Origin of the sequence: Streptomyces hokutonensis (genome assembly GCF_000376565.1) — a bacterium.
Lineage (GTDB): Bacteria > Actinomycetota > Actinomycetes > Streptomycetales > Streptomycetaceae > Streptomyces > Streptomyces hokutonensis.
In genome coordinates this window covers 57,672-115,342 of the sequence record NZ_BARG01000062.1, presented here as the reverse complement: position 1 = coordinate 115,342, position 57,671 = coordinate 57,672, and the positions used below count along the sequence as shown (strand labels likewise).

The following is a 57,671-nucleotide window of genomic DNA, read 5'->3' as shown; positions in this document are numbered from 1 at the left end:
AGGTGGCGTCGGCCTCGCCCGCCGCGATGTCGTCCACGGTCAGCTCGCGCGCACCGGCGTCGATCCCGATCACGGCGTCCGGGTCGCCGCCGTCGGCCGCCACCAGGTGGCGCACCATGGCCCGGCCGCGCGGGGTCGGGTTGAAGGCGATACGGCGGCCGGCGAGGTCGCGGGGGCGGGTGATGCCGGTCGAGGTGGTGGTCTGGATGGCCTCCAGGCCCCGGTGGTTGATCGCGGACACGGCGATCAGCGGCTGCCCCCGCTCCGCCCGCCGGGCCAGCAGCCGGTTCGGCGGGAAGATCCCGAAGTCCACCTCGCCCCGCGCCAGGTATTCGAGGGTGTCCCCGCGTCCCGGATCCTGGACCACCAGCTCGACGTCCAGACCGGCCTCGGCGTACCAGCGACGGGCGCGGGCGACGTACAGACCGGCCGAATTCGGCCACGGGTGGAAATAGTCCAGCATGACCCGTATGTGCGGCATGGGGGAACTCCGAAACGTGCGCAGGCGTGACGGCGCCTGAAGGAACGGGAGAGGGGTGCGCGAAGGCGGTGGATCAGTGCGTGCGACAACAACAGGAGCGGCGCGCCGGGGAGTTGACCACCGGGTGCTGGGGCTCGACTGCTGAAGACACGTGAACTCCTACGCGGGCGCTGAGGCGCGAGTGGTGCGGTCGGCGTCCCCATGGGGGCCGGACTCTCGACGAGCCGGTCCCAGACGCCCTCTCAGCCCAACCGGGTAGGGGCTCCCGCGTAGATGGCCGAACGATAACCGCACCACCCGGATTCTGTGCAAGCCTCGTCCGGAATGCGGGACGGGCATGCCCGATGAGTGAGACGCCCAGGTCGCGGGCGTACGATCGGCCGCCATGACCACCTCCCTGCTGCCCGGCCCCCTGGTCGACGACACCTGGCTCGCCGCGCATCTCGACGACCCCCGGCTGGTCGTCCTCGACGCCACCGCGCTGCTGCCCTCACCCCGTGAGGACGGCGACTACCGCTCCGCGAGCGGGCGCGGGACCTGGGCCGAGCGGCACCTGCCCGGATCGCGACACGCCGACCTGACCGGCGATCTCTCCGACCACGAGGCGCCGTACCACTTCGCCGTGCCGTCTCCCGGCAGGCTCGTCGCCGTGCTGGCCCGGCTGGGCGTGGGGGAGGGCGTCGAGGTCGTCGCGTACGACAGCGGCGGCGGCATCTGGGCGGCCCGCCTGTGGTGGATGCTCCGGGCGATCGGCGTACCGGCGGCCGTGCTGGACGGCGGTCTCGAGGCGTGGGAGGCGGCCGGACGTCCGCTGGCCTCCGGCGACGACACCGACCCGGCACCGGTCGTCCGTCCCGCGACACCTGTCGTACGGCCGGATCTGTGGTCCGGGATCGAGGACGTGGCCGCCATCAGCCGCGGCGAGCGGCCCGGCACCCTGGTCTGTGCGCTGCCACCCGGCGGCTACGACGGCTCCGCGCCCACCCGCTACAGCCGCCGCGGACACATCCCGGGCAGCCGCAGCCTCCCGGGACGCGGCCTGCTGGACGGCACCGGACGCATGCTGCCCGAAACCGAACTCGCCGCCAGGGTCGGAGCCGTCCTCGACACCGACGACTCGCCGGTCGTCCTGTACTGCGGCGGCGGGATCTCGGCCGCGGGCGCCGCGCTCGCGCTCACGCTGCTCGGGCGTACGGACGTCTCCGTGTACGACGGTTCACTGGAGGAGTGGTCCAAGGACCCTGCCCGGCCAATGGAGTTGGGCGGCTGAACGCGGTGGCGTGGCCGGAGCTCGTATCCCTCCCCCGAAGGTTACGAGCTCCGGCCGCTTCCCCCGGCGCCGGACCTGTGGTCCGTCCGTCCGCGTGCGGCTGTACACGTGCTGTTACCAGCACATCACCGCGGTGTCCCCCGACCCCCACGTGGAGTACAGGCGCACACGGACGAAGTAGCGGCGGCCCTTGACGAGCCTGACCTTGAGTGTTGCGTTGTGCGGGGTGCCCCCGTCGTCCTGGCCGGCGAGGAAGCGCGGTTCGCCGTCCCGTTCCTCGAAGACCACGACGACCGTGTCGCTGTCCCCGAAGGCCCCGACGGCGTACTCGCGCGTCTGGGTCGGCTCGATCGTGAAGTCGGCCTGCTCGCCCGGCCCCAGCCGCAGCGGCGCCGAGCGGAACGGCACCAGCTCGGACGGTCGGGGAGGGCCGACGGGCGGGTACCAGCGGAGCGCGAACTCCTTGTCCGAGGAGGAGAGTCCGCCGTGCGGATGCAGACCCGTGCGGTACTCCTCCGGCTCCAGGATCAGGCCGGACGTGAACGGGTACTCCATGATCGACTGCGGGTCCCAGACGGAGCCGTTGACCTCGTCGGGGTCGAGCTTGCGCAGGATGTTGACGAGCGTCCTGTCCCGGCTCCAGAAGTTCGGCGGGCCCGCCAGCTCGGCGTACACGGCCTCGTCGTCCCAGTGGATCCCGGCGAACGGGCTCTGGTGCTCGTGCAGCATGCCCAGCGCGTGCCCGATCTCGTGCAGCGCCGTGCCGCGCTGTCCGGGCGCGGTCAGGTCCCAGCCGAAGTTCATGGTGCGGTCGCCCAGACCGACCGTGAGCGCGTCGCGCCCCACCGCCGACCAGGAGCCGTCACCGGCCTGGAACCCGATGCGCAGCTCCGCCTCCGAACGGTCGGTGACCTCGGCGAAGTCGACACCGAGGCCGAGCCCCCGCCACTCACGGAAGCACTCGCGCACGACGTCCTGCTGCTCCTTGGCACCGGCCCACGGCACCCGCCGCAGCTCGCCGGTCCCGGGCACCGGGATGACGGACGTGTCGGCGGCGGAGTTGTCGACGTCGAAGAAGTAGTAGTGCAGGACCGTGCCGTTGACCCACATCCGGCTGCCGCCGACGAGCGCACCGCGCCGCTCCGCGGCCAGTCCCGGTCCGAACTCCGGGGCCGGCTGCTGCGCGAGGGAGCAGTAGCGAGCGGTCATGCGACCAGAGTGCCGTTGACCGTACCCGGGCGCCTGAGTCGAGGGCTACTCAAGTCACCCTGTATCAGGCATGAGTAGCCCGACTCATATCTGCGTGATGACTTTCGAACAGGACGCGAAGACCCTTGAACTGCCCTGGCCGTTCACCGGCCGGGAGGACGAACTCGAACTGATCCGCAGGTCGTTGACGGCAGGACGGCACGGCATCGTGGTCACCGGCCCGGCCGGCCGGGGCAAGACCCGGCTGGTCACCGAGGCCGTCCGGGGTGGCGACTGCGCCCGGATCACCGGGACGCCCGAGACCCGCGCGCTGCCCTTCGCCGCGTTCGCCCACCTGCTGCCCGAGAGCGTCTCCCTGCACCGAGCGGTCCAACTCCTGTCCGGCACCCGGCTGTTGCTCATCGACGACGCCCACCTCCTCGACGACTCCTCGGCCGCCCTCGTCCACCAGCTCGCCGTCCACGGCCGGACCCGCCTGATCGTCGTGGTGGCCGACGGCGACCCGGTACCCGGCGCGGTCTCCCGCCTCTGGACCGGCGAACTGCTGCCGCGCCTCGCGCTGGAGCCGCTGCCCCGCGAGGAGATCGCCCAGCTGCTCGCGGCGGGCGCCGGCGGCCCGCTGGAACCCCTCACCGTGAAACGCCTCCACCACCTCTGCCAAGGCGATCTGCGCCTGCTGCGCGACCTGTTCGGCGCGGTGCGCGAGCACGGACTGCTCACGCGGGCCACGGACACCGACGAGTGGGCCTGGCGCGGCCCGGTGCCGGTCACCGCGACGGTCCGCGAACGCACCGCGCAGGTCCTCGCCCGCGCCGACCTCGACGAGCGCGAGAGCCTCGAACGCCTGGCCTTCGCCGAGCCGTTGGCGTCCTCCCTCGACGACTTCGACCTCGACATCCTCGAACGACTGGAGGCCGAGGACCTGATCCGCGTCGACGACCGGGGCGCCGTCCACCTCACCCACCCCCTCCACGGCCCCGCCCTGCGCGCCGCCGCCGGCCGGCTCCGGGCCCGCCGCCTCGCCCGCACCCCCGACCAGTGCGTCCCGGCCCTCGCGGCCGAACGGGCCGCGCTCACCGACCGCATCGACCGGACCGACGTACGGCCGCTGCCGACGCCGGTGGGGGAGTGGCTGGTGGCCGAGGGTGCACCGGTACCGGCCGGGTACGCGGCCGTACGCGCCCGGTTCGCGAGGCTGCGCGGCGAACTGCGCGAGGCCGCGGCCTGGGCACGGGAGGGGCTGCGGGAGACCCCGGCGGATCGCGCCTGCGGGGTCGAACTCGCCCTGGCCGCCGCCCAGTCGGGCGATGTGCCGGACACCGGCGAGACCCTGGCCCACCGCCCCGCGAGCGGCTGGGCGGCGGCGGCCCGGGGCGATGTGGAGACGGCCCGCGAGACCGTGGCCGAGGCGGTGGCGCCGAATCGGTGTGGCGGCACCGCGGAGGACGGCAGGCCCGCCGCGTACGCCCTCTACGACGCCGTACGCCTCGGTGCACCCGAACAGGTCGCCGGCCGGCTCGCCCGGCTGCCCGGCGACGGACCGGCCGTGCTCGCGCGGCACGCCGAGGCGCTGGTCGACGGGGACGGGCCCGCGCTGGACCGGGTGGCGGGGGAGCTGGAGCAGCGCGGGTTCCTGCTGTTCGCGGCCGAGGCGCACGCCCAGGCCGTACGGGCGCACCGCGATCCGCGCGCCGCGCGCATGTCCCGCACCCGCGCGGTCGCGCTGGCCCGCCGCTGCCAGGGCGCCCGCACCCCGGCCCTTTCCGGCCTGGTGCTCGGTGAACTCACCGCCCGCCAGCGGCAGATCGTCACCCTCGCCGCCGCGGGTCTCAGCAACCGCCAGATCGCCGAACGCCTCACCCTCTCGGTCCGCACCGTCGGCAACCACCTCTACAGCGCCTACGCCCGCCTCGGCGCGAGCGACCGCGGCGCGCTGCCGTGGCTGGTGGAGCTGCCGACGGCGCAGTCGGCGTGACCGATGGCCCGCCGCCGGGTCGACCGGTGAGGTTGCTCCGAAGGGAGTGAGTGCCCGGCTTGTGGCCTGGTGGGCGGCGTCGCCTGGGGGTGTGGCGCGGGGGCTCTGCCAGTGGGCTCGAGCGACCGGGCGCGTTGCCGTGGCTGGTGGAGCTGCCGACGGCGCAGTCGGCGTGACGGGTGGCGGGCGGAACCGTGCCTGATCTGTGAGGCCGACGGCTCGGGCTCGGGTCGGCAGATCGACGCCCGGAGCTTCTTCGACGCGTGCGCCGATCCGGTCGCGCTCGACATGCCTGCGCGCGTGGCCGAACCGGGGCGGTCGGCCACGCCGCCGGGCATGGGACGGCCCGCCTCGTGCCCGTACCGCATCGGCCGAGCCGCCCGGGTGGGTCAGGCCGCTCCGAACGCCGTGAACGCCCAGCCCGTCGCCTGGTGCATCGCGTCCCCCGGCAGCGCGGTCCGGGCGTCGCGCAGGGCCTCCGCCAGGGAGAGGCCCGCGCTGAGGCCCTTGTGGAGGGCGAGCATCAGCGGGACCACGGCGGCGTCGCTGACGGGGGCGCTGCTCGCCACCACTCCCGCCGTGCCCAGCGGGAGCAACGCCGTTACCAGGCCGAGGAGTTCGTCGGCGCCCACCGGGGCGAGGCGGGCCGTGTCGCAGCTGGAGAGGATGATCCGGTACGGGCTGCGGGCGAGGCGTTCGAAGTCGTGGACGATGAGCGGGCCGTCGGCCATGCGAAGGGCCGAGAACAGGGGGCTGTCCGCGCGGAACGTGCCGTGCGCGGCGATATGGGCCAACGTCGCGCCGTCCAACTCGGCCAGTACCCGGGGGACTTCGGCGTCGTCGTGCTCCAGGACCGTGGGCGTGCCGTAGCGGTCGGCCAGGTCCGGGACCTCGGCGCCGTCGGTCGCGAGGCCGGGACCGCGCACCAGGACGTGCCGTCCGCCGGGCGGTGGCCGGGTGTCCAGGGCGCGCAGCCAACTGCCCGCCGACGGCGACACACTGAGCACCCGCTCGCGCAGCGAGGGCAGCAACGCCCAGGGAACACGGTGGAGTCGGCCCGGCGGGACCACCACCACCGGCCCGGAGCCCAGGTGTTGGACCGCCTCGCCGAGGAGTAGTTCCTCCAGCCGTCGGCCCGCCGCCTCCACCACCGGCAGCCTGGCCTCCGCCCCGGGATGCGCCAGTCGCCGCAGTCCCGCCTGCACGTGCTCCGCCTCGGCCATCGCCTCCGAGAGCAGGCCCGCCGCGAACCGCCGCACCCGCCCCTGGCCGCACAGCAGGGCGTGCACCCGCCCGTCGACCACGGCGAGTTCCACCAGCCGCCCCTCACCGAGGCGTGCCAGCAACCGAGTTGGATCGAAGCGCTCACCCTCGCCGGGTGCGTCACCGCGCATGTGGAGGGTGCGGGAGCGGATCTCCCGTTCCAGGCGCCGCTGTTCGCGCTCCAGGGCCGGTACCGGGTGGCCCTCCATCCGGGCCTCCTCCGCGCGGGCGGCGATCTCGCGGAACGCCGTCAGACCGCTCAGCAGGGCGGGGTCGGCGGGCGGCCGGGCGGGCGGGGTGGACAGCGCGGTCGCCCGCCAGCGCTCGCTCCACGCCAACAGCCGTCGCGGACCACCCGAGTTGAGGCTCGCCCGCTGCGCGAGCGCCGCCAGCTCCGCGCCCTGCGCGGTGGCCCGGGCCCGCAACTCCGAGGCGCCCAGGGTCGTACGGTGGTCGTCCAGGACGTCGAGCCCGCGCCGGCAGGCCTCCAGCACCCCGCGTCCCGAACCGGCGGCCTCGGCGCGCAGCGCCTGCGCCGCCCAGCCGGTCATCTGGGCCAGCGGCGGGCCGGCACGTCTGCTGCGGGCGGCCACCGCCAAGTGCCGTTCCGCATCCGCCGTCCAGCCCAGCGCCAGCGCGATCCGGCCCGCGAGCAGCGCGGCCTCCGGCGCCGACGGGGAGCCGAACGCGGCCAGCCGGCCGGCCACCGCGGCGGCGTCCGCGACCAGCCGGCCCGAGGCCCGCCCGGCCGCCAACCTCGCCTCGATCAGCACCAGTTGGGCATGCGTCTGCCACCAGGTGCGGCGCTGCGCGGCGAACAGCCGTACCGCCACGGCCGCGCGCGCGATCGCCGTGGGCGGATCGTCCGCGAGCCGCGCCGCCCGGGCGGCCACGAGCAGCAGCTCCGCCTTGCGGGTGGACTGCCCGCCTATGCCGTCGAGCAGCCCGATCGCCGTGTCCGCCTGGGCGAGTGCCTCCGCCGCCAGGCCCGCGCTCAGCAGCACCTCGCAGCGGCGGATGGTGAGCATGAAGGTGGGGGTGGTCAGCTTGGCGTACATCTCCTCTGCCTCGTCGAGGAGTTGGAGCGCCACCGGGATGTCGCCCGAGCGGAACGCGGCCAGACCCCTGCTCTCCACCGCGTCGGCCTTGTCGTGCTCCTGGCCGGTGGTCTCCCACAGCCGCTCGGCCGCGGTGAAGTCGGCGTCGGCCCGGTCCACCGCGCCGAGCGCCAGATGCACGGTCGCGCGCAGGGTCAGTGCCCGCGCCGTCCAGATCACGTCCTCCGTCTGCCGCAGCACGGGGATCGCCCGCCGTACGTCGTCCAGCGCCTCCTTGTGCCGGCCCAGCACCCACCAGGCGTAGGCCCGCAGGAACAGGACGCGCGCCCTGGACTTTCTGCTGCCGCGGGCGATGCCCCGCTCGAAGGCCGCCAGCCCCTGCCGGGTGCGGCCCGCGTGCACCAGCGCCACCCCGAGCGTGCCGAGGACGTCCGCCTCCCGGTCCGCCGAATCGGCGCGCGCCGCCAGGTCGCGGGCGCGCCGCAAGTGCTTGAGAGCGAGCCGGAGATCGCCGAAGTCCCGCTGCCAGATACCGATCACATGGTGGGCCACGGAGGCCTGGAACGGCGTCGGATCGCCGTCGAGGACCTCCCGCGCACCGGCCAGCGCCTCGCTCGGAGCCGCGAACACCATCGGCAGCAGTTCGAGAACCGGGTCGCCATCCGCTGTCACTCCTCGGATGGTAGTGGCCCCCGGTGCACACCACACGTGTTTGGCGCTGTATCAAGTAACGGCCCGCGGGCTCTGATTGACGACCGCCGCCCCAGTGGGAGGACACGCCATGGCACCACAGCGATTCCACGAGCAGTTCGACCAGATCCAGCGCTCGATGCCCGACATCCCCCTCGCGATGGGGCCCGACGACTCCGCCGAGTTCTTCTACGAGAAGGGCGTCGTGCTCGCCCGCGACGGCGAGGAGGCCCGCCTCGTCGAGGACACCGTACGCACCCACTTCACCGAGGCCACCGGCCTCACCGCCGACTCCGTCCGCCGGGCCGGACCCGAGACCAACCGGTCCGGGATCACCCGCATCCAGGTCGGCGACCCCGCCCACGGCGACCGGCGCGCCGACCGCGCCGTCGCCAACGCGCTGCGCGCCCTGCGCGAGCCCGAGGGCCGCGCGGGCCGCCGACTCGTCAGCCGCAACCACGTCGTGTCGATCGCCGTGAACGCCTGTCCCGGCGACGAACCCGTGCCCGCCCCGCTCACGCAGGGCGCCAACCCCGCACCCGCGGAAGCCGGTTACGACGCGGACACCGCCGTCGACGTCCTCGTCATCGACACCGGACTCATGCACGACTACCGGTCCTACCCGCTGCTGGCCCACGTCCAGGGCGACCCCCAGATCAAGGAGACCGACGCGGCGGGAGTGCTCCAACAGTACGTAGGACACGGCACGTTCATCGCCGGGCTCGTCGCGGCCGTCTCGCCCAACACCGAGGTGACCGTCCGCAACACCCTCAACGACGCGGGCGCCATCCTCGAATCCGACTTCGGCGAGGCGCTGTTCGCCGCCGTCGACCAGAACGGGTGGCCCGACGTCATCAGCCTCTCCGCCGGCACCAGCAACGGCCGCACCGACGGCCTCCTCGGCGTCGAGGGCTTCATGCAGGCCCTGCGCGGACAGCGCACCCTGCTCGTCGCGGCGGCCGGCAACAACGCCAGCGCCACCCCCTTCTGGCCCGCCGCCTACGCCGACCTGCCCGACTACCGGGACGTCGTCCTCTCGGTCGGCGCCCTGCGCGGCGACGGCGAGCACGGCGCCTGCTTCAGCAACCACGGTGCCTGGGTGAAGGCCTACGCCCCCGGCGAGCGGCTCGTCGGCCCCCTCACCGGCTTCGACGCACCCACGCCCTACACCTACCAGCACAGCACCTACGACGCCTGCCGGTTCGGCTTCACCTACTCCTGCACCTGCCAATACCCGTCCCACACCGGGGTGTTGAGCCAGCAGGGCGCCAACTCGGCCGGGAAGCCCGACCAGGTGATGTTCGAGGGGTTCGCGCACTGGAGCGGGACCTCGTTCGCCACCCCCGTCGCCGCAGGCCTGGTCGCCGCCTACATGACGGCGAACAAGGAGAGCGACGCGCGCGCCGCCCGTACCCAACTCCTCGCGGCCAACACCGAGTACGCCGAAGTACGCGGGGCGCATGTACCGGCGCTGCGCCCGCCCACCTGGCGCCCGGTCCCCGTCGTGCCGCTCTCCGCACCGGCATGAGGGCCGGAACCATCCCCTCCACGGCGTACGATGACATGCCGTACACGAGGGGTGGCACCGTGGACCGTGCAGAAGTCGGCGCGCTCGTCCGGTCGGCAGTCGACGGCGACGCGGCGGCCTGGAAGGCGCTCGTGGAGGGGCTCAGCCCACTGGTCTGGTCAGTGGTGCGCGCCCATCGGCTCTCCGACGCCGACGCCGGCGAGGTCTACCAGACCGTGTGGTTCCGCTTCGCCCAGCACCTGGGCCGCATCCGGGAACCCGACAAGGCGGGCTCCTGGCTGGCGAGCACCGCGCGCAACGAGTGCCTGAAGGTGATCAAGGGGCTGCGGCGGCTCATGCCCACGGACGATCCCCAACTCCTCGACCGCGTCAGCGAGGAGCGCACCCCCGAGCAGTCGGTCCTCGACTCGGAGGAGGCGGCCTCCGAGGCCGAGCGCATCCGCAGGCTGTGGCAGGAGTTCGCCGGACTGGGCGAGCGGTGCAGGCAGTTACTGCGTGTCCTGATGGCCTCGCCGCCACCCAGTTATCAGGAGGTGTCCGCCGGTCTGGGCATCGCCGTGGGCAGTATCGGACCCATGCGCCAGCGCTGTCTGCGCCGGCTGCGGGCCCGACTGAACGCCGGGGAGGCGCTGTGAACGGCATGTACGGCGACGGACCCGGAGCGTTCGACGCCTTCGGCCAGGACCCCTTCGACGACGAGGAGTTCGACGACCAGCAGGGCGAACAGGGCGACGAGGGCACGGAGTTCGACGACGCCCTCCTGGAGGAGGAGCTTCGCCAGGCGGCCGCCATCCTGGACCCGGTCCCCGCCGAACTGCGCCAAGTCGCCATGGACGCCTACGCGTTGTACGACATGGACGCCCGGCTCGCGGAGCTGACCTTCGACTCCCTGGTCGACGCCATCCCGGTCAGGGGAGCCCTGGACGTACCGCGCATGCTGACGTTCACGGCGGGCGAGCTCAGCGTCGACGTGGAGGTCACGAGCGAGGGCCTGATGGGCCAGGTGATGCCGCCCCAGCCGGCCGGCATCGAGGTCCTGAACGGCCTGCAGGCACTGCGCCCCACCACCCTCACGGCCGACTCCATGGGCCGTTTCACCAGCGACGTACCCCCGACCGGTCCCTTCGCGCTACGGCTGCGGACCGGCGGGGAGGTGGTCGTCACGGAGTGGCTGCGGGCGTGACCGCCGGTGCGCGAGGAAGGAGAGCGGGACACCCCTTCCTCGCGCATCAGGCACCGGCGCCCTACCAGGTCACCGGCAGCGTCTGCGGCCCACGGATCATCGTCTTCCGGCGCCAGACGATCTCCTCGGCGGGGACGGCCAGTTGGAGGCCGGGCAAGCGGTCCAGCAATGTGTCGACGAGGAGTTCGGTCTGCAGCCGGGCCAGCACGGCACCGGTGCAGTAGTGCGGGCCGTTGCCCAGGGCCAGATGCGGGTTGGGATCGCGGTCGACGTCGATGCGGTCCGGGTCCGGGAAGACGTCCGGGTCGCGGTTGGCGGCGAGGTAGGAGACGTAGATCGGGTCCCCCGCGCTGATCCGGTGGCCGTGCAACTCGACGTCCTCCAGGGCGATCCGGGCCAGACCGACGGAGGAGCGGTGCGGGATGTAGCGGAGGAGTTCGTCCAACGCGGCCTCCCTGCACTCCGGTTGACCTCGTAGGCGCTCCAGCAGCTCGGGGCGGGTGAGCATCAGGTACAGCATCTGGCCGCAGTTGTGGGTGACTGCCTCCCCGCCGATCTGCAAGGGGCCCGCGAGACCCACCGCCTCCTGCTCGCTGATGTCGCCCCGGGCCACGGCGGTGCCCAGCAGCGAGTACACATCGGTGCCCTCGCTGTCGGCGCGGGCGCGGATGGTGTCGGTGATCCACGCGTACATGCCGTTCTTGGCCCGGTCGGCGGCCTCGGCGCCACCGGACGTGGAGATGATCTGCCGGGTCCAGGAGTGCACCTGCTCCCGGTCCTCCTCGGGCACCCCCATGACCTCGCTGACCACCGCGAGCGGGAAGGGCTCCAGGACCCGCTCGATCAGATCCGCCGGCGGCCCGTCCGCCACGACCCCGTCCACCAGCGAGTCGAGCAGTGCCTGCGCGCGGGGCCGCAGCCGCTTCATCGCGCCGACCGTGAACGCGCCGGCGACCGGCTTGCGCAGCCGGTTGTGGTCCGGCTGGTCGGCGAACGCCAGTGACCCTGGGCGCGGCTTGAAGTGCGGGGCCATGCGCGTCACTTGACGGGTCGTCACCTCCGCGCGGCCGAACCGCGGATCGTTGGTGATTATCTTCACGTCGTCGTAGCGGGTGGCCAGCCACGCCCAGCCCTCACCGTGCGGCAGCCGGATCCGGTTCAGCGGGCCCTCGCGCATCAGCTCCGCGAGGACCGGGTCGAAGTCGGTCCCGGTCAGGTCGATCGGGGGCCAGTCCCGTACGGGCGGCTGCGGGGCCTGGCTGGTCAGCGTGGTGGTCTCCTCGGTCATGCGTCCACCCTCGTACGCCCCCGCCCGCCTGTCCTGCGGGAGTGCTCCAGCCGGAGGGTCAGCCCGATACGGCGGCCACGAGCGCCGCCAGCGCGGAAGCCAGCCGGGCGACCGAGAGGCCGTCGGGCGGCCCGCCGGGCTCCGTCATGTACGTGTCCCGGCGCAGCTCCACCATCAGCGCTCCTACGGCCGGTTCCTTGCCGTAGAACTCCAGCGGCACGTAGGTCCCGATGAACGGGCTGTTGACGCCGATCTCCCCGCACCCCGCGAACGCCTCGCGCGCCGCCGCCAGCAGCGCGGGCGGGGTGTGGAAGGAGTCCGTGCCCAGGCAGACGGGCGGCCGGGGGCCGGTGCCGTGCAGTTCGTAGGGGAGCGGGGCGGTGGGGTATGAGTGCAGGTCGACCACGACGGCCCGGCCGGTCGCGGCCAGCCGGTCGGCTACGGCCTCCGTCATGGCGCGGGCGTACGGGCGGAAGTAGCGGCCGATCAGCGGCTCGGGGTCGTGCTCGGCGAGCCGCAGCTCGGCGCGGTGCGTGGTGCGGGTGTAGACCGCGCCCATGCCCACGGCGAGCATCTCCTCCCGCTCGTCCGGGAACCGCTCGGGATCCACGACCAGCCGCGACAGCCGGTTCACGAACCGCCACGGGGCGAGGGCACACGCGCGTGCCGCCTCCTCGGCGATCCGGGCGGTGTGGCTGTCGGTGATGTGGTCCAGTTCGCGAGCCAGCGACGGGTCGTCCAGCACGATGTCCGCGCGGACCTCGGCCGGTATCTCCCGCGCGGAATGCGGGACATGAAGGATCACGGGCGACTCGGCGGCACCGGGCAGCAACTCGAAGGACGGCGCGGAGGACGGCGCGGAGAGGGACACGGGCGGCTCCCGGGGCGTTGTCAGTGGCGTGGTGCAGGATCAAGGTATCGGCAGCGACGATCACGGACCGGGGGAGCACCACCATGCCTGTCAGCAACCAGCAGATCACCGAGCACGCGTTCCTGCGCGGGCTGTACCGGGACGACTACTACCCCGACCCCGTGGTGGACCTCGGCAAGGCGATCCTGCTGCGACTGTGCGAGCGCATCGAGACCGAGCGGCCCGCAGACCTGCCCGCGCTGTACGCGCTGACCGAGGTCGCCACCGAGGAGTTCAACGCGCTGCAGGACGACTTCGAGGCGGCCGGCAGCGAGATCGAGACCGTGGCGCGCGAAGAGATAGCCGAGGACTTCTGGTTCGTGGCCAAGGCGTACGGCTACGCGGACGCGGACGTGGAGGAGCTGATCGCCGTACGGGACTGGTGACCGGGGGACTGCCGCGCTGTCGCGTGGGGACGCGGCCGCCCCGGCCAGGAGGAACCCGGCCGGGGCGGAGTGACTCGGAGGGCCCGGGTCAGCTCAGCGAGGCAAGTGCCTCGTTCCACGTCGTCGACGGGCGCATGACCTTCGCGGCCTTGGCCGGGTCGGGCTGGTAGTAGCCGCCGATGTCGGCCGGGTGACCCTGGACCGCGAGGAGCTCCTCGATGATCGTCTGCTCGGCGCCCGCGAGGGTCTCGGCGAGAGAGGCGAAGGCCTTCGCGAGGTCCGCGTCCTCGGTCTGCGCGGCCAGTTCCTGCGCCCAGTACAGGGAGAGGAAGAAGTGGCTGCCGCGGTTGTCGATGCCGCCGACGCGACGGGTCGGGGACTTGTCCTCGTTGAGGAAGGTCGCCGTCGCGCGGTCGAGGGTGTCGGCGAGGACCTTGGCACGGGCGTTGCCGGTGAACGTCGCGTACTGCTCCAGGGAGGGGACCAGCGCGAAGAACTCACCGAGCGAGTCCCAGCGCAGGTAGTCCTCCTTGACCAGCTGCTGCACGTGCTTCGGCGCGGAGCCGCCGGCACCGGTCTCGAAGAGGCCGCCGCCCGCCATCAGCGGGACGACCGACAGCATCTTGGCGCTGGTGCCCAGCTCCAGGATGGGGAAGAGGTCGGTCAGGTAGTCGCGGAGCACGTTGCCGGTCACCGAGATGGTGTCCTCGCCGCGGCGGATGCGCTCCACCGACAGCTTGGTCGCCTCGACCGGGGCGAGGACACGGATGTCCAGACCCTCGGTGTCGTGCTCCGGCAGGTACGCCTCGACCTTCTTGATCAGCTGGGCGTCGTGCGCGCGGGTCTCGTCCAGCCAGAACACCGCCGGGCTGCCGGTGGCACGCGCACGCGTGACGGCCAGCTTCACCCAGTCCTTGATCGGGGCGTCCTTGGTCTGGCAGGCGCGGAAGATGTCACCCTTGGCGACCGGCTGCTCCAGGACGACGTTGCCGGCCTGGTCGACGAGGCGGACCGTACCGGCGGCCCGGACCTCGAAGGTCTTGTCGTGGGAGCCGTACTCCTCGGCCTTCTGCGCCATCAGACCGACGTTGGGCACCGAGCCCATGGTCGAGGGGTCGTAGGCGCCGTGGGCGCGGCAGTCGTCCAGGACGGCCTGGTAGACGCCGGAGTAGGAGGAGTCCGGGAGCACCGCGAGGGTGTCCGCCTCCGCGCCGTCCGGGCCCCACATGTGGCCGGAGGTGCGGATCATGGCCGGCATCGAGGCGTCGACGATCACGTCGGACGGCACGTGCAGGTTGGTGATGCCCTTGTCGGAGTCGACCATCGCGAGCGCGGGGCCCTCGGCGATCTCCGCGTCGAAGGAGGCCTTGATCGCGTCGCCCTCGGGCAGCGCGGCGAGGCCCTTGAGGATGCCGCCGAGACCGTCGTTCGGGGAGAGACCGGCCGCGGCGAGCGTGGCGCCGTACTGCTCGAAGGTCTTCGGGAAGAAGGCGCGGACCACGTGGCCGAAGATGATCGGGTCGGAGACCTTCATCATCGTGGCCTTCAGGTGCACCGAGAAGAGGATGTCCTCGGCCTTGGCGCGGGCGATCTGCGCGGTGAGGAACTCGCGCAGCTCGGCGACGTGCAGCACGGAGGCGTCGACGACCTCGTCCTTCTGGACGGGTACGGACTCGCGCAGCACGGTGGTGGTGCCGTCCTCGGCGACCAGCTCGATGCGCAGCGCACCGGCCTCGGCGATCGTCGCGGACTTCTCGGTGGAGCGGAAGTCGTTCTCGCCCATGGTGGCGACATTGGTCTTGGAGTCCGAGGACCAGGCGCCCATGCGGTGCGGGTGGGTCTTGGCGTAGTTCTTGACCGAGGCGGGGGCGCGCCGGTCGGAGTTGCCCTCGCGCAGGACCGGGTTCACCGCGGAGCCCTTGACCTTGTCGTAGCGGGACTGGATGTCCCGCTCCTCGTCGGTCTTCGGGTCGTCCGGGTAGTTCGGCAGCGCGTAGCCCTGCGCCTGCAGCTCGGCCACCGCGGCCTTGAGCTGCGGGATGGACGCCGAGATGTTCGGCAGCTTGATGATGTTGGCCTCGGGCGTCTTCGCCAGTTCGCCCAGCTCGTGCAGGGCGTCCGGGATCCGCTGGTCCTCGGTGAGGTACTCCGGGAACACGGCGATGATGCGCCCGGCCAGCGAGATGTCCCGCGTGGTCACGGCGACACCCGCCTGCGAGGCGTACGCCTGGACCACCGGCAGGAAGGAATACGTCGCCAGGGCCGGGGCCTCGTCAGTGTGCGTATAGATGATGGTCGAGTCAGTCACCGGTGCTCCGCTCCACGTCTGCAACATTGCTCGACATCAAGATATCTCGTGATGGGATCCCGCTCGACAGCGGTCCGTCCGCACTGCGCGAACACCAGTCCGTCGATCAAGGGCAACCGACCGACCGGTTCGGCAGTCAGTAAGGAACGGATCACCTTCACTGACCGACGGCCGGAGCTGACCACCCGGCCGCCCGAGCGAGAGCGGATCATGAGAAATCGCACCAGAGTGACGGCCCCGCTGGCCGCCCTGATAGGTACGGCAACAGCACTGACCACGGGTTCCCCGGCCTTCGCGGCCGGACGGGGGAACGACGACACGACGACTGCGCGGGGGTACGGCGAAGAGGGCGGCGAGACCCTCGGCGACCCGGTGTACCCGAGCCTCGGCAACGACGGCTACCGCGTCCGCTCCTACGACCTCGACCTCGCCTACGACGCGACGACGAAGCTCGTCGACGGCACGGTCACGATGGAACTGCGCACCACCGAGGCCCTGGCCCGGTTCTCCCTCGACTCGCTCGGCCTCGACATCCACGAGGTCCGCGTCCAGGGCCGCAGAGCCGACTTCGAGCAGGCCGGCGAGAAGCTGCGGATCACGCCCGCCCGGACGCTCCCGGCGAAGGCCCGGGTCACCGTCTGCGTGGAGTACTCCGCCGACCCGAGCCGCGCCGCCGCGCCCACCGGCGGCTGGGTCGTCACCCCCGACGGCTTCGCGGTGTGCGGCCAGCCGAACCTGGCGCACACCGTCTTCCCCTGCAACGACCACCCCAGCGACAAGGCCGACTTCACGTTCCGCGTCACCGTCCCGGACGGGCTGCGCGGGGTCGCGAACGGTCAACTGGTGTGCACCGAGCGGCTGGACGGCGACCGGACCGCGTTCAGCTACCGCTCGCGCTCGCCGATGGCCACCGAACTGGTGCAGATCACGGTCGGCGACTACGTCGTCAAGGAGCGCAGCGGCCCGCACGGCCTGCCGCTGCGGGACATCGTGCCGACCGCCCGCGCCGCCGCCCTGGAACCGGCGCTCGCGCTGACGCCGGGCCTGGTGGACTGGCTGGAGCAGCGGCTCGGGGCGTTCCCGTTCGAGACGTACGGACTGCTGCCCTGCAACTCCGACAGCCCGACCGCCTTTGATTTCACGGGACTCGAGACCCAGACCCTCACCCTGTACAAGCCGAACTTCCTGCTCCAGGTGGAGAGCAAGATCGGCTCGCACATGATGCACGAACTGGTCCACTCCTGGTTCGGCAACAGCGTCAGCCCCGCCACCTGGGCCGACCTGTGGCTCAACGAGGGCCACGCCGACTTCTACGGGCTGCTCTACCGCTACGAGCGCGGCTGGCCCGACTCCCTCGGGCTGACCACGATGGAAGCCCGCATGAAGGACACCTACGCGCGCGGCGACCAGTGGCGGCACGACTCGGGCCCGGTCGCCGCCCCCAACGCGGTCAACCTCTTCGACAACCAGCGCTACCTGGGTGGCGTCCTTGTCCTGTACGCCTTGCGGGAGTTGATAGGCGAGGACACCTTCCACGCCGTGGAGCGCGCGTTCCTCGCCCGGTACCGCGACTCCTCGGCGACGACGGAGGACTACATCGCCGTCGCGTCGAGGGTCTCCGGCCAGGACCTGTCCGGCTTCCTGAGGGACTGGCTCTACGGTACGACGACGCCGCGCATGCCCGGTCACCCGGACTGGACGGTGACGCCGGTCAAGCAGTCGCTCACCGCCCCGCGGCACTACCGTGACAACTCGGCGACGCTCTGAGGGAGTTGACCGGCCAGGTCAGTCGAGCCGGGCGGAGGAGACTTCGCCCGGCTCGTCCTCCGGGACCCGCTGCTGAGGTATGGCGATCGTGCCCTGCTGCAAGGCCACGGTCCGCGTCGGCGCCGGGATCCGGATGCCCTCCGCCCGATACCGCTTGTGCAGGCGCTTGATGAACTCGTGCTTGATGCGGAACTGGTCGCTGAACTCGCCGACGCCCAGGATCACCGTGAAGCCGATCCGGGAGTCGCCGAACGTGTGGAAACGGATGGCCGGTTCGTGCTCCGGGATCGCACCGGTGATGTCGGTCATGACCTCGGCGATGACCTCCATGGTCACCTTCTCGACATGCTCCAGGTCGCTGTCGTAGCCGACGCCCACCTGGACCAGGATCGTCAACTGCTGCTCGGGACGCATGAAGTTGGTCATGTTCGTCTTGGCGAGCTGGCCGTTCGGTATGACGACGAGGTTGTTGGAGAGCGCCCTGACCGTCGTCTGACGCCAGTTGATGTCCTCGACGTATCCCTCCTCGCCGCTGCTCAGCCGGATGTAGTCGCCGGGCTGCACGGTCTTCGAGGCGAGGATGTGGATGCCGGCGAAGAGGTTGGCGAGGGTGTCCTGCAGCGCGAGCGCGACGGCGAGACCGCCGACGCCCAGGGCGGTGAGCATCGGCGCTATCGAGATGCCGAGCGTCTGGAGCATCACCAGGAAGCCGATGGCCAGGACCAGTATCCGGGTGATGTTGACGAAGATCGTGGCCGAACCGGCGACACCGGAACGGGAGTTGGTGACCGCCCGGACCAGACCGGCGATCACCCGGGCCGCCGACACCGTCACGGCGAGGATGACCAGCACCCGGAGGGTCTGGTTGACCTGGTGCTGGACCGTGTGCGTCAGCGGCAGCACCGCCCCCGCGACCGCCGCGCCACCGGCGATCGCCGACCACGGCACCACGGTCCGCAGTGCGTCGACGATCACGTCGTCGCCGCTCCAGCGGGTGCGGTCGGCGTGCTTGCCGAGCCAGCGCAGCAGTACGCGCAGCAGAAAGGCCGCCAACAGGCCCGAGGCCAGGGCGATTCCGGCCAGCATGAAGTCGTCCAGGGTCGGCGTGCGGTTCATCGGTCACCTCCGGGGAGCGAAGCTGCGGCGGAGAGGGCCGCCGACGGCCGGATGTGAAGTGTCGTCACGTTGCCACCTGCTCGAATTGCGGGCATTGCCGGTATTGCGCTCGCACCGGCCGGGACGGACCCGCACACCGGCGCGACCGCTCATCCTGCCGTATCCGGACGGGGAGTTCGTACCCGGTGTGAGGCTGTGAGCATGGGTTTCGGACGGTGCCCGTACCACCGTCGAGCGCGGTAATGCCCACGTTCCGCATCACCCCCCGCTTCCTCGTCCTCCCCAACTCCACAGATATATCCGCGAGTTGACTGAAGATCAGAAATGCTTGACGTGGTGTGCGGAGCGGCGGCAGGCTGTCGGGCGTTGATCTACGGGAGGGGTGGTATGACGGGTCCGGTACTCGCCGTCGACCAGGGAACATCCGGTACGAAGGCCCTGGTGATCTGTCCCGAACGCGGCGTGATCGGCACCGGGTTCGTCTCGGTGGGGAACCGCCGGCTGCCGGGCGGCCTGGTCGAGGCCGACCCCGAGCAACTGTACGAGTCGGTGATCGTCGCCGGGCGCCGCGCGCTCGCCGAGGCCGACGAACCCGTGACGGCGCTGGGCCTCGCCAACCAGGGCGAGACCGTGCTCGCCTGGGACCCCGACACCGGTATGCCGTTGACCGACGCGCTGGTGTGGCAGGACCGGCGTGCGGAGAGCGTCTGTGCCGAACTCGCCGAGCACGCCGACGAGTTACGCGCACTGACCGGCCTGCCGCTCGACCCGTACTTCGCCGCCCCCAAGATGGCCTGGATCCGCCGCCACCTCACCCGCGAGGGCATGGTCACCACCAGCGACTCCTGGCTGGTGCACCGCCTCACCGGCACCCATGTCACCGACGCCGCGACCGCAGGCCGTACCCAACTCCTCGACCTGGACAAAGCCGCCTGGTCGCCCCGCGCCCTCGACCTCTACGGACTCCTGGACGAACGCCTCCCGGGCGTCGTCGACTGCGCCCGACCCATCGGTACGACCACCGCGTTCGGCGCGGAGATCCCCCTCACCGGACTCGCCGTGGACCAGCAGGCGTCCCTTCTGGCCCAGCGGATCACCGCCCCCGGCGGCGCCAAGTGCACTTACGGCACAGGGGCGTTCCTGCTCGCCCACACCGGCGACACACCCCGGCGGGGGGACTCGGGCCTGGTGAGCTGCGTGGCCTGGCGGCTGGACGGGCGGACCAGCTACTGCCTCGACGGGCAGGTGTACACGGCCGCGTCCGCCGTACGGTGGCTCTCCGACCTCGGCATCATCACCGGCCCCGCCGACCTCGACCGCGTCGGCGGCACCGTCCCCGACAGCGGCGGCGTCACCTTCGTCCCCGCCCTCGCCGGACTGGCCGCCCCCTGGTGGCGCGGAGACCTCCGCGGCTCCCTCACCGGACTCGGCCTCGACACCACGGCCGGACACCTGGTGCACGCCCTGTGCGAGGGTCTCGCCGCACAGGTCGTCGAACTCGCCGAAGCCGCCGCCACCGACCTCGGCGCACCCCTCGACGTGCTGCGCGTCGACGGCGGCCTCACCCGCTCGGCCCTGCTCATGCAGACCCAGGCCGACCTGCTGCAACGCCCCGTCGAGGTGTCCGTACTGCCCGACGCGACCGCTCTCGGCGCGGGCGCGCTGGCCCGCCTCGGCGCCGAGCCCGGACTGGCCCTCGCCGACGTACTGCCCGACGGAAAACCCTCCGCCGTCTACGAGCCCCGGATCGGCCCCGACCAGGCGGCCGAACGCCTCGCCGCCTTCCGGGCCGAGGTCACCGCCCTGCTCGACCGCACCCCCGTATGACCGTCACGGCCAACGGCCCGCTGCCGTCACGGAGTTACGACGTGGCGGTGGTCGGGGCGGGAGTGGTCGGCTGCGCGATCGCCCGCGAACTGGCCCGCCACCCGAACCTGCGCGTCGCGCTCGTCGAGGCCCAGGACGACGTCGGCCAGGGCACCTCCAAGGCCAACACCGCGATCCTGCACACCGGCTTCGACGCGGTACCGGGCTCCCTCGAAGCACGCCTCGTCCGCGAGGGCGCCCGCCAACTCACCGCCTACGCAGGGGAGTCGGGCATCCCCGTCGAGCCGGTGGGCGCGCTGCTCGTCGCCTGGGACGAGGAACAGCTCGCCGCGCTCCCGCACTTGGCGGAGAAAGCCGTACGCAACGAATACGCGGACGCACGCATCGTCGAGCCGCCCGAACTCTACGCACGCGAACCCCACCTCGGCCCGGGCGCGCTCGGCGCCCTGCACGTGCCCGGCGAGAGCATCGTCTGCCCCTGGACGACGACACTGGCGTACGCCACCCAGGCGGTCCGGCACGGAGTCGATCTGCACCTCAACTCCCGTGTGGAGCAGGCGAGTCGGCAGGACGGCGGCCATGTCCTCACCACCACCCGGGGCACCCTGCGCGCCCGGTACCTCGTCAACGCCGCCGGACTGCACGCCGACACCCTCGACCGCCTGCTCGGCCACCACGACTTCACCGTGACCCCGCGCCGTGGCCAGCTGATCGTCTTCGACAAGCTCGCCCGCGACCTGCTCCGCCACATCCTCCTGCCCGTCCCCACCGCACTCGGCAAGGGTGTTCTGGTCACCCCGACCGTCTACGGCAACCTGCTGCTCGGGCCCACCGCCGAGGACCTGGACGACAAGCGGGCGACCGGCTCGACCGCCGAAGGGCTCGCCCTGCTGCGGGAGAAGGGCGCCCGCGTCCTGCCCGCGCTGCTCGACGAGGAGATCACCACCGTCTACGCCGGACTGCGCGCCGCCACCGAGTACGACGACTACCGCATCACCGCGCATCCCGGGCAGGCGTACGTCACGGTCGGCGGCATCCGCTCCACCGGCCTGACCGCGTCCCTTGCCATCGCCGCCCATGTCACCGCGCTGCTCGCCGACACAGGCCTGGACCTGGGTCCTGCCGTCGACCTCGAACCCGTCCGCATGCCGAACCTCGGCGAGGCCTTCCCCCGCCCCTACCAACGGGCCGAACTCATCGCCGCCGACCCGGAGTACGGCACCATCGTCTGCCACTGCGAGCGCGTGACGCGCGGCGAGATACGGGACGCGCTGGCAAGTACGGTTCCGCCGCTCGGCCTCGACGGACTGCGTCGGCGCACGCGGGCCCGGGCGGGCCGCTGCCAGGGCTTCTACTGCGGGGCGGCCGTACGGGAGTTGTTCGAAGGAGCCGGGGCGTGACCGGCCCACCCCGCGACGTCGACGTCCTGATCGTCGGCGCGGGCCCCGCCGGACTCGCCGCCGCCGCGCGGCTCGCCGCTCCCGGAGTCGCCCGCGTCGAGGTCCTGGACCGGGAACAGCAGGCCGGGGGAGTGCCCCGGCACTGCCACCACGGTGGCTTCGGCACCTGGACGCATCCGCTCACCGGGCCCGCGTACGCCCGCCTGCTCCTCGGCGCCGCCGTGCGGGCCGGAGCCGTAGTCCGCACAGGGGTCACCGCCCTCGACTGGGCGGGGCCGCTGGCCCTCAACACCCTTGGCCCGCATGGGCTGGAGACCATCCGAGCGGCGGCCGTCGTCCTCGCCACAGGTGCCCGTGAAAGGCCCCGCGCCGCCCGCCTCGTGTCGGGCACCCGGCCCGACGGGGTGTACACCACCGGCGAGTTGCAGCAGGCGGTGCATCTGTACCGGCAGCGGATCGGCACCCGGGTGGTCGTGGTCGGTGCCGAGGACGTCTCCTACGCGGCGGCCGACACCGTACGGGCAGCCGGAGCCGAACTCGTCGCCATGGTCACCGAGTTGGACCGCTCGCAGACGACGACCGCCCGCGCCCAGTACGCCCGCCTGCGACACCGCGTCCCACTCCTCACCGACACCACGGTCACCGAACTCCTCGGCCACGGACGGCTGTCCGGCGTGCGCGTCCGGCACCGGGACGGCCGTACCGTCCAACTCGCCTGCGACACGGTCGTGTTCACCGGTGACTTCGTGCCCGACCACGAACTCGCCAGGCGTGGCGGGCTCGATCTGGCCCCCGACACCCGGGGCCCCGCCGTCGACGGGACCCTGCACACCTCGCGGCCCGGTGTGTTCGCGGCCGGCGGTGTGCTGCACCCCGGGGAGCGCGCGGCCACCGCCACCCGAGAGGGCAGCCAGGTCGCCACCGCCGTAAGGGAGTTGCTCGAAGGACCCCGGAGTTTCCACGGCAAGCGGCCCGACTTGCCGCAGTAGGCGGCCGTTTCTCACATCCCCCGCCCGCTGGGTCCCGCCCGTGCGCCGATACGACGATGACCGACGCAACCGCGACAACGACCGTCCCGGCCGTTCAGGTGCGCGACCGGGCCACCTGGGCGGAGCTCTTCTTCGATCTGGTCCTCGCGTTCGGCGTGGGCCAGATCGCGCACCTGCTCTCCGGACACCCCAGCTGGCCCGTCCTCGGACAGTGTCTGCTCGTGCTCGTCCCGCTCTGGTGGGCCTGGGTGGACGTCGTCATGGCGATGAACGCCGTCCACGAGACCAATCTCCAACGCGTGTTCCTCCTGATGACCGCACTCGCCGTCTACGGCATGGCGGTTGCCGCGCCACAAGCGCTCGTCGACCGCGAACAGGCCCTGCTCTACGCGGGCAGTTACCTCGCGCTGCGCCTGCTCATCGGCGAGGCCATCCGCAGAGAGTGCGCTCTCTACACCATCCACCCCTACCGTGCCGGACTCGCCTTCGCGCTCGTACTGTTCGCCGCCGCCACCCTCCCCGCCCCCTGGCGCGAGGTGTGCTGGGCGTTCGCGGTGGTCGCCGAACTGGCGGCGCCCGTGCTGCTCAGCGGCCATCTGCGGCGACTGGCCTTCGGCGTCAACCACCTCCCGGAACGCTTCGGGCTGTTCATCATCATCGCCCTCGGCGAGAACATCTTCTCCGTCGGCGCCGGAGTCGCCAAGGGCCCCCTCGACCCGGTCAGCCTGACCGCGCTCGTCCTCGCCTTCCTCATCGGCTGCGCCCTGTGGTGGCTCTACTTCCACCTCGCCGCCTCGGCCGTCGCCCACGCCCTGCGCACCCACCCCACCCCCGCCGTCGTCGTCCGCGACGTCCTCAGCTACGGCCATCTCGCCCTGGTCGCGGGCCTGTTGCTGGTCTCCGTCGGCGCCGTACGCACCGTGCACGACCCGCTGCGGGCCCCGCACTCCGGAGCTGCCGGACTGCTGCCCGTAGGCGCGGCCCTGATCCTGCTGACGTTCTGCTACACGCGCCGCCGGATGTTCGGCGCCGCGTCCGCCACCCGCTTCTACTGCGGACTGGTCCTCCTGGCCGCCGCCGTCGTGGCGCCCCTGGTGCCGGCCCTCGCCGTGCTGGCCCTCACCACCGTGCTGCTCCTGCTGGTCAACGGCGTCGAGCACTGGCTGATCAGTACCGACCGGAGCGTGCCGCTGGTGCTGCGTTCACGGTCCTTCGACGCGACCTGACGTAGTGCGGGGACGGACCTCGGGCAGTGCCGCCGGCCTCCTCGCGACGCGCGCGAGGGTCCGCCTGGCCTTCCTACGGTCGCCGTATGCAACTTTCCCGTTCGGAACGTTCGGAAGAGGAGGTGGCGTGATGCCGTCCCGCAACGCCTTACCGGCCTTGCTGTCGCTGTCACTCGGCTACTTCAGCCTGGGGACGATCTCGCTGGCGGTCGTCGGCCTGAACGGTCCGATCGGGGACGACCTGCACGTCCAGCCCGCCTCCGTGGGCATCCTCGTCACCGTCTTCGCGCTGACCTTCGCGGTCTGCGCGCCCACCGCCCCCATCCTGCTGCGCCGGTGGAACCGCAAGCGCGTCCTCCTCGTCGGCATCGGGCTGCTCACCGTGGGCGCCGCACTCGGTGCCGTGGCGCCCAACTACGGCTTCCTGACGGTCACTCGGGTCCTCGCCGCGATGGGCGCCGCCGTCTTCGGCCCCGGCGCCTCGGCGGCCGGGGCGCTCATCGTCCCGGCCGAGCGCCGGCAGCGGGCGCTGGCCACCGTGTTCGGCGGGATGACGGCCGCCGCCGTGCTCGGTGTGCCGCTGGCGTCCTTCCTCGGCGGCAGCCTCGGCTGGCGCCCGGCGCTGCTCGGCGTGGCCGCGCTCTCCGCGATCGCCTTCGTGACGGTGTTCGTGTTCGTCCCCGAGATCCCCGCCGGCGAACCGCCCACCCTGCGCGCCTACCGCGGCGCGCTGGGCACCCCCGCGACCGTGGCCACCGTCTCGACGACCCTGCTCTTCATGGCCGCCCAGTTCACCGTCTACGGCATCGCGGGCGCCTACCTCAAGGACCGCTTCGACGCGTCTTCCGGGCTGATCTCCGTGACCCTGCTCGCCTTCGGCGTCATCGGCGTCGCGGGCAACGCGACGGCACCGAGGATCGCCGAACGGCTCGGTGGGGACCGGACCGTGGGCCTCGCCGTCATCGGACTCGCCGCGGGCTTCGCCCTGTTGCTGGTCGCCCCGCACTCCCACGCCGGGCTGGTGTTCTTCGCGTTCTGGGCCTTCTTCAGCCAGCTCTACCAGGCCCCGCAGCAGGCCCGGCTGGTCGAACTCGTGCCCCTGCAACCGGGGTTGATCCTCGCCCTGAACGCCGCCGCGCTCTACCTCGGGATGAGCCTCGGCAGCTTCATCGGCAGCTCGCTGCTGCCCGGCGTGGGCGCGGGCCCCATCCCGGCCGCGGCCCTGGGAGTCCTCGTCCTCGCCGCGCTGGCCCATGTGCTGTCCGTCCGGCAGGCCTCGGCGGCGGCGTCCGCCGAGCAGCCCGCCACACCTGTACACATCAGTTAGTTCAGTCAGTCAAGGAGAACTCATGAGCAGCCACCAGGTGCACTTCGTCAGCGAATACCTGGAGACCGTCTGGAACCAGGGGCAGACCGACCTGGCCGACAAGTACCTGGCCGCGGACCTCATCCAGCACAACCCGAACCTGCCCGACGGACGGGAGCCGCTGGTCGAGTTCATCAAGGGCTTCCGCAAGCAGCTTCCCGACGCGCGGTTCGAGATCAAGCGCGCGGCGAGCTCCGGCGAACTGGTCTTCGTGCACACCCACTTCCGCGCCACCGCGACGGACCGGGGTTCGGTGGTCGTGGAGATCTTCCGGCTCGAAGGCGGACTGATCGTCGAGCACTGGGACGTCCGCGACGAGATCCCGGAGACCACGGTCAGCGGACACGACGTCGTCTGACGCCCCCTCAACTCCTGCCGCCCAGAAGGCTCCCGGCCTCCTGGGCGGCAGTTTTTCGTCCAGCCACCAGAAGAAGGTCCTCCAGCCAGAAGAAGGAGACAGCAGTGACACGAAAACAACCCGACCGAAGCATGTCCGCCGGCCTCACCCGGCGCGGACTCCTCGGCACCGCCACCGCCGCGGGGATCACTGCGGCCGTGGTCCCCACCCGCGCCCTCGCCACGGACAACAGCACCCCCGGCGCGGTCATCGTCAACGCGGCCGACTCCCGCTATCTCGACCTCACCTCCCGCGGCTACAACGCGAGATTCACCGCCGCCCCCGACTCGATACGCCTCGTCCACACCACCGCCCAGGTGGTGTCCGTCGTCCAGGAGGCGGTCGACGCCGGCAAACGCATCGGCGTGCGCGGCGGCGGGCACTGCCTCGACGGACTCGTCGACGACCCGGACGTACGGACACTCGTCGACATGTCGGAGATGGACGCGGTCCACTACGACCCCGCCCGCCGCGCCTTCATGGTCGAGGGCGGCGCCACGCTGGGCCACGTCTACCGCACCCTGTACCTGGAGTGGGGCGTGTCCCTGCCCGGCGGCACCTGCCCGACGGTCGGCGTCGGCGGCCATGTCACCGGCGGCGGCTACGGCGCGATGTGCCGCCAGTACGGTGCCGTCGTCGACCACCTCTACGCCGTGGAGGTCGTCGTGGTCGACGCCTCCGGCACCGCCCGTGCCGTGGTCGCCACCCGCGAGGCCGGCGACCCGCACCGCGACCTGTGGTGGGCCCACACGGGCGGTGGCGGAGGCACCTTCGGCATCGTCACCCGCTACTGGTTCCGCGCCCCCGACGCCACCGGCACCGACCCCTCGACCCTCCTGCCCAGACCCCCGAAGACCCTTCTGAAGTCGACGGTCGCCATCAAGTGGACCGACCTGACGGAGGCCGCCTTCACCGCGCTCATCGCGAACCACGGCACCTGGCACGCCCGCAATAGCGTCGCCGGCTCCTCGTACGACAGCCTGCACAGCGTCCTGATCCTCTACAACCGCATCCAGGGCAGCCTCGTCCTCAACACCCAGATGGACGGCACCCGTTCGGACGCATCCGCCCTCCTCGACGCCTACGTCACGGCGGTGGTCGGAGGCATCGGCGTCCCGTACACGGACGGCCGCTCCTCCTGGCCCTGGCTGAAGACGACCCTCAAAGACCCCTACGACACCGGCCTCTACAACCGCACCAAGTCCAAGGGCGCCTATCTGCGCCAGGGTTGGTCACCCGCACAGGCCAGGACGCTCTACGGCTACCTCTCCGACGCCGCCTACGACGGGCACGCCGGCATCCTGCTCTACTCCTACGGCGGCAAGGTCAACACGGTCTCGTCCACCGCCACCGCACTCGCCCAGCGGGACTCGATCCTGAAGGCCAACTTCACGACGTACTGGCCCGATCCGACGCAGGACGACCGGCACGTGGCCTGGATGCGCGCCCTCTACCGCGACCTGTACGCGGACACCGGCGGAGTGCCGGTACCGAACGACACCAACGACGGCTCGTACATCAACTACCCCGACACCGACCTCACCGACCCGGCCTGGAACACCTCCGGCGTGCCCTGGCAGACGCTCTACTTCAAGGGCAACCTCGCCAAGTTGCGCCAGGTGAAAGCCACTTGGGACCCGGGCAACGTGTTCCACCACAAGCTGTCCGTCACCGCGAACTAGCACCGGCACACCACGAAGCCCCCGCCTCGCGTGCACGAGGCGGGGGCTCGGTGCTGCCGTGGGCCGCTCAGCCGCTCAGGTCGGCCGGGAAGGTCACCCCGGTCAACGACTCGCTCAGCGCGCGCAGTTGGGCGCGGGCCTTCTCGTCGTAGGCCTGGGCGCCCGCCCGGGAGCGCTGGGTGCGGTTGAAGTAGGTGCCCGTGACGTCGTCGAGGGCCGGGTCGGTGATCAGGCGCAGGGTGCTGTGCACACCCTCCGCGACCGTGGACTGCGGGGTGAACAGGTTCACCACCATCTTCGTCGGCATGTACGACGCGGGGTGCAGGGCGTTGGCCGTCACCCCGGTGCCGCGCAGCCGCTCCGCCAGGTCGATGGTGAGGCTGATCTGGGCCAGCTTCGCCTGGCAGTAGGCCTGCACGCCGTCCCAGTGCCGCTCCAGCATCACATCGCGGAAGTCGATCGGCGCCTGGCCCGCGGAGCTGACGTTGATGATGCGGGCCGGGGCCGAGCGCACCAGCAGGGGCGCCAGCCGGCAGCTGAGCATGTAGGCCGCCAAGTAGTCGACCTGGAAGGTGAGTTCCAGGCCGTCCTGGCTCTCGTGGCGCACCAGCTCGACCCCGATGCCGGCGTTGTTCACCAGCGCGTCGAGCCGGTCGTGCGTGGCGAGGATCCGGTCGGCCAGCTTGCGGATGTCCTCCAGCGAGGAGAAATCGGCCAGCTCGTAGCTGAGCCGGTCGTTGCCGGTGGACGCGCGCAGTTCGGCCAGCAGCTCCGCGCCCTTGGCCGCGTTGCGGCCGTGCAGGATCAACGACGCCCCCTGCGCGGCGAGTTCACGGGCCAGCTCACGGCCCATGCCGTCGGTGGCGCCGGTGAGGAGGATGGTCTGGTCGGGGACGGGCCTCATGGTGGTGCACTCTCCTGTCAGGCGTACGTGGCCAGTTCGTCGGTGGTCTGATCGGTGTAGCCCTGGCTGACCTCCAGCACGATGCCGTCCGGGTCGGACACCCACACCGTCTTCCAGCCGGGGATGAACTCGTCGAAGGTCAACGGGCCGAGCAGCGGCTCCAGTTCGCCCCCGGCGGCGGCGAGGAACGCGTCCACGTCGTCGACCTGGAACGCGAGATGCCGTGCCGTGCCGGGGTTGGCCGGGCCGTCCTTCGCCGTGGTGAACAGGGCGTCCGCGTCGGTCGCGAACAGCTCCAGGTAGACGGGGCCGTTGCGCAGGAACACCACGCGGACCCCGTCGGCCTCCACCACCCGGGCCCGGGCGAACCCGAAGTGCCGGGTGTAGAAGTCCTCCGTGGCCTTCTGGTCACGGCAGTTGAGGCCGACGTGCGACCAGCGCAGGCCGGCCGGAGCGGTCGTCATAGCGCTCACTTCCCGGTGACCGCGGCGAACGGCACACTGTCGTGGAAGTTCGCGAAGTAGGTGATGAGACCGCCGGTGACGCGGAAGTAGTTGCACACCTTGGCCTCGACGGTGATGCCGTCGTGGGTGGTGCCGGTGATGTCGGAGACCACCGCGGCCTGCTCGCCGTCCACGACCACGTGCCGGGGCACGTTGGCGAAGGAGGCGTACATCTCCGGGAAGCCCTTCATCATCTCGCGGAGGGTCTCGCGGCCCTCGACGTGTCCGGCCAGCTGTTCGTCCATGGTCTGGTCGATGGCGAACAGGTCGCACCAGGCGTCCCACTCACCGGAGTTGGCCAGCCGGTAGTACGTGTCGACCACTTCTCGGGTGTTCATGCGCCCGTCCTTTCCGGTTGCTGTCTGGGGTGCGGGAACGGTCAGGGGAGCGGCACGCCGACCTGGCGCATCAGGCCCGCGGTGTCGGCCTGCACCCAGCGCTCGACGACCTTGCCGTCCTCCAGCCGGTAGACCTCCAGGCTGGTCCAGGAGACCTCCTTGCCGGTCGGCTCCTGGCCGAAGAACGGCGCGATGTGCCGGCCGTGGAAGGTGATGTGCATGATCACCTTGTCCGGCGAGGCGGGGTAGAGCGCGTCGAGGTGCACGCTGAAGTCGAGCCCGTCGTAGGCGCCCTGGATGATGCCCTTCAGCTCCTCCAGGCTCTCGCAGCTCCACGCCGGGTTGTTGTCGTGGAACGTCGGCCCGAACAGGTCGTCGAGGGCGTCCAGTCGGCGCTGGTTGACGGCGTCGCTGACCTGCTGGACGACGGCCAGGTTCGAGGCGTCGGAGGAGATCTGCTCGCGCAGCCCGAGCATGTCGTCCTGCGCCCACCGCTCCACGAACAGGCCGTCCTCGACCCGCCAGATCTCGGTGGTGGACCACTCGACCTTGCGGCCCGTGGCCGGGAAGCCGAGCAGCTCGCCGAGGTGTGTGCCGGTCAGCTTGACCCGGGTCAGGACCCGGTCCTCGCCGAGCGCCGACAGCTCCTCCAACTCGCCCTTCAGATCCAGGGTGTTGTAGGCCCCGCGCAGCGCCTCCAGATAGGAGTCGAGGCCGTTGATGTCGAACCCGGGGTGGTGGTCGGTGAAGCCGGCGGCGATGACCCGGGGCATCTCCGCCTGGTCACCGGCGTTGAACGCGTCGAGGAAACGCCGGTACAGCTTCAGGTTCTCCTGCTGGGACTGGTCGAGGTCGGACATGGTGCATCCCCTAGCTCAAGTGGACGTCGGACAGGGACGGTTCGGAGAGAGCCGGGACGGCGGCCGCGCGGACGAACGCCGCCGCGCGCTCGCCGATCATGACGCTCGGCGCGTGCGTGTTGCCGGCGGTGATCGACGGCATCACCGACGCGTCCGCGACCCGCAGCCCGGCGATGCCGTGCACCCGCAGCTCGGGGTCCGTGACGGCGTCCGCGCCCGTGCCCATGCGGCAGGTGCCGGCCGGGTGCCACAGGGTGGTCGCGTTGGTGGCGACGTACCGGCGCAGCTCGGCGGGCCCGGTGATGTCCTTGCCGGGGCCCAGCTCGTCGCCGCGGAACGCGTCGAAGGCGCGGGTGGAAGCCAGCTCGCGCGCCAACTCCACGCCCCGCACCAGGACTTCGAGGTCGGCGGTGGAGGTGAGGTAACCGGCGCTGACGACGGCGTTGGACTCCGGATCGGCGTCGCGCAGCCGCACCCGGCCCCGGCTCTGCGGCCGCAGCGCGATCGGTGCGAAGGTGAAGCCGGGACCCTCCCACTGGTCGGCGGGGGCGTCGGCCGGCAGGAACTTGATGGGACCGAAGGTGAATTGGAGGTCGGGGGCGTCCTCAGGACCGGCCTCGCGGGTGTGGGTGAACAGCCCCGCCTCGGACAGCAGCGCCCCGTCCGGGTGCTCCTGGAGCGACTGGTAGCAGACGGGCGTGAACAGGTGGTCCTGAAGTCCGGCGCCGACCCCCGGCAGGTCCTGGACACAGCGGATGCCGTGCTCCCGCAGGTGCGCGGCCGGACCGATGCCGGAGAGCATGAGCAGCTTCGGCGTCTCGAACGCCCCGGCGGACACGATGACTTCGCTCTCGGCGCGCAACTGCCGCCGCTCGCCGTCCTGGACGTACTCGACGCCCGTGACCCGAGTCCCGTCCAGCAGCAGCCGGGTGACCAGGGTGTCCGTCAGCACGGTCAGGTTGGAACGGTCCAGGGCCGGTCGCAGATAGGCGTCGGCGGTGCTGCACCGGCGGCCCGCGTCGTCGCGGAACGTCTGGTACAGGAAGCCGAAGCCCTCCTGCCGGGCGCCGTTGTAGTCCCCGTCGGCGTCCGCGGCGTACCCGAGCTCACCGGCGCCTGCCACGAACGCCCGCGCGATGGGGGAGGGTTGGTCGAGCTGCCGCACCCGGACGGGACCGCCCGCGCCGCGGAACTCGTCGGCGCCGCCCGAGTAGTCCTCGGCCAGCCGGAAGAACGGCAGGACCTCGTCGTACGACCAACCGGTCGCGCCCTCGGCGACCCAGCGGGTGTAGTCGTGGCGGCTGCCGCGCACCCACATCAGGGCGTTGACGGAACTGCAGCCGCCGACGACCTTGCCACGGGCCACGGGGACCCGTCGGCCCTCCATGCCCGCCTCGGACTCGGTGACGTAGCCCCAGTCGATCTCGCTCCGCCACTCGGCGGTGAGCAGCGAGAGGACCGAGGCCGCGTCGGCCCGGTGGATCTCGGGGCGCTCGTCCCAGCCGCCCGCCTCCAGCAGGACCACGGTCGTCGAGGGATCCTCGCTCAGGCGGGCCGCGACCGCGCAGCCGGCCGAGCCGGCGCCGACGACGATGTAATCGGCCCCGAGGGGCAGCGACTTCGACGGCATGACAGCCTCCAAAAGGTGACGGGAAATCAGATCGCGGCCGGCTCGCCGACCCGGTAGTCGACGATCAGCGGGCGGGCGCCCGGCGTGGACCGCTCCAACTGCCACTTCTGGTTGATCCGGAAGGACGAGACGGACCCGTCGGCGGTCGACTTGGCGGTCCACACCACCGTGACGTCGACGTCGATCCGGGTGCCCTCCTCGTGCGTGGTGACCTTCTCCACGGTGTGGCTCTGGTCGGTGTAGGCCTCGCCGACGGCCGTGTACCAGTCGAGGAAGTCCGCGTGGCTGTACAGGGTCCGCTCCGGGAAGGCCATCACCAGGCCCTTGTCGGTGACGAAGGGCAGCAGCTCCTCGACCGGCGCGTGCGCGCTCAGCAGGTCGTACCAGCGCTGCACGAACTCGGCGATCTCCCGGTCGGAGCCGGTCTGTTCGCTCGGCATGTGTGTCTCCGCTCATCGGGGTTCCGCTCCCGGGGGCCGGAAGCGGCACGGGTCCGATGACCCCACATCCGCGCCCGCCCGGTCCGCTCGTGCGCGCGGACCGGCCGCACTGTGCGAAGTCGCGGCCCGAGCTGCGGCAACTCCCGCCGTGCGCCGGTGGGTTCACGCGACGAGGACCGATGGCCACAACATGCCGTAGTGCGTTCGGCCACTTGAGGATGTGCCGCGACCGGGGCGCCCCCGGCGGCCGGGGCGAACGGCCCCGACGTAGACAGGAATCCGCCAGTTGGCACCGTCCCGCCGAACGGGAGGAACCCCATGAGCAGGCGCATTCTGGTCGTCCTGTCCGAACACGGTTACTGGGGCGAGGAGTTGATCGGCCCCCTGGAGACCTTCGACCAGGCCGGCTACCACCTCACCTTCGCCACCCCCACCGGCAAGCGCCCGCAGGCGCTGCCGCCGAGCATGGACCCCGAGTACATCGACCCGCCGCTCGGCCGCTCCGTCACCACCCCCGAGACCGCCGCCAAGGTGCGCAAGGTCGAGGACTCCGACCGGCTCGACAACCCGCTCGACCTGTCGTCCTGGCTGCCCGACCGGCCCTACCGGTCCAAGCCGTACTTCCTGCGCGACTGGGAGGCCTACAACACCCGCCTGGAGCAGGTGCGTTCACAGATCGCCGACCGCTACGACGCGCTGCTGATCGTCGGCGGCAGCGGACCGATCGTCGACCTCGCCAACAACTGGCGGGTCCACGACCTGATCCTCGCCTTCCACGCCCTGGACCGGCCGATCGCCGCCGAGTGCTACGGCGTCGCCTGCCTCGCCTTCGCCCGCGACCAGGAGACCCGCGAGTCCCTCATCCGCGGCAAGCACGTCACCGGGCACTGCATCGAGTACGACTACAAGGACGGCACCGGGTTCATCGGCACCGACTTCGTCATGGGGCCGCCGCCGTACCCGCTGGAGTACATCCTGCGCGACGCCACCGCACCCGGCGGCGCCTACCACGGGAACTTCGGCAAGGAGACCTCCGTCATCGTCGACTACCCGTTCATCACGGGCCGTTCGACGCCCGACTCCTACCTGACCGGACAGAAGACCGTCGAGGTCCTCGAACAGGGCCTGCGGCAGTGGGGGTTCAGGACGACCGCCTGACCCAGGCGACCGTCTCACGCTCCTTCGCCCCGACGAGAGGTGAGCACACGATGGACAGCAGGCCCGCGCGGATCGCGCTGCTCGAACAACTGCAGGCCGAAGGGGTCCGGTTCATGTTCGGCAACCCCGGCACGGTCGAGCAGGGGTTCCTCGACGAACTGCGCTCCTTCCCCTCGATCCAGTACATCCTGGCCCTCCAGGAGTGCACGGCCGTCGGCATGGCCGACGGCTACGCACGCGCCACCCGCACCCCGGCGGTCCTGCAACTCCACTCCGGAGTAGGGCTCGGCAACGGCATCGGCATGCTCTACCAGGCGATGCGCGGCCACGCCCCGATCGTCACCCTGGTCGGCGAGGCCGGGCTGCGCTACGACAGCATGGACGCGCAGATGGCCGCCGACCTGGTCGGTATGGCCAAACCGGTGACCAAATGGGCCACCCGCGTGGTCGACCCCGACTCCACGCTGCGGGTGCTGCGCCGCGCCTTCAAGGTCGCCGCGACCCCGCCGTACGGTCCGGTACTGGTCGTGCTGCCCGCCGACGTCATGGACCACGACACCACCGAGGCGGTGGCGCCCGTCTCCTACCCGGAGACCCGCAGCCTGCCCGCCCCCGACACCGTGGCGAGGGCCGCCGCGCTGCTCGCCGACGCCCGCAACCCGCTCGTCATCGCCGGCGACGGCGTCCACTTCGCGGGCGCCCAGGCCGAGTTGGGGCGGCTGGCCGAGGTGTGGGGCGCCGATGTGTACGGCGCGGACTGGGCCGAGGTCAACCTGTCCGTCGAACACCCCGCCTACGCGGGCCAGTTGGGCCACATGTTCGGCGACCAGAGCCGGAAGATCACCGGCGCGGCCGACGGTGTCCTCATCGTGGGCACTTATGTGCTGCCCGAGGTGTACCCGGCGCTCGACGGCGTCTTCGGGGCCGGTGTCCCGGTCGTGCACATCGACCTCGACTCCGGCGCGATCGCCAAGAACCACCCCGTCGACCTCGGCATCGTCGCCGACCCGAAGGCCACTCTCGGCCTGCTCGCCGACGCGCTCGGCCGGGAGATGGGCCTCGGGCGGCGGACGGCGGCGGTCGAGCGGCTGCGCCGGCACGCCGCGCAGCGCTCGGCCGCGCTCGCGGCGGCCGACGCGCGGGAGGAGGCGACGGCGACTGCCCTTGAGCTGCCCACCATCGCCCTCGCCCAGGAGTTCGCGCGCCGGCTGCCGTCGGACGCGATCCTGTTCGACGAGGCGCTGACGGCGTCCCCGGAGCTCTTCCGCAGGCTGGCGCCGATCGTGCCGGGCCAGTGGATGGCGACCCGCGGCGGCTCCCTGGGCGTCGGCATTCCCGGCGCGCTGGGCGCCCAACTCGCCCACCCCGACCGCACGGTGGTCGGCTTCACCGGCGACGGCGGCAGCATGTACACCTTCCAGGCGCTGTGGACGGCGGCCCGCTACGGCCTCCCCACCAAGTTCGTCATCTGCAACAACGGCCGCTACAAGCTCCTGGAGGACAACATCGAGGAGTACTGGCGCGACCAGCACATCCCCGCCCACGAACAGCCCGAGATCTTCGACCTGAGCAGCCCGGCCGTCGACTTCGTCTCCCTCGCCGGCTCGCTCGGCGTGGCCGCCGTACGGGTCGAGAAGCCCGGGCAGGCCGAGGAGGCGGTCGCGCAGGCGCTCGCCCACCGCGGGCCGTTCCTCATCGACCTGGTGACCGCCAAGGGGAAGGGGTAGCCGCCGTGCGACTGTCCGGTCACAAGATCGCCGTCCTGATGGAGAGCGACTTCTACGAGCCCGAGATCCTCTACTACCGCTACCGCTTCCCCGAGGAGGGAGCCGAAGTCCACTTCCTGTCCCGCCTGTGGGGCAACGAGGAGATGACCTTCCAGGGGCACGAGCACCGTATGCCCTTCGAGGTCAACGAGTCCTTCGAGGACCTCGACGAGTTCGCGCTGAAGGAGTACTCGGCGGTGATCGTCCCCTCCGGGATGGTCGCCGACCGGCTGCGCTACACCGAGGACCCCCAACTCCTGCCGCCCGCCTCCCAGTTCCTGCGCCGCGCGTTCGCCGACCCGGCGATCGTCAAGGGCATCATCTGCCACGGCATGTGGCTCGCCGCACCCGTGCAGGGCCTGATGCACGGCCGGCGCGCGGTGGTCCACAACAACCTGCTGGGCGACCTGCGCAACATGGGCGGCGAGTACGTCGACCAGGACGTCGTCATCCACGACGACCTGGTCACCGGCCGCACCGGCAACCACTGCCACCTCTTCGCACGGACCATCATCGACCTGCTCGCATCCCGTACGCCGGCCCCGACCGGGCTCCGCTGACGGGATCCGACCGGGAGGAGTCGACCATGACACCGGTGACCGGGCGCATCCCCGTCCTCGACGTCCGACCACGGGTGCGGGACGGGGAGCTGCCCGCCAAGGCCGTGACCGGCGAACACCTCGACATCACGGCCACCGTCTTCCGCGAGGGCCACGGCGCCGTCGCCGCGGACGTCGTCCTGCACGACCCCGCCGGGCGCCCGGCCCACCGGGTCCCGATGACCCTCGTCGACGAGGACGCCGACCGCTGGCGGGCGACCGTCGTCCCCGACACGGAGGGCCTGTGGACCTTCCGTGTCGAGGCCTGGGCCGACCCGCTGGAGAGCTGGCGGCACGACGCCGCGCTGAAGATCGAGGCGGACGTCGACACCGAACTCACCCTGACCGAGGGCGCGTTGCTGCACGAACGGGCGGCACTCGGCATCACCGCATCGGACCGCCGGGAGGCGGTCTCCGCGGCCGTGGCCGCGCTCCGCGACACCCTGGGCTCCCCTCCGGCCCGGCTGTCCGCCGTCACCACCCCCCGGGTGACGGCCGCCCTGGGGCGCTACGCGCTGCGTGACCTCGTCACCGCCTCCCGGCCCCTGCCGCTGCGCGTCGAACGGCGGCGCGCCCTGGTCGGCTCCTGGTACGAACTGTTCCCCCGCTCGGAGGGAGCGGTGGTCCAAGCGGGCAGCCGCCCGACCGGCGGCACCCTGCGGACGGCCGCCGAGCGGCTGCCCGCCGTCGCCGCGATGGGCTTCGACGTCGTCTACCTCCCGCCCGTCCACCCCATCGGCACCACCCACCGCAAGGGCGCCGACAACACGCTCCACGCAGGCCCCGACGACGTCGGCTCGCCCTGGGCCATCGGCTCCCGGCACGGCGGCCACGACGCGATCCACCCCGACCTCGGCACCGAGGACGACTTCCGCCACTTCGTCGCCACCGCACGGGAGTTGGGCCTCGAAGTCGCCCTGGACCTCGCCCTCCAGTGCTCCCCGGACCACCCCTGGCTCACCGAGCACCCCGAGTGGTTCCACCACCGCGCCGACGGCTCCATCGCCTACGCCGAGAACCCGCCCAAGACGTACGAGGACATCCACCAGCTCGACTTCGACGGCGACCCCGAGGGCCTGTACGCCGAGGCGCTGCGGATCGTGCGGCACTGGATGGACCTCGGGGTGCGCATCTTCCGCGTGGACAACCCGCACACCAAACCGGTGCAGTTCTGGGAGTGGCTGATCGCCGAGGTCGACGCCACCGACCCCGATGTGCTGTTCCTCGCCGAGGCGTTCACCCGCCGGGCCATGGTGCACGCACTGGCACAGGCCGGCTTCCAGCAGTCGTACACCTACTTCACCTGGAAGAACACCAAGGCCGAACTGACCGCCTACCTGCCCGAACTCGCCCAGGACAGCGCCGACTTCCTCCGCCCGAACCTCTTCGTGAACACCCCCGACATCCTGCACGCCTACCTCCAGCACGGCGGCAGGCCCGCCTTCGAGGTCCGGGCCGTGCTGGCCGCGACCGCCGCGCCGAGCTGGGGCGTCTACGCCGGCTACGAACTCTGCGAGAACACCCCGCTGGCCGAGGGCACCGAGGACTACCTCGCCTCGGAGAAGTACCAACTCCGGCCCCGTGACTGGGCATTGGCCGAGTCCGAGGGTCGCACCATCACCCCGCTGATCACCCTGCTCAACCGGCTCCGCCGACTCCACCCCGCCCTCCAGGAGTTGCGCAACCTGCGCCTCCAGGACACGGACAACGACCAGATCCTCGCCTACACCAAACACGTCGAACTGCCGGACGGCGCAACCGACTTGGTGCTCGTGATCGTCAACCTCGACCCGCACCGCACCCACGAGGCCACCGTCACCTGCGACCCGGCCGTCCTCGGCCTGCCCGCCGACGGCACCCTCAAGCTGCGCGACGAGCTCACCGGGGAGACCTACGCCTGGGGCGAGTCCACCTACGTACGCCTCGATCCGGCCCACCAGGTCGCGCACGTGCTCACACCCGCGGAGGGAACATGAGCGACGGCATCCTCGAACCCCTGCTGCCGGCCCTCGCACCATGGCTGGAGGGCCGCCGATGGTTCGACGCCCGCTACGGAGGAGCCCGGCTCGAAGCCAGAGCCGCCACCGTGCTCGGCACCGAACCGCCCCTGCTGCTGCACGCCGTGGTCTCGGCCCGGCGCGAGGACGGGTCCGTCCTCGACTACCAACTCCTGCTCGGCCTGCGCCCCCACCTCCCCACCCGCCTCGAACCGGCCGCCGTCGCCACCGTCCCCACCGGCCCCTTCCAGGGCTGGCAGGTCTACGACGCCCTCGCCGACGGCGCCCTGCTCGGACTGCTGCTGCGCACCCTCGCGGGCCCCGGCACCGACCCGGGCCTGCGCCTGGAACGCACCGGCCGCTATCCGTTGCCCGTCGGCCTGGTGCCCCATCCGCTCGAGGGCGAGATGAGCAACACGGCCGTGGCGTACGGCGGCCGGATCCTCCTCAAGATCTTCCGCCGCCCCGAACCGGGCCCGCACACCGAGGTCGAGGCCCTGCACGCCCTCACCCGGCAGCACTGCGCCCGCACCCCCCACCTCTACGGCGCGCTGCACAGCGACGCCCCCGGCGCCGAGGGCCTGGTGCTCGGCCTGATCGAGGAGTTCCTGCCCGACGCCCGCGACGGCTGGGAGGAGGCGGTGCGACAGGCGGGCGACTGCATGGACGGCGCGGGCCGCACCGCCCCGGCCACCGGCGGTTTCACCGCGCACGCGCACGGCCTGGGCCGCGCCGTCGCGGACGTGCACGGCGCGCTGGGCAAGGCGTTCGGCCGCAGCCGGCTCACGGCGCAGGACGTGGCCGAGGAGGCGGCCCGCATGAACATGCGGCTCAAGGAGGCTGCCGAGGAGGTCCCGGCCCTCGCCCGCTACACCACCCGGCTCGGCGCCCTCTTCGACGACTACGCCCGGGTCGCCGGGCGCGGCAGCCCCGTCTTCGCCCAGCGCACCCACGGGGATCTGCACCTGGGCCAGGCGCTGCGCGCGGCGGACGGCTGGCGGATCGTCGACTTCGAGGGCGAACCGGCCCGGCCCGCCGCCGAACGCGCCCGCCCGCAGCCGGTGTTGCGCGACATCGCGGGCATGCTCCGTTCATTCGACTACGCGGCCCGCACCGGCCTGGCCGACCGCGAGTCCGGAGACGCGGGGGAGGGCGGCTCGCCCGCGCGGCGACTGCGCCGACGCCGGCGCGCCTACGCGTGGGCGGTGCGCAACCGGCGGGCGTTCATCGAGGGCTACGCCTCCGCCGGGCGGGAGGACCCACGCTGCCAGCCGGTGGCCCTGCGCGCCTTCGAGGCGGACAAGGCCGTGTACGAGGCCGTATACGAGTCCCGTCTCCGCCCCGACCGGTTGAAGATCCCGCTCGCCGCCGTGCACCGGCTGGCGAACACCTCCCGCTGAACTCCACCGAATTCACCGCCCACGCCGGAATATGAACTCCCGTGCTCTGCAAGGGAATTCCGGCGGGAATTCCCGGTGGCGGGAGACCGGGCGGAATTCACCGGCGGATTTCCCGCCCTCGCGGCCCGTCGAGCGGAGACACGACGAACCCCCCGCCCCGGGCACTCTGCCAGGCGGGGGGTTCGGAGGGCCGGAATCCGGCCGGAAACGGAACCGGGGCGCCTGCCCCGCCGGACCGCTTCATGACGAAAGGTCCGGGCCTTTACCGGGGGTGAGGGTGCAAGGTCCGTACCGGATTCGGGATTACGGCGGGCAGTTCAGGCGTGGTGCTGTTCGGAGAGGATCTGGCCGGGGTCGCGGTGCGGTGCCATACCGGCGGCCGACAGCGCCCGGTCGTACGCCTTGAGCGCCTCGGCGGTGTTGCCCTGGCGCTTCCACAGGTCGCCCAGGTAACGCCAGTTGAGGGCCACCTGGTGGGACGGGCGGAACTGGCGCAGCTGCCGGGTGGCAGCCTGGAGATACTGCGCGGCCTGCTCGTGGTTGCCGCGCATCAGCTGGATCTCGGCGAGCGTGCCGCGCGCGCCGACGGCCTGGATGCGGGACTCGGTGCCGGTCAGCCCCAGGGCCCGCTCGGCGTGCGCCGCGGCCTCGTCCCACTGCCCGAGCATCGCGTCCGCGTCGGCGAGACCGATCTCGCACTGGGCGAGCTCCGGCGCGTTGCCCACCTCCGCCAGGAGCTGCTGCGCCTCCTCCAACAGCTGCTTGCCGCGCGCCGGTTCGGGCTCGTCGACCTGGAGCAGCAGGGAGCCGTAGTTCATCTTGAGCATCGCGAGATGGCGCAGGTTGTCGTCCTCCGACATCAGCGCGAGCGCCCGCTCCACCAGGGCCAGGGCCTCGTTGAGCTGGCCGCGCGAGCGGGCCACCAGGCCGGCGTTCCAGTAGACGGCGCCGCGCGCGGCCCGGGCGCCCTGCTTCTCGGCGGCGTCCAGGAGCTTGCCGCCCATCAGCTGAGCGTGGATGAGGTCGCCGCGCATGTGGAACGAGCCCATGAGCGTGGCGCCGAGCTGGACGTGGTCGACCGTCACGTCCAGTCCCAGGGCGTCCAGCCGGGCCATCGCGCGCTCGCCGATCTCGATGCTGAGCGTGATGTCGCCGGCGTTGCGATAGCAGCGGCACAGGGCCACCGCGATCTGGCACCACTCGGCCGATCCCGGCGCCAGGTCGGGGTCCCGCTGCAGCTCCTCCAGGACCGCGATGGCGGCCTCGGTCCGGTCGAGCTTCTCCAGCGCGGAGGCCTGCCCCATGCGCGCCCGCCGGGTCATCGGGACGTCCAGGAGATTGGGCTTCGTCAGCAGCTCACTGAGGGTCTGCAGCGCCTCGCCGTTGCTCCCGTTGCGCAGGGCCATCTCGCCGAAGGCCAGCCGCAGGCGCGCCTCTTCCAGCTCGTGGTCGTCCCGTCCGCTGCGCAGGTACTCGGCGGAGCAGCCGAGGCGCTCCGCGAGGGCTGCGAGCACCGCGTCCGACGGTGCGCGCTTGCCGGATTCGATCAAGGAGATGTAGCTCGCCGAAATCTCGCTGGACGCCAGGTCCTGCTGCTTGAGGCCACGTTTGCCGCGCAGCAGCCGGATGCGGTCGCCCAGCCCTGTGGTCGTCGTGTTTTCGAGAGGGTCCATGTGGGCTCCTAGGAGGTGGCTTTGACCACCGGGATGACAGATCAACGTTACCAGTAAGTCGCCCGCGATCCAATGGAGTCTGCTTGATCGATTCGCTGGCGCGAAGTGGCCTGGACTGGCATTTTCTGAATTGACGTTAATTCATTCTTCATTTGGGTGTGGGCATTCCGCTTTTCGAGATCGTCTTTTGCAAGATTAATACTTGACTCATTGAGTAAGTTCTTGTTGACTCGTCTTGTCAACGCGTCATCCGTAAATGCTCGGAGAGGAGATTTTCATGAGCATCAAAGTATTCACGCTCATAGCAATCGTCGTCTTCGTCGGTGGGCTTGTGACGAGCGGACTCTGGTTGAACGGTTCGGGTGCCACCACGCACCCACTGCGCGAGGGCATCGCCCAGTCGAGCGGTGCGAGCGGAGCCTGCTGCTGAGGCGGCCGTACGGACAACGGCACACGAGGCTCAGCGGACCGGAGGACGGTCCGGCGGTCAGCTCCAGGGCCGGCCGGTCGTCCCCCGGTCCGACCGTGTCTGCTCCCAGGGCAGTCCCCGGTGCGGGAAGTGGCACGCCACCGTGTGGTCGCCGGCCGGAGTGACCTGCGACGGCCGCGGGATCTCGGTCTCGCACCGCATCCGCCGCGCGACCGGGAGGGCCGCGGCCACGGGACACCGGGACCGGAAACGGCACCCCGCGACCAGCGGTGCCCCGGCCGGGGGTTCGCCGGGCAGCACGATCCGGCGCCGGGCGCGCTCGGCGACCGGGTCGAGCAGCGGGACGGCCGACAGCAGCGCCCGCGCGTAGGGATGACGGGGCCCGTCGAACACCTCGGCGACGGGCCCCGTCTCCACGACCCGCCCCGCATACATCACACACACCCGGTCGGCGATCTGCCGGACCACCGCCAGATCGTGCGACACCAGCAGATACGCCGGCCCCAACTCCCGCTTCAGCCGCAGCAGCAGTTCCAGGATCTGGGCCTGCACGGACACGTCCAGCGCGGACACCGGCTCGTCGAGCAGCAACAGTGCGGGCTCGACGGCCAGGGCGCGCGCGATCGCGACCCGCTGCCGCTGCCCCCCGGAGAACTGATGCGGATAGCGCTCCGCGTCCCCCGGATCCAGCCCCACCTGACCGAGCAACCGCGGAACCCGCGCCGCTACGACGTCCCGTGGCACCCGGTGCGCGTACAACGGCTCCGCGACGATGTCACCCACCGGCATCCGCGGATCCAGACTCGACAGGGGATCCTGCGGCACGATCTGCACGGCACCGCGCAGGAGTCGGGCGGTACGCCGGGTCAGCCGTGCGACATCCTGACCGAGGATCTCGACGGTGCCCGCCTCCGGGGCGGTGAGCGACACGATCTCCATCAGGGCCGTCGACTTCCCGGCCCCGGACTCACCCACCAGCGCGAGGGTCTCCCCGCGGCACACCTCCAGATCGACCTCCTCGACCGCCCGCACCGCCCGCTCACGGCGGCGGCGACCGCTGACGGGCACGTACGTCTTGGCGAGGCCGGAGACGCGGAGCACGACTTCGGGGGTGACTGGGCCGGGGCGGGACAGGGGAAACGCGGCCGGCTGTGGGGCAGTCGGGAGGGCATGTCTCCCACCCGGTGTGGTGTGGACGGCCGGTCCTTTGCCCGGTAACGCGGGTTGCCCGCTCAGGTAGGGCCCCGCGCCGCGGGCTCCGCCGGGTCCGGCGTGCTTCCCGCTGACGACCTCCGCTGCCCCTCCCGACCCGGCGACCTCCGATGCCCCACCCGGCGGAAAAAGTCCCGTAGCCCCCCGATGGATCACCAGCGGGATCCGCCGGCACGCCGCCTCGTGCGTGGCGGGTCCGGCGAGGCCTGCCCGGGACGGGCTGTCCACGCCCAGGAGGGGGATGGTGGAGGTCTCGCACTCCGGCTGGGCCAGCGGACAGCGCGGTGCGAAGGCGCAGCCGGGGCCCGCTGCTCCCGGTGCCGGGGCCGTCCCGGGTATCGGGGTGAGGGGGACGCGGGCGTCGGCCCGGGGGACCGAGCCGACAAGGCCGACCGTGTACGGCATGCGGGGGCGGGTGAGTACCGTTTCGACCGGGCCGGACTCCACCACCCGGCCCGCGTACAGCACGGCGACCCGGTCCGCCGTGCCCGCGATGACGCCGAGGTCGTGCGTGACGAGCAGCAGGGCCGCGCCGGTCTCGCGGCGGGCGTCGGCCAGGGCGTCCAGGACCTGGGCCTGCACGGTGACGTCGAGCGCGCTGGTGGGTTCGTCCGCGACCAGGACATCGGGGCCGTTGGCCATCGCCATCGCGATCATCGCCCGTTGCAGCATGCCCCCGGACAACTGGTGCGGGTAGGCCCGCGCGGCCCTTGACGGCTCCGGCACCCCCACGAAGTCCAGCAGCTCCACCGCCCGCCGCAGCGCCGACTCCCGGTGCGGGCGCGGCCGTTGGTGGATGCGTACCGCCTCCGCGAGCTGGTCGCCGACCCGCCGCACCGGGGTGAAGGCGTGCAGCGGGTCCTGGAAGACCATGGCGATCCGGCGCCCGCGCAATCGCGCCAACTCCCGCTCCGGGAGCCCGAGCAGCTCGTCTCCGAGCAGCCGTACCGATCCGCCCACCGTCGCGTTCGGCGGCGCGAGACCCATCAGGGACAGTGCGGTCAACGTCTTGCCGGTCCCCGACTCGCCCACCAGGCCCAGTACTTCACCGCGACGGAGGGTCAAGTCGACGCCTCGCACCACTGGTACCGGTGGGCGTCGCCCCGCGCCGACGGCGACCGTCAGGTCGCGGACCTCCAGGACGGCGTTCACCCGGACACCCCCGACGGCACGGTGGCGCGCGACGGTGCGACGCCGTCCGCCGTCTTCGGATCGAGCGCGTCCCGCAGCGCGCCGCCGACGAGGTTGACGGCCAGCACGAACGCGATCAGCAGCCCGGTGGGGAAGAAGAACATCCACGGATACACCAGCGCCACGTCCGTCGCGTCCGCGATCAGCGTGCCGAGGGACACGTCCGGGGGCTGGACGCCGAGACCGAAGTACGACAGCCCGGTCTCGCTGATCACCGCCGCGCCCACCGCCAGCGTCGCGTCCGTGATGAGGAACGACGCCGTGTGCGGCAGCACGTGCCGCCACAGGATGCGGACGGGTGAGACTCCCATCAGCCGTGCCACCACCACGAACTGACGCTCTCTCAGCGATCGTGTCATCCCGCGCACCGCCCGCGCGGTGACCATCCAGCCCAGCAGCGCCAGCAGTCCGACCAGCGCGATCCAACTGCGGTCGCGCAGCCGGGGCGCGGCCACGGACAGCACGAGGAAAGCCGGGAGGACGAGCATGAGGTCCACGACGAACATCAGCACCCGGTCCGTCCAGCCCCCGAAGTAGCCCGCGCAGGCGCCCACCACCGCGGCCAGCCCGGTCGAGAACACCGCGACCAGCAGCCCGATCAGCAGCGACTTCTGCAGTCCCCGCACCACCTGGGCGAAGACGTCCTGCCCGATCCGGTTGGTGCCCATCCAGTGCCGCGCGTCCGGCGGCTGCCGCAGCGCCGTGTAGTCGACGTCCGTGTGCGTCCACGGGCTGAGGTACGGCCCCACGAACGCCAGGGCGAACAGCACCAGCAGGACCGCGAGTCCGCACAGCGCCCCCGGCCGCCGTACCGTCCGGCGCAGTACCGCGCGCCCCCGTCCGCCGGCCCTCACGGCTGCCGTACCCGGGGATCGAGCAATGCGTGCAGGACGTCGGCGAGCAGCCCGGCGAGCAGGACGACGGCCGCGGCGAAGATGTTCACGGCCACCACCGAGTTCACGTCGCCCTTCTGCACCGAGTCGACGAGCCAACTCCCCATGCCGGGCCAGCCGAAGACCGCCTCGGTGAACACGGCCCCGGTGAACAGGGTCAGCATCCCGTAGGCGAAGAACACCGACACCGGGACGAGCGAGATCCGCAGCCCGTGCCGCAGCAGCGCCCGTCCCGGGGTGAGCCCCTTGGCGCGGGCGGTGCGCAGGTGGTCGGCGCCCAGGACGTCGAGGGTGGCGGCGCGCTGGTAGCGGCTGTAGGAGGCGATCGCGGGGAGCGCCACACAGATCGCCGGCAGCAGCAAGTGGGCGGCGGTGTCCCGCAGTTGGACGGTCCAGTCGCCCTGGAGTCCCGGTGTGTGCTCGCCCGTGTAGAGGACGACCTGGCTCCCGGCGGCCCGGTTGACCGCCAGCGCGCCGGTCTTCAACAGCAGCGCCAGCACGAACGTGGGCACGCACAGCACCGCGAACGAGAACACCGTCAGGATCCGGTCGCCCGGCCGGCCGTGGCGGACCGCACCCCACATCCCGGCCAGCACCCCCACCGCCGTACCCACCACGGTGCCGATCAGCAACAACCGCACCGACACCCCGACCCGGCGGCCGAACTCGGCGTTCACCGACTCCCCGTCGATGGTCGGCCCCAGATCGCCGTGGAGGGCCCGCCCCGCCCAGTGCGCGAACCGCTCCGGCAGCGGAGCGCGGTCGTCCATGCCCAGCCGGGCCAGCTCCGCGTCGACGACCCGGGCGGGCGGGGGCGGTTGCCGGCCCTCGAAGTAGGCGCGCGGATCGAGCGCGGTCGAGGCGAGCGCGTAGGTGAGGACGACGGAGGTGAGGAAGAGGATCGTGCAGTGGACCAGGCGCCTGAGGATCAGGGAGAGCATGGGCCCTCGTTCCGCTTCATATGGGTGACACATCGTGATGTTAAGCTCCGGCTCCGCAATGCGCAGGACAGTTCGGGCAGTTGACGGTTCGTCCGTAATGGGAGGACCGCAGGGTGGAGCGATTACGGCGCCGGTTCGCGCGCTCGCTGGTGTGCACGCTCGTCCTCCTGGCCATGGCCGGCTGCTCCGGTTCCCCGGCCCCCGGCCGCCGTCCGGCGCTGCCGACCTACGGCACCCACGACATCAACGCCCAGCCCGCGGACGCCCTGCGCGCGGGCGGCACTCTGACCCTGCCGATGGCGCAGATGATCACGCAGTTCAACTTCGACCACGTCGACGGCGCCCTGGACGACGTGTGGACCGTCGACAGCATGACCGAGCCCCGGCTCTTCGCCCGCGACGCCAAGGGCGTCCCGCACGCGGTGCCGGAGTACCTGCTCTCCGCGTCCGTCACCGGCACCTCGCCCCAGGTCGTCACCTACCGGCTCAACCCGAAGGCCCGCTGGTCCGACGGAAAGGCCCTGGGCTGGCGGGACTTCGCCGCCCAGTGGCACGCGCTCGGCGGCGCCGACCAGCGCTACCTGGTCGCCGACACCAGCGGCTACGACCGTATCGCCGACGTACGCCAGGGCGCCGGCGCGCACGAGGTGCGGGTCACCTTCAAGCAGCCGTACGCCGACTGGCGCAGGCTGTTCACCCCGCTCTTCCCGGCCGCCGCCTACGACACCCCGCAGCGCTTCAACTCCGGCTGGCAGGGGCAACTGCCCATCAGCGCGGGCCCGTTCAAGCTCGCCTCGGTCGACCGGACCGCGCAGACCCTCACCCTCGTCCCCGACCCCCGCTGGTGGGGCACGAAACCCCGGCTCGACCGGATCGTCTTCCGCGTCCTCGACGCCGACGCCGCTCTCCAGGCCTTCCTGAACGGCGAGGTCGACGCGGTCAACGCGGCCACCAGCGAGGCCTACGCGCAGCTGAAGAACGCGCCGGACAGCGAGATCCGCATCGGCTCCGCCTGGGACGAGGTGCACATCACCCTCAACGGCGCGGGCGGCCCGCTCGCCGACCAGACGGTACGCAACGCGGTCCAACAGGCCGTCGACCGCACCGCGTTGGCCGACGTCGCCGCCGAAGGCCTCCCGGTCAAGGTGCCGTTGCTCGGCAACCACTTCTTCATGACCAACCAGCCCGGCTACACCGACAACTCCCGCCCCTACGGCACCTACGACCTCAGGGCCGCCGAAAAGGCCCTGGACGCCGCGGGCTGGAAGAGCCCGGGCGCCGGCAGGACCCGCATGAAGAACGGCCGCAGCCTCACCCTCCGCTTCGTGCTCAGCGAGGGCACCAACCGGCTCGGCGAGGACCTCGCCCAGCTCGTCCAGCACATGCTCGCCCAGGCCGGCATCCGGATCGACATCCAGAAGGTGCCCGCGTCCGCCTACGCGCCGCAGTACCTGGAGAAGGGCAACTTCGACCTCGCCATCTTCCGCTTCACCGGCCTGACGTACCCGAGCTCCGCCTACGCCATCTACCGCCGCCCCACGACGGGACAGCCGTACCAGAACTACGGCGGCGTCGGATCGGCACAGGTCGACCAGCTCCTCGGCCAGGCCGTCGGAGCCCTCGACGAACGGACCGCCCAGCGGCTCTACGACCGGGCGGACGCCGAGATCTGGCGGCTCGGACACGACATCGAGCTCTACCAGCGGCCGCAGATCCTCGCCGTCCGCAAGGGCCTGGCCAACTACGGGGTGCCGGGACTCGGCGACGTCGACTTCAGCAAGGTCGGCTGGCAGAAGTGAGCGCACGGCGGCCCCGTACGGACGTATCCGTACGGGGCCGTCGTGAGGCACCGGTTCAGGCACGCGGGCGGCTCAGGGCTCTCTCGTCCGCCTGCTGGCGCACCATGTCGTAGCCGAGCGCGGCCGAGGCCAGCGTCACATGGTGGTGCCAGCCCCGGAAGGAGCGGCCCTCGAAGTCGCCGAGCCCGAACTCCTCGTGCATCCGGCCGAGCGCCCCCTCGGCGAACCGCCGCAACTGCGCCAGCGGCACGATCTCCGCGAGCCGGCGGGCCGGGAGGTTCGTCAGCCAGTAGGCGCGCGGCCGGGAGCGGCCGTAGGGCCAGTCCGCGAGGAGGAGACGCGGGCGGGGGAGTGTGCCCGCGGCCGGGTCCGCGCGCAGCAGCACCGGGCCGGTCACGAACTCCGAGTGCCGCATGCGCTCGGTCACCGGGTCGTGCCAGGTCACCGAGGTCCGCTCACCGTGGCGCGCCGCGTGCGCGGCGAGTTCGGCGAGCGTGCCGCGCGTGCCGGGGGCGGCGGCCTGCCGGCGGGACAGCAGCACCGGGGTGTGCGGCGCCGCCTGGACGAGATAGCCGAGGCCGCGCGCCTCCAGACCGCGCAGCAGCGGGTCCGGGTCGCTCTCGCAGCGCCAGTCGGCCAGCACCGGCAGCGGCTCCAGGGACCACTCGTCGAGCATCTCGTCGAGCGCCTCCAGTACGTAGCTCCAGCGCGGCCTGCACCGTTCCTGGGCCGGGACATGGGCCTGGCCGCGCAGCCGCTCGTCGCGGTCCCAGCGGGCCGGCAGCAGCAGCCGCCAGTTCACCGGGACCCCGCCCGCCTGGCCCACCAGGGAGGCGGCGAGCGCCAGTTGGCAGTTCACCGTCCGCTCCTGGGAGGACGCGTACTGGCGGGCCACGCCCACCGACCGGTCGCCGTTCTTGGCGAAGACGACCTCGTCGACGGACCAGGCCTCGGCGCGGAAGGCCCGCACCACCTGCCGGGCGAGCCGCCCCCGCACGGGAGCGGACGCCCACGGACTCTGGTTCACGAACTGCTGGATCTGCTGCACGGCCCGCCTGCCGAGCACCTGCTCGGAGATCCGGGCGGGCGTCTTGCGCCCGGGCACGTCCAGCAGCCCGCGCACATACACCTCGCCCCAGCGCCGCTGGTCGGCGCGGGTGAAGTCGCCGAACAGCTCGCGGCAGTAGGCGGGGAGCCCGGCGGAGGTGCCCGGCGGTGCCCCCGGGGTGCGCATCGGGGGTAATGGGAGGGTGATGGTCGCGAGGTCACTCATGGTTGCACTCGTCACCCCCAGCCAGCAGGAAGGCGTCCGTCGCGAGGAGGGCGTCCGCCACGTCCGGCAGCGCGCAGCCCACGATGACGAAGTCGACGTCCAGGCCCGCCTTGGTGCGCTGGAACAGCAGCTCGTTGATGGCGGGCCGGCACATGCCCCCGACCTCGCACAGGTGGAACTCCACGCGCTGCGGTTGCGCCGCCATGACCTCGGCCAGGACTCGGCGGAACTTGCCCAGTTCGGTCGCGTCGATCACGCCGTGGCAGCTGACGTGGGCGGTGCCGCCGTCGAACGAGGTGCGCATCCGCAGCCGCATGGTGGCCGGCTCCAACTCGACGCGGACGCGCACCGGTTCGTCGCCGCGGGGCAGGACGATCGTCAGGTCCTTGCCGTCGAAGTTGTGGTAGGGCTGGTCGTCGACCCACACCCGGGTCAGCTCCACCGAGCCGGCCGGCAGCAGGTCCGGCGCGACCCGCAGCACCCGGCCCGGCAGGTCCTCCGGGCGCGGCTTGAAGTGCAGGGTGACCGGGTCGTCGCTGAGCAGCAGCCCGGTGTAGGCGGCCGACAGGTAGCACAGCTCCAGCGCGTGGTAACCGGCCATCGCGTGGCTGCCCTTGAGGCGTTCGGTGCCCAGCAGGTACGGGATGCCGTTCGCCAGCACGTTGAAGTAGACGCCGCCGTCCTGGTAGTCGAGGAAGAAGGCGTTGTAGAACGCCGCCGCCTCGCGCGCCAGCCGCAGCTGCTCCGGGTCGCCGGTGGTGCCGGCCAGGATCAGATAGGCGAGGATCGCCTGTTCCTGCTGCCACCAGGCCTTGCGGTCGTGCCACACCATGCGGTGGATGCCGCTGTCCGGGTCGGGCTGCCGCTCGACCACGTCCAGCCAGCCGCCGCGCAACCCGTCGCTGCCCACCGGCGGCATGATCTCGGCGATCCGCTCGGCGGTCGTGCCGTACTCGGGCTTGTCGTGCAGGGACTTGATGCGGGTCAGGTTCCAGGCGATCTTCAGGTTGTGGCCGACGACCGCCCGGTCCTGCTGCCAGCCCCAGGTCCGGTCCGGACTCCAGTCGGCGTGGAACCGCTCCTGCACGAACGGGCTGTTCGGCTCGTCCGGGAACCGCTCCACGATGGTGTCCGCGGTCTCCTCGAGCAGCGCGGCGAAGTCCGAACGGCCGGTCGCCAGATAGGCGTTGATCAGATACGCGGGGGCGTGGTCGCCGACCGAGTTCCAGTTCTTGCGGGACCGGTTGCGGCCCAGCGAGTCGGCGTTCGGGTCCAGGGTGATCGGGTCGAGGTGCGAGAAGAACCCGCCGCGCACGGGGTCGCGGAAGTACTTCTGGAACAGCTCGACCGTCCGGTCGATGTCCTGGAGGATCCGCGGGTCTCCGGTGACGCGGAACGTCTGGGTGGGACCGGCGAGCGCGTAGATCTGCTCGTACATCGGGATGGCGTCGAAGTCGTCGCCGAACTCCGAGGCGAAGACCGGACGGTGGCCGGAGGACGTGATGTCGATGCCGTGGTACCAGTAGGTGATCCCGTCTGCGGTGTCGTCCACCCGCATGTGCTCGCGCAGATACTCGGTGCCGGCCTCGGCCGCCTCCAGGAAGCGGTCCTTGCCGGTCAGCAGATACGCCGTGGCCAGGCCGTAGACCAGCCGGGAGATGGTGTCCGTCTCCTGGCGTACGTCCGCGCCGGCGAAGTCCGGCAGATGGGTGCCGCTGAGCGTGAGATGGGTGCGGAATCCGCGCCAGTCGTACACGCCGTCGGGGAAGTGGCCGCGCAGATAGAAGTCGGCGATGGCGGCGGCCTGTTGCACCCACCAGTTCGGGTGCTCGAAGACGTACTGGCCGCGGGTCTCCTCCGGGAAGGTGATCTCCTTGGCCTCGAACCGGGAGCCGCCCTCCCACTCGTAGAGGATGCCGTACGCGAAGACGTAGCGGCCCTCGGCCAGCATGTCGACGGTGTCGGCGGTGGTGTCCCGGTAGTCGTCGCCGAGGTTGCGGACGATGCGCGAGACGGCGTTCGCGGGCAGGTGGACCGTGAACTCCCGTTCGTCCGAGGTGCGCAGGCCGAAGCGGCGGCCGGTCGGGCTGTAGTAGGTGATGTAGCCGGCGAGCGTGTCGGAGTTGATGCGTCGTTGCGCAGGTGCACTCATCTCAGGTGCCCTTCTCGTCGGGCAGGGACGCGAGCAGGACGACGCTGCGGCCCTGGGCGTGGTGGGTCGGACCGGCGACCAGCTCCTCTTCTCCGGGCGGAAGGATGTCGTAGGGGCCGGGGCGGGCCGTGTCGAGCACGCGGTGCCAGTGGTGGCCGGGGATCTCGGGCAGCTCGAAGTCGAGCCCCAGGTGGTACATGTTGAGGATCAGATGCAGGTCCGGGTCACCGTCGAAACCGCCGTACGTGCAGGCCAGCACCCGGGCGTTGGGGTCGTCCCAGCCGGGTTGGTGGAGCCGGGTGCCGTGCCAGGTGATGTCGGGCTGGGAGCGGGAGTTGAGGCGTTCGGAGAAGAACTGCGGTTCGCGCAGGGTGCGGTAGCGCTTGCGGAGCTGGACGACGCGCCGGGTGAAGGCGGTCGTCTCCTTCTCCTTCCTGGCCTGGTTCCAGTCGAGCCAGGAGGTCTGGTTGTCCTGGCAGTAGCCGTTGTTGTTGCCGCCCTGGCTGTTGCGGAACTCGTCGCCGGCCAGCAGCATCGGCACCCCGCGGCTGAGCATCAGCAGGGACAGCAGGTTCTTGATCTGCCGTACCCGCAGGCATTCGACGTCGGAGTCGTCGGTGGGTCCCTCGACCCCGCAGTTCCAGCTGTAGTTCTCGTCCGCGCCGTCGGCGTTGGCCTCACCGTTGGCGTGGTTGTGCTTCGCGTTGTAGCTGACCAGGTCGTTGAGGGTGAAGCCGTCGTGGCAGGTGATGAAGTTGATGCTGTTGGTGGGGAGTTCGCCCTGGGCGGCGAACAGGTCGGCCGAGCCGCCGAGCCGGGAGGCGACCTCGCCGACCATGCCGGCGTCGCCGCGCACGAACCGCCGTACGTCGTCGCGGAACGGGCCGTTCCACTGCGCCCAGCGCTTCCCCGGGAACCGGCCGACCTGATACAGGCCGCCGCCGTCCCACGGCTCCGCGATGATCTTCGTCTCGGACAGCACCTGCGACAGCTCGATCGCCCAGAGGGCCGGCGGCACCGCCATCTCGTAGCCGAGGGGGCCGCGGGACAGCTCGGAGGCGAGGTCGAAGCGGAAGCCGTCGACGTGGTGCTCGGTCACCCAGTACTCGAGGCACTCCACGATGAACTTGGTGACCATCGGGTGGTTGGCGTTGACAGCGTTGCCGCACCCGGTGAAGTCCATGTAGTGCGAGCGGTCCTGCGGCCACAGGTGGTAGTACGCCTCGTTGGCCGCGCCCCGGAAGCTGATCGTCGGCCCGAACTCGTTGCCCTCGCTGGTGTGGTTGAAGACCACGTCGAGGATGACCTCGATGCCCGCCTGGTGGAACGCCTTCACCATGTCGCGGAACTCGGTGATGTGCGTGGCGAGATGGGGGCTCGAGCAGTAGCCGGTGTGCGGGGCGAAGAAGCCGTAGGGGTCGTAGCCCCAGTAGTTGCGCAGCGGGGTGCCGTCGGGTCCTGTGCGGAGCACCTGGGTCTCGTCGAAGTCGAAGACCGGCAGCAACTCCACGGCGGTGACGCCGAGTTCGCGCAGATGCGGGATCTTGTCGATGACGGCGGAGAAGGTGCCGGGCCGCGCGGTCTCCGAGGTGGGGGAGGCGGTGAGGCCGCGTACGTGCATCTCGTAGACGACGGTCTCCGCCATCGGGGTGTGCAGCGGGGCGTCGCCCTCCCAGTCGTAGTCGTCCAGGTCGACGACGAGACTGCGCATGCAGTGCTCGACGTTGTCCCCGGGGCCGATGGCGTGGGTGCGCTCCCAGCGGCTGTTGACGTTGGCCCGCGCGTACGGGTCGATCAGCACCTTCCGCTGGTCGAACCGGCTGCCCAGGGCGCTGAGGTCGCGCGGTCCGTCGATGCGGAAGGCGTACACCTGGCCGGCGCCGATCCCGCGCACGTGGCAGTGCCAGAAGTGGAAGCTGCGGTGGCGGTCGGGGAGCAGCGGGATCGTGCGGTAGGGCTGCGGGCTGTCGCAGTGCTCGAAGAGCAACAGGTCGACACGGGTGGCGTGTTCGGAGAAGAGCGAGAAGTTGACACCGTCGCTGTCGACGGTGGTCCCCAGCGGCTGCGGGCGGCCGGGGGTGACGTCGGAGGGATGGCCGCCGTAGGTGCCGGTGGCCTCTTCGGGACTCAAGGTCATCTGTTCTGTCATGGCATTCGTCGCAGAGTCGGTCGGAGTGTCGTACACATCGGTGGCCACCCTCAGGCGAGTGCGGCCCGGGCCGCGGTCGGAGTGTCGGCGCGGAGGCCGGTGAACAGTTCGTCCCAGGGCGGGGAGCCGGCGCCCGGTCCCACCTCGCTGCGCATCTCGAAGGTCACGCCCCGGGCGGCGGGCGAGTACAGCGCCTCGACGCAGGCGTCCGCCACATGCGGGCGGGCCACCCGGCCGTCGCCGACGTCGCCCTGCTCCAGGTGCAGATGGCCGTGGCCGGGCTCGTCCGTCAGCCAGCCCGGGCGGATCACCGTGTACGGCAGCCCGGAGGAGCGGACCGCGTTCTCGCCGGCCAGCCGCCAGTCCAGCATCCGGCCGTAGGCGTTCATCGGGTGGTCGCGGCGGGTCACATGGCGCTGGCTGACCAGCACGAAGTGCGGGCTGCCGGAGGCGGCGAGGAGGGCGTCCAGGACATGGCGGACCCCGGTGTGCAGGGTGGTCTCGGGGCTGTCGGGACCTGCGTCGTCGGTGCCCGGCTCCACGATGTAGACGACCGCCGAACAGCCGTGCAGGGGTGTGCGGACGGTGGCGGGGGCGCGTACGTCGGCCGCGAAGAACTGCGCCTGCGGCGGATTGTGCCGCCGGGCGCGCTGCGTGCTGCGGCCGATGACCCGGACGCTCTCGCCGCGGGCGAGCAGTTGACGGGCGACGAGCCGGCCGACGCGGCCGGTTCCTCCTATGACTGCGATCGGGCTGTCCATCGAGATCTCCACGGGGCTGCGGAAGAGCCGGAAGGGGCGGGGGAGTTGGCGGGGCGCGCTCAGATCCAGTGCAGGATGTCGTCGGAGCTGGTCAGATGGGTGCCGGTGGGCAGACCGGTGACGGCGGGCACCCGCAGCCGCGGATACACGCTCACCCCGGTCAGCCGGGTACCGGGACGCAGGTCGGCGGCCTCGCCGATCGCGGAGTGCAGCAGCCGGACCGGGTTGTCGCGCTCGGAGTGCACGCGCGCCAGCGGCCCGACGTACGAGTCGGTGATACGGGCGTACGGCCCGACGACGGCGCCGTCGCCGATCGCCGTCCGGCTCAGCCGGGCGCCCTCGTCCACGTCGACGCCGTCGCCGATGTCGCTGAACCGCAGCTTCACTCCGGGACCGATCTCGGCGTTACGCCCGATGCGGACGGCGGGGCCGATGACGACACTGCCCTCGGAGATCTTCTGGGCCAGGGTGGTGCCGGTCACGCTGTCCTTGGTGCGCAGGCTGGACTCGTGGATCCAGTACCGGGGGTCGGTGCTGGTCGGTTCGCCCATGGCCCGGTTCATCCGGCGGTAGTGGCCGCCGAGCACGTCGCCGAGGGTGGCGAGGTAGTCGGGGATGCTGCCGAGGTCGCCGAGCCGGTCGATGGGGGCGACCGCGACCGGCAGTCCCCGCCCGACCAGCCAGGGCAGCAGGTCGCCGCCCCAGTCCAGGCGCTGCTGGGCGAGCCGGATCATCTCGGGGTTGCGCGCGGCGAGCCGTAATCGGCCGCAGTCGACCAGGTACATCCCGGCGTTGGTGGGCAGGGTGGTGCGGGAGCCGGGCAGCGAGGTCTCGGGGAAGACGCGGTGGACGCGGTCCAGGTCGGGCTTCTCCAGGAATCCCGCGACCAGTCCGTCCGGGGAGGTCTGCATCACGCCGTACTTGCCGGCGATCTCCTCGGGGGTACGGCCGACCGCGGCGACGGTCACGACGGCGTCGGCGGCGTCGTGCGTGTCGACCAGTGTGCTGAGGTCGAACTCGAAGACCGAGTCCACCGGCAGCACCAGGGCGCGGCCGGCCAGGTCCCACTGTTCGAGGTTGTGCAGGGTGGCGGCGCCCGAGCCGACGTTGTAGCGGTCGAGCCGGGCGCGGGAGTAGTGGATCTCCACGCCGAACCGTTCGCCGTGGCCGAGCACGAGCTTGATCTGGCTGTGGTTCTCGGCGCCCTGGGCGATCACGTAGAAGCGGCGGATGCCCTGGTCACGGCAGGACTCGACGAGCCATTCGACGACCGAGCGGCCGACGAACGGGATGAGGGCCTTGCTGCGGATGTAGTCGGACGAGGCGAGGGTGAGCGGCTTGGCGCGTTCGCCCCGGCCTCCCGCCAGGATGATGCCTAACGTCTCGTCCCCCATGACAGTCCTGCCTCCTCGGCTGACAAATCAACGCTCTTCAGTCAACTCGTGCTGTCATGTGTAGTCAAGTAAAAAGTAAAACAAAGGAGTTGGGGTGAACGCGAATCAGCCCCGGCCGATGCTTCGACCAGGGCTGATGGAGCTTTACGGGATTGTTGAATCGAGTTCTGCAGTCAGATGACTCGCAGTCGGACCAGAGCACCGAGCGTCAACGCGCCCGGAATGATGGGAATCCAGACCGTGATGATCCGGTACGCCAGCACCACCGCCGTGGCCACCGCGACCGGACCGCCCGCCGCGACCAGCGCCACGATCAGCGCGGCCTCCACCGAGCCGATCCCGCCCGGCGTGGGCACCAGCGCGACGGCCACCGTCGCCGCCAGATAGGCGAGCGCCATCTGCGCGGGCGGCACCGGCAGATTCAACGCCTGCCCCACGGCGACCAGGCCGGCCGCCTGGAGCGCGGGGAACGCCAGCGAACCGCCCCACAGCGCCAGCGCCCGGGCCGGCCGGGTGTGCACGGAACGGGCCTCGCTCAGCGCGGTGCGCAGGAACGACAGGACGGCCGTACGCAGCCGTCGCACCAGGACGAGCACCACGACCGCCGCGCACAGCACGGCACCGAGGATCAGCAGCAGCGGGCCGACCGCCCCCGCCGGAAGGAGAGTTCCCAGGCGCAGGGCGTCCGGGAAGGCGATCAGCAGACCGGTGAGCAGCGTCAGCCGGGCTATCGACTCCGCGAGCAGGAACAGCGCCAGCGCGGCCGACGAACGGGCCAGCGGCAGCCCGCACACGGTCAGGAACCGCAGATTCACCGCGCCCGCGCCAAGTCCCGTGGGCAGCAGATGATTCGCCGCGCCCGCCGCGAACTGCGTGGCCAACAGCCGCCGCGCGGGCAGCCGTTCGACGACGGCACCCTGCCGGGTGACCGCGGCGGCGACCCAGGTCAGACAGGTGGCACCGGCCGCCGCCACCAGCCAGGGCCACTCCGCCGCCCGCAACTGGCCGAAGCCCGCGACGAGGACGGACCGGTGCTGGACGGCGACGACGGCGACCAGGAGCAACGGAAGCAGGCACAGGATCTGCCGGACGCGGATGTGTCTCACACCACTGGAGGTTCTCCGCGCCACGACAACTGCGGGTTGCGGCAGCGCGGACAGTTCCTTACGCGAGGCCTTACACGTGTCCTCGCCCGGGGATCCGGCGGATACGTTGACCTCAACGCCGCTTGAGGTCCTACGGTCTCTCCCATGAGCATGGAAAGCACCGCCTGGACCCAACTGCACAGTGTCATGACCGCGGAACAGGAGCGCCGGCCGCTGGCCCGCGCCACGCTGCGCCGCATCGCTGCGTTCGCGCGACCGCACCGCCGCCCGATCGCCCGCTTCGTCCTGCTCGGGGTGCTGACCGCACTGCTCGCCGTCGCGACCCCCGTACTGGCCGGACATGTCGTCGACGCGATCGTGTCGGGCGGCGACGACGGCACCGTCGTACGCCTCGCCCTGCTCATCGCCCTGATCGCGGTCGCCGAGGCGGCGCTCGGCATTCTTGGCCGACGCCTTTCCTCCGCGCTCGGGGAGGGACTCATCCTCGATCTGCGGACAGCCGTCTTCGATCATGTGCAGCGCATGCCGGTCGCGTTCTTCACACGTACTCGTACGGGAGCGCTCGTCTCCCGACTCAACAACGACGTCATCGGCGCGCAGCGGGCGTTCAGCAACACGCTCTCCGGAGTGGTGTCCAACGTGGTGACACTGCTGCTCACGCTGGCCGTCATGCTCACCCTGTCCTGGCAGATCACCCTGCTCGCGCTCGTCCTGCTCCCGGTGTTCGTGGTCCCGGCCCGCCGGATGGGCAGCCGCATGGCCCGCATGCAGCGCGAGGCGGCCACGCTCAACGCGGCGATGAGCACCCGTATGACCGAACGCTTCTCCGCCCCCGGCGCCACCCTCGTGAAACTCTTCGGCCGCCCCGAGGAGGAGTCCGTCGAGTTCGCCGAACGCGCGAGCCGCGTCCGCGACATCGGCGTCCGCACGGCCACCGCCCAGTCGGTGTTCATCACCTCCCTGACCCTGGTCTCCGCCCTGGCTCTCGCCCTCGTCTACGGCCTCGGCGGCTGGTTCGCCCTGCACGGCACCCTGGAGCCGGGCGCGGTCGTCTCCCTGGCCCTGCTCCTGACCCGCCTCTACGCCCCGCTCACCGCGCTCGCCGGAGCCCGCGTCGAGGTGATGAGCGCCCTGGTCAGCTTCGAGCGCGTCTTCGAGGTGCTGGACCTGAAACCGCTGATCGAGGAGAAGCCGGACGCCCGCGAGGTCCCCGAGGGCCCGGTCGCGGTCGAGTTCGACGAGGTCCGCTTCGCCTACCCCTCCGCCGACAAGGTCTCCCTCGCCTCACTCGAAGAGGTCGCCACCCTCGACACCCGCGGCGGCGCCGAGGTCCTGCACGGCGTCTCCTTCCGCGCCGAACCCGGCCAGACCATCGCCCTCGTCGGCTCCTCCGGCGCCGGCAAGTCCACCATCGCCCAACTCCTGCCCCGCCTCTACGACGTCGACGAAGGCGCCGTCCGCATCGGCGGCACCGACGTCCGCGACCTCACGGCCGCCTCCCTGCGGGCCACCCTCGGCATGGTCACCCAGGACGGCCACCTCTTCCACGACTCCGTCCGCGCCAACCTCCTGCTGGCCCAACCCACCGCCACCGAGGACGAGTTGTGGGACGCGCTGCGCCGCTCCCGCCTCGACGATCTCGTACGGTCCCTGCCCGACGGCCTGGACACGGTCGTCGGCGAACGCGGCTACCGCCTCTCCGGAGGCGAGCGCCAACGCCTCACCATCGCCCGCCTGTTGCTGGCCCGCCAGCGCGTCGTCATCCTCGACGAGGCCACCGCGC

General features: G+C 71.6%; 44 protein-coding genes and 1 pseudogene (2 of these 45 cut by a window edge). 22 read left to right on the top strand and 23 right to left on the bottom strand.

From position 1 onward, the window contains the following. Positions 1-481, bottom strand: the 5' portion of a protein-coding gene (locus SSP08S_RS36785; protein WP_019072651.1) for an ABC transporter substrate-binding protein. Its footprint begins 440 nt before the window's first position; only the first 481 of its 921 coding nucleotides appear in the window; its start codon is at positions 479-481; its stop codon lies beyond the left edge, outside the window. A 385-nt stretch (positions 482-866) separates the two neighbouring features. Between SSP08S_RS36785 and SSP08S_RS36780 the strand changes: the two genes are divergently transcribed. Next, on the top strand, positions 867-1,751 hold the full coding sequence (locus tag SSP08S_RS36780; RefSeq protein ID WP_019072650.1) for a sulfurtransferase: 885 nt from the start codon (positions 867-869) through the stop codon (positions 1,749-1,751). A gap of 114 nt (positions 1,752-1,865) precedes the next feature. Here the strand turns inward: SSP08S_RS36780 and absR1 are convergent, their stop codons facing one another. After that, on the bottom strand, positions 1,866-2,960 hold the full coding sequence (absR1, locus tag SSP08S_RS36775) for a beta-glucuronidase AbsR1 (RefSeq protein ID WP_019072649.1): 1,095 nt from the start codon (positions 2,958-2,960) through the stop codon (positions 1,866-1,868). A 97-nt stretch (positions 2,961-3,057) separates the two neighbouring features. Between absR1 and SSP08S_RS36770 the strand changes: the two genes are divergently transcribed. Further along, complete coding sequence (locus tag SSP08S_RS36770) at positions 3,058-4,935, top strand: LuxR family transcriptional regulator AbsR2 (protein ID WP_019072648.1); 1,878 nt, start codon at positions 3,058-3,060, stop codon at positions 4,933-4,935. Between the two features lie 389 nt (positions 4,936-5,324). Here the strand turns inward: SSP08S_RS36770 and SSP08S_RS36765 are convergent, their stop codons facing one another. Then, positions 5,325-7,928: a CHAT domain-containing protein gene (locus tag SSP08S_RS36765; protein ID WP_019072647.1), complete on the bottom strand. Its 2,604-nt coding sequence runs from the start codon at positions 7,926-7,928 to the stop codon at positions 5,325-5,327. Between the two features lie 109 nt (positions 7,929-8,037). Between SSP08S_RS36765 and SSP08S_RS36760 the strand changes: the two genes are divergently transcribed. Genes SSP08S_RS36760 through SSP08S_RS36750 form a run of 3 tightly spaced genes read left to right on the top strand, consistent with a single transcriptional unit; the run spans position 8,038 to position 10,657 of the window. Further along, on the top strand, positions 8,038-9,474 hold the full coding sequence (locus tag SSP08S_RS36760; protein ID WP_019072646.1) for a S8/S53 family peptidase: 1,437 nt from the start codon (positions 8,038-8,040) through the stop codon (positions 9,472-9,474). Beyond that, positions 9,471-10,109: an RNA polymerase sigma factor gene (locus SSP08S_RS36755; protein WP_078532632.1), complete on the top strand. Its 639-nt coding sequence runs from the start codon at positions 9,471-9,473 to the stop codon at positions 10,107-10,109. Before SSP08S_RS36760 ends, SSP08S_RS36755 begins: the two co-directional genes overlap by 4 nt. A 5-nt stretch (positions 10,110-10,114) precedes the next feature. Then, complete coding sequence (locus SSP08S_RS36750) at positions 10,115-10,657, top strand: hypothetical protein (RefSeq protein ID WP_051106056.1); 543 nt, start codon at positions 10,115-10,117, stop codon at positions 10,655-10,657. A 61-nt stretch (positions 10,658-10,718) separates the two neighbouring features. Here SSP08S_RS36750 and SSP08S_RS36745 read toward each other — a convergent pair whose 3' ends face one another. Together SSP08S_RS36745 and SSP08S_RS36740 are read right to left on the bottom strand one after the other, a co-directional pair. Continuing rightward, positions 10,719-11,945 carry a cytochrome P450 gene (locus tag SSP08S_RS36745; RefSeq protein WP_019072643.1) on the bottom strand — a complete coding sequence of 409 codons (1,227 nt, stop codon included), beginning with the start codon at positions 11,943-11,945 and terminating at the stop codon, positions 10,719-10,721. Between the two features lie 58 nt (positions 11,946-12,003). Beyond that, positions 12,004-12,816 (bottom strand): N-formylglutamate amidohydrolase, encoded by an 813-nt coding sequence (locus SSP08S_RS36740; protein WP_019072642.1) that lies wholly within the window; start codon positions 12,814-12,816, stop codon positions 12,004-12,006. Between the two features lie 83 nt (positions 12,817-12,899). Here SSP08S_RS36740 and SSP08S_RS36735 point away from each other — a divergent pair, with 83 nt between their 5' ends. Then, positions 12,900-13,241 carry a DUF5713 family protein gene (locus SSP08S_RS36735; RefSeq protein WP_019072641.1) on the top strand — a complete coding sequence of 114 codons (342 nt, stop codon included), beginning with the start codon at positions 12,900-12,902 and terminating at the stop codon, positions 13,239-13,241. A gap of 88 nt (positions 13,242-13,329) precedes the next feature. Here the strand turns inward: SSP08S_RS36735 and SSP08S_RS36730 are convergent, their stop codons facing one another. Then, complete coding sequence (locus SSP08S_RS36730) at positions 13,330-15,549, bottom strand: NADP-dependent isocitrate dehydrogenase (RefSeq protein WP_019072640.1); 2,220 nt, start codon at positions 15,547-15,549, stop codon at positions 13,330-13,332. A gap of 210 nt (positions 15,550-15,759) precedes the next feature. On the opposite strand from SSP08S_RS36730, the gene SSP08S_RS36725 reads away from it, so the two are divergent. Then, complete coding sequence (locus SSP08S_RS36725; protein ID WP_043259938.1) at positions 15,760-17,316, top strand: M1 family metallopeptidase; 1,557 nt, start codon at positions 15,760-15,762, stop codon at positions 17,314-17,316. Between the two features lie 18 nt (positions 17,317-17,334). Here SSP08S_RS36725 and SSP08S_RS36720 read toward each other — a convergent pair whose 3' ends face one another. Next, positions 17,335-18,432, bottom strand: coding sequence for a mechanosensitive ion channel family protein (locus SSP08S_RS36720; protein ID WP_019072638.1), 1,098 nt, complete (start codon positions 18,430-18,432; stop codon positions 17,335-17,337). Positions 18,433-18,819: 387 nt separating this feature from the next. Between SSP08S_RS36720 and SSP08S_RS36715 the strand changes: the two genes are divergently transcribed. From SSP08S_RS36715 to SSP08S_RS36685, 7 genes and pseudogenes are all read left to right on the top strand, one after another. Beyond that, the gene (locus SSP08S_RS36715) at positions 18,820-20,259 is read left to right on the top strand and encodes an FGGY family carbohydrate kinase (RefSeq protein WP_019072637.1); all 1,440 of its coding nucleotides are present in this window, start codon (positions 18,820-18,822) and stop codon (positions 20,257-20,259) included. Beyond that, on the top strand, positions 20,256-21,659 hold the full coding sequence (locus tag SSP08S_RS36710; RefSeq protein ID WP_019072636.1) for an FAD-dependent oxidoreductase: 1,404 nt from the start codon (positions 20,256-20,258) through the stop codon (positions 21,657-21,659). The genes SSP08S_RS36715 and SSP08S_RS36710 overlap by 4 nt, the downstream gene beginning before the upstream one ends. Continuing rightward, positions 21,656-22,606 (top strand): annotated as a pseudogene (locus SSP08S_RS56595) (NAD(P)/FAD-dependent oxidoreductase); the annotation flags it as partial. The gene SSP08S_RS36710 and the pseudogene SSP08S_RS56595, both read left to right, overlap by 4 nt. Before the next feature lie 98 nt (positions 22,607-22,704). After that, positions 22,705-23,874, top strand: coding sequence for a low temperature requirement protein A (locus SSP08S_RS36700; protein ID WP_019072634.1), 1,170 nt, complete (start codon positions 22,705-22,707; stop codon positions 23,872-23,874). 130 nt (positions 23,875-24,004) lie between these two features. Further along, a complete protein-coding gene (locus tag SSP08S_RS36695) occupies positions 24,005-25,201 on the top strand; it encodes an MFS transporter (RefSeq protein ID WP_019072633.1) in 1,197 nt (398 codons plus the stop codon). Positions 25,202-25,223: 22 nt separating this feature from the next. Then, complete coding sequence (locus SSP08S_RS36690) at positions 25,224-25,598, top strand: nuclear transport factor 2 family protein (RefSeq protein WP_019072632.1); 375 nt, start codon at positions 25,224-25,226, stop codon at positions 25,596-25,598. A 131-nt stretch (positions 25,599-25,729) separates the two neighbouring features. Next, positions 25,730-27,319, top strand: a complete 1,590-nt coding sequence (locus tag SSP08S_RS36685) for an FAD-binding oxidoreductase (protein ID WP_019072631.1) — start codon at positions 25,730-25,732, stop codon at positions 27,317-27,319. Between the two features lie 67 nt (positions 27,320-27,386). On the opposite strand, the gene SSP08S_RS36680 is transcribed toward SSP08S_RS36685, so the two are convergent. From SSP08S_RS36680 to SSP08S_RS36655, 6 genes are read right to left on the bottom strand one after another with little or no spacing between them, the layout of a single operon-like run. After that, positions 27,387-28,223: an SDR family NAD(P)-dependent oxidoreductase gene (locus SSP08S_RS36680; protein ID WP_019072630.1), complete on the bottom strand. Its 837-nt coding sequence runs from the start codon at positions 28,221-28,223 to the stop codon at positions 27,387-27,389. A gap of 17 nt (positions 28,224-28,240) precedes the next feature. Further along, positions 28,241-28,687 carry a VOC family protein gene (locus SSP08S_RS36675; RefSeq protein ID WP_019072629.1) on the bottom strand — a complete coding sequence of 149 codons (447 nt, stop codon included), beginning with the start codon at positions 28,685-28,687 and terminating at the stop codon, positions 28,241-28,243. 5 nt (positions 28,688-28,692) lie between these two features. Continuing rightward, a complete protein-coding gene (locus SSP08S_RS36670; protein WP_019072628.1) occupies positions 28,693-29,064 on the bottom strand; it encodes a nuclear transport factor 2 family protein in 372 nt (123 codons plus the stop codon). Between the two features lie 41 nt (positions 29,065-29,105). Next, positions 29,106-29,924 carry an ester cyclase gene (locus SSP08S_RS36665; RefSeq protein ID WP_019072627.1) on the bottom strand — a complete coding sequence of 273 codons (819 nt, stop codon included), beginning with the start codon at positions 29,922-29,924 and terminating at the stop codon, positions 29,106-29,108. 10 nt (positions 29,925-29,934) lie between these two features. After that, a complete protein-coding gene (locus SSP08S_RS36660; protein WP_019072626.1) occupies positions 29,935-31,554 on the bottom strand; it encodes a GMC family oxidoreductase in 1,620 nt (539 codons plus the stop codon). Positions 31,555-31,580: 26 nt separating this feature from the next. Next, on the bottom strand, positions 31,581-31,994 hold the full coding sequence (locus SSP08S_RS36655; protein WP_019072625.1) for a nuclear transport factor 2 family protein: 414 nt from the start codon (positions 31,992-31,994) through the stop codon (positions 31,581-31,583). Positions 31,995-32,312: 318 nt separating this feature from the next. On the opposite strand from SSP08S_RS36655, the gene SSP08S_RS36650 reads away from it, so the two are divergent. The 5 genes from SSP08S_RS36650 to SSP08S_RS36630 are packed head-to-tail and all read left to right on the top strand — an operon-like array spanning position 32,313 to position 38,914. After that, on the top strand, positions 32,313-33,152 hold the full coding sequence (locus SSP08S_RS36650) for a type 1 glutamine amidotransferase domain-containing protein (protein ID WP_019072624.1): 840 nt from the start codon (positions 32,313-32,315) through the stop codon (positions 33,150-33,152). 50 nt (positions 33,153-33,202) lie between these two features. Further along, positions 33,203-34,879 (top strand): thiamine pyrophosphate-binding protein, encoded by a 1,677-nt coding sequence (locus tag SSP08S_RS36645; protein WP_026179144.1) that lies wholly within the window; start codon positions 33,203-33,205, stop codon positions 34,877-34,879. Between the two features lie 5 nt (positions 34,880-34,884). Then, a complete protein-coding gene (locus tag SSP08S_RS36640; RefSeq protein ID WP_019072622.1) occupies positions 34,885-35,478 on the top strand; it encodes a DJ-1/PfpI family protein in 594 nt (197 codons plus the stop codon). Between the two features lie 26 nt (positions 35,479-35,504). After that, positions 35,505-37,493, top strand: a complete 1,989-nt coding sequence (locus tag SSP08S_RS36635) for an alpha-1,4-glucan--maltose-1-phosphate maltosyltransferase (protein WP_019072621.1) — start codon at positions 35,505-35,507, stop codon at positions 37,491-37,493. Next, entirely contained in the window at positions 37,490-38,914 is a 1,425-nt protein-coding gene (locus SSP08S_RS36630) for a maltokinase N-terminal cap-like domain-containing protein (RefSeq protein ID WP_019072620.1), read from the top strand. Before SSP08S_RS36635 ends, SSP08S_RS36630 begins: the two co-directional genes overlap by 4 nt. A 317-nt stretch (positions 38,915-39,231) precedes the next feature. Here SSP08S_RS36630 and SSP08S_RS36625 read toward each other — a convergent pair whose 3' ends face one another. Further along, the gene (locus SSP08S_RS36625; RefSeq protein ID WP_019072619.1) at positions 39,232-40,587 is read right to left on the bottom strand and encodes a helix-turn-helix domain-containing protein; all 1,356 of its coding nucleotides are present in this window, start codon (positions 40,585-40,587) and stop codon (positions 39,232-39,234) included. Between the two features lie 277 nt (positions 40,588-40,864). Between SSP08S_RS36625 and SSP08S_RS62035 the strand changes: the two genes are divergently transcribed. Then, positions 40,865-41,017 carry a hypothetical protein gene (locus SSP08S_RS62035; RefSeq protein ID WP_158697264.1) on the top strand — a complete coding sequence of 51 codons (153 nt, stop codon included), beginning with the start codon at positions 40,865-40,867 and terminating at the stop codon, positions 41,015-41,017. Positions 41,018-41,074: 57 nt separating this feature from the next. On the opposite strand, the gene SSP08S_RS56590 is transcribed toward SSP08S_RS62035, so the two are convergent. The 3 genes from SSP08S_RS56590 to SSP08S_RS36610 are packed head-to-tail and all read right to left on the bottom strand — an operon-like array spanning position 41,075 to position 45,254. Then, entirely contained in the window at positions 41,075-43,381 is a 2,307-nt protein-coding gene (locus tag SSP08S_RS56590) for a dipeptide ABC transporter ATP-binding protein (protein ID WP_019072618.1), read from the bottom strand. Further along, the gene (locus tag SSP08S_RS56585; RefSeq protein WP_019072617.1) at positions 43,378-44,274 is read right to left on the bottom strand and encodes an ABC transporter permease; all 897 of its coding nucleotides are present in this window, start codon (positions 44,272-44,274) and stop codon (positions 43,378-43,380) included. The genes SSP08S_RS56590 and SSP08S_RS56585 overlap by 4 nt, the downstream gene beginning before the upstream one ends. Beyond that, positions 44,271-45,254, bottom strand: coding sequence for an ABC transporter permease (locus SSP08S_RS36610; protein ID WP_019072616.1), 984 nt, complete (start codon positions 45,252-45,254; stop codon positions 44,271-44,273). Before SSP08S_RS36610 ends, SSP08S_RS56585 begins: the two co-directional genes overlap by 4 nt. A 173-nt stretch (positions 45,255-45,427) precedes the next feature. On the opposite strand from SSP08S_RS36610, the gene SSP08S_RS36605 reads away from it, so the two are divergent. After that, positions 45,428-47,053, top strand: coding sequence for an ABC transporter family substrate-binding protein (locus SSP08S_RS36605; protein WP_051106054.1), 1,626 nt, complete (start codon positions 45,428-45,430; stop codon positions 47,051-47,053). 55 nt (positions 47,054-47,108) lie between these two features. Here SSP08S_RS36605 and SSP08S_RS36600 read toward each other — a convergent pair whose 3' ends face one another. The 6 genes from SSP08S_RS36600 to SSP08S_RS36575 form a co-directional block, all read right to left on the bottom strand. Beyond that, positions 47,109-48,287, bottom strand: coding sequence for an IS701 family transposase (locus SSP08S_RS36600; RefSeq protein ID WP_019072614.1), 1,179 nt, complete (start codon positions 48,285-48,287; stop codon positions 47,109-47,111). A gap of 31 nt (positions 48,288-48,318) precedes the next feature. Further along, positions 48,319-50,478: an AGE family epimerase/isomerase gene (locus SSP08S_RS36595; RefSeq protein ID WP_019072613.1), complete on the bottom strand. Its 2,160-nt coding sequence runs from the start codon at positions 50,476-50,478 to the stop codon at positions 48,319-48,321. Between the two features lies 1 nt (position 50,479). Continuing rightward, positions 50,480-52,615 (bottom strand): glycogen debranching protein GlgX, encoded by a 2,136-nt coding sequence (gene glgX, locus SSP08S_RS36590; protein ID WP_019072612.1) that lies wholly within the window; start codon positions 52,613-52,615, stop codon positions 50,480-50,482. Between the two features lie 62 nt (positions 52,616-52,677). Beyond that, positions 52,678-53,388 (bottom strand): NAD(P)H-binding protein, encoded by a 711-nt coding sequence (locus tag SSP08S_RS36585; protein ID WP_019072611.1) that lies wholly within the window; start codon positions 53,386-53,388, stop codon positions 52,678-52,680. 59 nt (positions 53,389-53,447) lie between these two features. Continuing rightward, complete coding sequence (locus SSP08S_RS36580) at positions 53,448-54,782, bottom strand: sugar phosphate nucleotidyltransferase (RefSeq protein ID WP_019072610.1); 1,335 nt, start codon at positions 54,780-54,782, stop codon at positions 53,448-53,450. A gap of 173 nt (positions 54,783-54,955) precedes the next feature. Next, complete coding sequence (locus SSP08S_RS36575; RefSeq protein WP_019072609.1) at positions 54,956-55,888, bottom strand: lysylphosphatidylglycerol synthase transmembrane domain-containing protein; 933 nt, start codon at positions 55,886-55,888, stop codon at positions 54,956-54,958. A gap of 150 nt (positions 55,889-56,038) precedes the next feature. On the opposite strand from SSP08S_RS36575, the gene SSP08S_RS36570 reads away from it, so the two are divergent. Further along, a protein-coding gene (locus tag SSP08S_RS36570) for an ABC transporter ATP-binding protein (RefSeq protein ID WP_019072608.1) crosses the window boundary here: on the top strand, positions 56,039-57,671 show its 5' portion. Its footprint extends 245 nt past the window's final position; 1,633 of the gene's 1,878 nt are visible here — the first part of the coding sequence; its start codon is at positions 56,039-56,041; the stop codon falls past the right edge of the window.

Bases quoted from the DNA above. Each gene is read 5' to 3' on its own strand.
- SSP08S_RS36710 (WP_019072636.1), top strand. From the start codon at position 20,256: ATGACCGTCACGGCCAACGGCCCGCTGCCGTCACGGAGTTACGACGTG.
- SSP08S_RS36695 (WP_019072633.1), top strand. From the start codon at position 24,005: ATGCCGTCCCGCAACGCCTTACCGGCCTTGCTGTCGCTGTCACTCGGC.
- absR1 (WP_019072649.1), bottom strand. From the start codon at position 2,960: ATGACCGCTCGCTACTGCTCCCTCGCGCAGCAGCCGGCCCCGGAGTTC.
- SSP08S_RS36610 (WP_019072616.1), bottom strand. From the start codon at position 45,254: ATGCTCTCCCTGATCCTCAGGCGCCTGGTCCACTGCACGATCCTCTTC.
- SSP08S_RS36760 (WP_019072646.1), top strand. From the start codon at position 8,038: ATGGCACCACAGCGATTCCACGAGCAGTTCGACCAGATCCAGCGCTCG.
- SSP08S_RS36700 (WP_019072634.1), top strand. From the start codon at position 22,705: ATGACCGACGCAACCGCGACAACGACCGTCCCGGCCGTTCAGGTGCGC.
- SSP08S_RS36670 (WP_019072628.1), bottom strand. From the start codon at position 29,064: ATGAACACCCGAGAAGTGGTCGACACGTACTACCGGCTGGCCAACTCC.
- SSP08S_RS36660 (WP_019072626.1), bottom strand. From the start codon at position 31,554: ATGCCGTCGAAGTCGCTGCCCCTCGGGGCCGATTACATCGTCGTCGGC.
- SSP08S_RS36630 (WP_019072620.1), top strand. From the start codon at position 37,490: ATGAGCGACGGCATCCTCGAACCCCTGCTGCCGGCCCTCGCACCATGG.
- SSP08S_RS36750 (WP_051106056.1), top strand. From the start codon at position 10,115: ATGTACGGCGACGGACCCGGAGCGTTCGACGCCTTCGGCCAGGACCCC.
- SSP08S_RS36770 (WP_019072648.1), top strand. From the start codon at position 3,058: ATGACTTTCGAACAGGACGCGAAGACCCTTGAACTGCCCTGGCCGTTC.
- SSP08S_RS36690 (WP_019072632.1), top strand. From the start codon at position 25,224: ATGAGCAGCCACCAGGTGCACTTCGTCAGCGAATACCTGGAGACCGTC.
- SSP08S_RS36755 (WP_078532632.1), top strand. From the start codon at position 9,471: ATGAGGGCCGGAACCATCCCCTCCACGGCGTACGATGACATGCCGTAC.
- SSP08S_RS36605 (WP_051106054.1), top strand. From the start codon at position 45,428: ATGGCCGGCTGCTCCGGTTCCCCGGCCCCCGGCCGCCGTCCGGCGCTG.
- SSP08S_RS36665 (WP_019072627.1), bottom strand. From the start codon at position 29,924: ATGTCCGACCTCGACCAGTCCCAGCAGGAGAACCTGAAGCTGTACCGG.
- SSP08S_RS36720 (WP_019072638.1), bottom strand. From the start codon at position 18,432: ATGAACCGCACGCCGACCCTGGACGACTTCATGCTGGCCGGAATCGCC.
- SSP08S_RS36625 (WP_019072619.1), bottom strand. From the start codon at position 40,587: ATGGACCCTCTCGAAAACACGACGACCACAGGGCTGGGCGACCGCATC.
- SSP08S_RS36645 (WP_026179144.1), top strand. From the start codon at position 33,203: ATGGACAGCAGGCCCGCGCGGATCGCGCTGCTCGAACAACTGCAGGCC.
- glgX (WP_019072612.1), bottom strand. From the start codon at position 52,615: ATGACCTTGAGTCCCGAAGAGGCCACCGGCACCTACGGCGGCCATCCC.
- SSP08S_RS36685 (WP_019072631.1), top strand. From the start codon at position 25,730: ATGTCCGCCGGCCTCACCCGGCGCGGACTCCTCGGCACCGCCACCGCC.
- SSP08S_RS36745 (WP_019072643.1), bottom strand. From the start codon at position 11,945: ATGACCGAGGAGACCACCACGCTGACCAGCCAGGCCCCGCAGCCGCCC.
- SSP08S_RS36595 (WP_019072613.1), bottom strand. From the start codon at position 50,478: ATGAGTGCACCTGCGCAACGACGCATCAACTCCGACACGCTCGCCGGC.
- SSP08S_RS36725 (WP_043259938.1), top strand. From the start codon at position 15,760: ATGAGAAATCGCACCAGAGTGACGGCCCCGCTGGCCGCCCTGATAGGT.
- SSP08S_RS36780 (WP_019072650.1), top strand. From the start codon at position 867: ATGACCACCTCCCTGCTGCCCGGCCCCCTGGTCGACGACACCTGGCTC.
- SSP08S_RS36735 (WP_019072641.1), top strand. From the start codon at position 12,900: ATGCCTGTCAGCAACCAGCAGATCACCGAGCACGCGTTCCTGCGCGGG.
- SSP08S_RS36580 (WP_019072610.1), bottom strand. From the start codon at position 54,782: ATGGGGGACGAGACGTTAGGCATCATCCTGGCGGGAGGCCGGGGCGAA.
- SSP08S_RS62035 (WP_158697264.1), top strand. From the start codon at position 40,865: ATGAGCATCAAAGTATTCACGCTCATAGCAATCGTCGTCTTCGTCGGT.
- SSP08S_RS36635 (WP_019072621.1), top strand. From the start codon at position 35,505: ATGACACCGGTGACCGGGCGCATCCCCGTCCTCGACGTCCGACCACGG.
- SSP08S_RS36600 (WP_019072614.1), bottom strand. From the start codon at position 48,287: ATGCGCACCCCGGGGGCACCGCCGGGCACCTCCGCCGGGCTCCCCGCC.
- SSP08S_RS36675 (WP_019072629.1), bottom strand. From the start codon at position 28,687: ATGACGACCGCTCCGGCCGGCCTGCGCTGGTCGCACGTCGGCCTCAAC.
- SSP08S_RS36650 (WP_019072624.1), top strand. From the start codon at position 32,313: ATGAGCAGGCGCATTCTGGTCGTCCTGTCCGAACACGGTTACTGGGGC.
- SSP08S_RS36715 (WP_019072637.1), top strand. From the start codon at position 18,820: ATGACGGGTCCGGTACTCGCCGTCGACCAGGGAACATCCGGTACGAAG.
- SSP08S_RS36655 (WP_019072625.1), bottom strand. From the start codon at position 31,994: ATGCCGAGCGAACAGACCGGCTCCGACCGGGAGATCGCCGAGTTCGTG.
- SSP08S_RS36585 (WP_019072611.1), bottom strand. From the start codon at position 53,388: ATGGACAGCCCGATCGCAGTCATAGGAGGAACCGGCCGCGTCGGCCGG.
- SSP08S_RS36680 (WP_019072630.1), bottom strand. From the start codon at position 28,223: ATGAGGCCCGTCCCCGACCAGACCATCCTCCTCACCGGCGCCACCGAC.